This window comes from Ensifer sp. 4252 (assembly GCF_050434565.1).
GTDB lineage: Bacteria > Pseudomonadota > Alphaproteobacteria > Rhizobiales > Rhizobiaceae > Ensifer.
In genome coordinates this window covers 112,118-169,788 of record NZ_JBNDIU010000008.1, presented here as the reverse complement: position 1 = coordinate 169,788, position 57,671 = coordinate 112,118, and the positions used below count along the sequence as shown (strand labels likewise).

Below are 57,671 nucleotides of genomic sequence, written 5' to 3'. Positions count from 1 at the left end.
TGATGGCTGAGATCGTCGATCGCCTGCGGGAAAGTTCAGGGCTATAGCGTGCGCAGGATTTTCAACACTGGATTGTACCGACATGGCAAAACGTGAAAGCGCACGGGACCGTATCTTGACTGCAGCCGAGGCGATTGTGGTGGGCAAGGGCGTTTCTTCGCTTACTTTCGACGGGGTCGCGGAGCAGACGGGCCTGAGCAAGGGCGGCATCCTCTATCATTTCGCCAGCAAGGACGCTCTCGTGCGCGCCATGGTCGAACGGTTCGTCTACCGCTTCGAGACCGGTCTTGCCGGCATCGAGAAGGAGGACGAGGACCCGCACGGTCGCTACACGAGAGCCTATGTCGGTGCGACGCTGGGGGAAGCCGCGAGCACTGGCGAGCAATACGACCGCCTCGGCGCCAGCATCACGGCGGCGCTCTCCAACTTTCCCGATCTGCTCGAGATCGTGCGCCAGCAGAATATCCGTTGCCAGGCGGCGGTCGAAGACGACGGTCTCGATCCGGTCGATGCCACCATCATCCGCCTTGCCGTCGAAGGCCTGTGGATGGCCGAGGTCTTCAACGTCATGCATCTCGATCCTGACATGAAGCGCAAGGTCACCGCTCGCCTGATCGAGCGGACGCGCGCGCCATAAACCATCAAATCGCGCGCGATGCCGCGCCCGCAGCCAAGGAGTTACCGATGGGCTACAAGCCTTCACCGCGTCCAGTCTTCGACCGTACCAGCCACATCCCCTATGCCGGCGTCACCCGACACCTCTGGGGCGAGGAAAATGCCGGCCTCGTCGACGACTGGATCTATGCCTCGACCGACAGCATCCATCAGATCGTCTTCGGCATGCAGCCCGGCGGCTGCTTCAAGCACACCGACGCCTTCCGGACGATTTTCGGTGCGGATGAAGTGCTTTATGTGCTGAGCGGCACGCTTGGTCTCGCCAATCCCGAAACCGGGGAGTTCTGCATTGCGCAGAAGGGCGAGGCGCTCTTCTTCCGCAAGGATACGTGGCACCACGGCTTCAACCTCGGCAATGAGCAGGTCCGCGTTCTCGAGTTCTTTGCGCCGCCACCGGCGAAAGGCACGTCCGGCCCCTATGCGCGCACCAAGCCCTATCTCGAGCTTGCGCAGTCGCGTTACAGCCAGAGCGAGTTTATCGGCCGCTGGCCTATGGACGCAAAAGCCCAGCGCGACGCACGCACGATCCATCCGATGCGCGATGCCGATCTTCTCTGGAGCCTCGATCAGGCGACGCAAGGCGCCTTTACCGGCCTCTATTGCGCCACCGATCAGTTGACCGTCGGCAAGACGACACTGCTTGCCGGTAAGCGCACCGGCGTGGAGCGCCACAAGGGTGACGAATGCCTCTACGTTGTTTCGGGAACGCTCAATATCCATGTTCCTGACGCCGAAGGTCAGGCTTGGTTCGAGCTCAACCCGCGGGATGGGTTCTACATTCCCGCCGGGACCGACCATCAATATTACAACATGTCGGGCGACCAGGTGGAGTTCGTCTTCGGCGTGGCGCCGGACTTCTGAGCACCTCTCTGCAGCGGCATTGGCGGCGTCGGCCTACAGCTTGCGGTGGGCCGGCGCCGCATCCGTTGCGCCGGCGTTCATGCGGGCGATGAAGTCGCGCAGCATCGGCACGCGCCGGGGCCGGAAGCTTTCGTCCGTCGTCCTTACTTCGGCGATGCGGTCTATGCGGAATTTGCGGAAATCCTCGCGCAGGCAGCACCAGCCGAGCAGCACCAGCACATTTTCGAGATAGACGATGCCGAGCGGCAGCACGCGCCTTTCGCTGTGCCGGCGCTCGGCGTCGACATAGTCGATGACGATTGCCCGCTCCTGCCAGCAGGCCTCGCGAAGCAGGCCGACGTCGATATCAGGCGCGGACCTCTGCTCGAAACGGTGGACCTGCGAGACTGCATGGATCGTCTGCTGCTGCAACCGATCGGGCAGGGTGGCGGTTATCTTCGAAAGCACTGCCTCGGCCGCCTTCGCCAGATCCGGCTCGCCCATGTGGCGAACTTCGGCGAGCCCCAGCACAAGAGCTTCGATTTCAAGCCGCGTGAAGGTCTGGGGCGGAAGAGCGATGTCTTCGGTCAGGCGGTAACCGAAACCGCGCTCACCGTCGATGACGGCACCGGCCGCGCGCAGGCTGTCGATGTCGCGGTAGAGCGAGCGCAACGACACGCCGGTTTCTTCCGCCAGCCGCGCGGCGGTGACAGGCTGGGGCAGGCTGCGAAGCGCCTGGAGAAGACGAAACAAACGATCGCTGCGTGCCATGAGCCTACTGACGGAAATTGACAGTTGGATCGGTTTATAAAGAGGGCAGACAACAACCGCAATCGAGGTACTTCCATGTTGACGCTCTTTCACGCCCCGCGCTCCCGCTCCTCGCGCATCATCACGCTGCTTCGCGAACTGGATGCGCTCGACAAGGTCAACATCGTCATCGTCGACATCACCCGAGGCGACGGCAGCGGAGCCAAGGATCCGAAGAACCCGCACCCGGAAGGCAAGGTGCCGCTACTCGTGCATGACGGCGTCGTCATCTGGGAAAGCATCGCCATCATTCAGTATCTGACCGATCTTTTCCCGGAAAAGAAACTGGCGCCGCTTGCCGGCGATCCCAAGCGCGGCCGTTATCTAAGCTGGCTCGCCTGGTATGCCGGCGTGGTCGAGCCGGTGCTGATCGTCGAGGCGGCCGGGATTTCGCATCCCTATCTGCAGTTCACGTTCCGCGGCTCGACCGAAATGGCGCGGCAACTGGAGACGGCTCTCACGGCAAGTGCCTATCTGATGGGCGACGAGTTCTCGGCTGCCGACCTGCTGCTTTACTCGCCGTTTGCATGGTTCCCGGAAGCAACGCCGGATGTGCCTGCCGTCAAGGCCTGGATCGAGCGCTGCGCCGCACGGCCATCCGTCCAATGGACGACGGAGTACGATGCGTCGCAGCCGGTTGCCGCGTAAACGCTAGATAGCTCCAAGCGACAATCCATTGAAGCGCCGCGTGTCAAATGTGACGCGCGGCGCTTCGGTGTTTGAACTGTCCTTACGGTCTGCGCCGCTCCATTCTCGTCAACGCCCTTCCGAGATCAGGCGCGGCGATAGCGTCATCGTGCCGACAAGGCTTTGGCCATGCTCAAGAACTGAAAGACCGCCAAAGCCCGGAAGGTGATGACCGTTCGGCAAATGCGTCATCGGCTCGAAACAGAAGAAATCGGCGTCTTTAGGCGCGTAGAGCATGAAGTGGCGGAAAGGCGGCTGTGCTTCGACCTCCAGGCGGAGATCATGCTCCGGCCACTCGATCATCGCCTTGCCGTCCCAGCTCTCATAGGCGTTGTTCAGCCATTGCGGCGGGATCCGATTGCCTCTCTGGAAATCTAGGTCGCCCGGGAACGGGCCGGACTGATGGGGCAGGTGGCCTGCTCGCTCGGTCCAGAAGTGATCGGCCTTCGCCGTCAGTCGTGTGCCGGCGGTTTTCGGGAAGAAGGGATGGTGCCCGAGGCCCATCGGCAGCGCCAGGTCCGACCTGTTGGTGACCGAGAGCGTCACGGACAGGCTATCGGCTTCAACACGGAATTGCTGAACGGCGTCATAGGCGTAAGGGCTCGGCAAAGCCGTGCGGTGTTCATAGCGCAGGCATGCTTCGTTTTCGCTGTGCGAGACGATCTCCCATGTCGCCAACCAGCCGTCGCCGTGCAGATAACATGGGTCGCTGGCATTGGGGGTGAGGGCGAAGCGATGGCCGGAGAGGAGGAAGCTGTTACCCTCCAGCCGATTGCCGAAGGGAACGAGCGGAAAGCTCGCCTCGGCCCCGTGTCGCTCAGAGGCGAGGCCATCGGTCCGTGTGGGTCGAAGGATCGGGACACCGCGATAGGTGCAAGAGAGGAACGAGCCGCCGAAGCGGCTCAATTCGATTGAAAGTGCCCCGTTGCCAAGCTGCAGGACGTCCGCGCTCATGCGGCAGCTACGCCCGCCGCCCGGCGGCCGACGAGCGCAGGTTGTCGAGCAGGACTGCCAGTAGTAGGATCAAGCCGCGCACGACATACTGGTAGAAGGCCTGGATGTTGAGCAGGTTCATGACGTTTTCGGCGATGCCCATGATCAGCACGCCGACGATCACGCCGGTCATTGCCGCACGACCGCCGGCAAGTGACACCCCGCCAAGCACGCAAGCCGAGATGACAGAAAGCTCCAGGCCCGTTGCCGCATTCGGCTGGCCCGAGGTGATGCGTGATGCCAGCAACACGCCGGCAACGGCGCAGACGAGACCCTGCAGCGCAAAAATCCAGATGCGCATGCGCGCAACGTCGACGCCGGCAAGGCGCGAGGCCTCCGGATTGCCGCCAATCGCGAGCGTGTTCTTGCCGAAGACCGTGCGGTTCAACAGGAAACCGAAGGCGACGAAGAACAGCGCCATGACCCAGATCGGCGTCGGGATGCCGAGGAAGCGCGATAGAGCCAACTGATAAAAGCTCGGATCATTGATGCCGACGGCGCGGCCGTCCGATGCGATGAGCGCCAGGCCACGCACGATCTGCATCGTGGCAAGCGTCGTGATCAACGCGTTTATGCGGAAACGGGCGATGACGACGCCGTTGACCGTTCCGACGAGGCCGCCGCACACAAGGGCGGCAGCAAGACCAAGCACGATCGAGCCGGTCGCATTCGACGCCATAACTGCGACCATGCCGGAAAAGGCAACCGTCGAGCCGACCGAAAGATCGAAGTCGCGCGAAGCGAGGCAGAACATCATGGTGCAGGCGACGATGCCGATGGTGACGACCGACTGCAGCAGGCCGAGCATGTTGCGCTCGGTCAGGAAATTGGGGACCGTCAGCGACACGACGACGAAGGCGAGCGCGAAGATGACGACGAGGCCCTGTTCGCCGAGAAGGAGTTTTTTCAAGGAGGTCATCGTCACCGTACCTGTGCGTGAGGAAGCGTGTTTAAGTTTTGAACGTCCGGCAGGGCGGCGGCGAGGATGCGCCGCTCGTCGAATTCCGCCCTTGGAAGGTCGGCTGCGACGCGGCCCTCGCACATAACCATGATGCGGTCGGCGATGCCCATGACCTCCGGCAGTTCGCTGGAGATCACCACGATCGCCATGCCGTCTGCGGCCAGTTCGTAGAGGATTTCGTAGATTTCCGATTTGGCACCGACATCGATGCCGCGTGTCGGCTCGTCGATAACAAGCACCTTGACGCCCTCTTCGGACAGCCAGCGGCCGAGGATGACTTTCTGCTGGTTGCCACCCGACAGATTGATGATGTCCTGGCGGCGCGACGGCGTACGCACGCGCAGCTTGGCGATGAACTTGTCGGCAAGCGCGCCCTCTTTCCCAGGGTTGATAAGGCCGAAGGGCGAGAAATGGCGACGCGAGGAGATCGTCATATTTTCTTCGATCGAGCGTCCCTGGACGATGCCGTCGAACTTGCGGTCTTCCGGGCAGAGCACAATGCCCGAGCGGATGGAATGGGGTGGGCTGTCCGCCTGGATGGTGACGCCGTCGACCGATACCGATCCCGCGTTGCGAGCATCGGCGCCATAGACGAGGCGGGCCATTTCACTGCGGCCGGCGCCGATCAGACCGAAGAAGCCGAGGATCTCGCCGCGCTTGACGGAGAAGCTCAAGGGGTGGCGAAGCTTTGGTCCTGAAATACTTTCGACGCGCAGCCGCTCATCACCGAGGCTACGCTCGCGCCAGCCCCAGATATTGGCGATCTCGCGGCCGACCATTTCCGAAATGATCTGGTCGCGTGTCACCTTCGAAATATCGGGGTGGTGGGCAGCGAGCTTTCCGTCACGCAGCACCGTCAGGCTGTCGCAGAGGCGGAAGATCTCGTCGAGACGGTGAGAAACGTAGAGAATAACCGTGCCATTGGCGCGCAGACGATCGATGAGGGAAAAGAGGATCTCGCTTTCTCGCGAGGACAGCGACGAGGTCGGCTCGTCAAGCGCGATGACGCGCGCGTCGAGCATGACCGCCTTGGCGATCTCCACCATCTGCCGCTCGCCGATCGAAAGCGAGGCGACCTTGACGGCCGGATCGACATCGATGCCGATCTCGGCCAGCTTCTTTGAAACAACGCCGGTCAGTTGCTGGCGATCGATCACGCCGGCCTTGCCCGGAAAGCGCCCGAGCCAGAGGTTTTCGGCGACCGATAGTTCCGGGACGAGCTGCAATTCCTGGTGGATGACGATGACGCCGGCGTGAAAGGCGTCGCGCACCGAGCGGTAGTGTTGCGGCTCGGCGTCGATCAGGATTTCGCCGGTGTCGGCGGACTGGTCGCCGGAAAGCACGCGGATGAGCGTCGATTTGCCGGCGCCGTTTTCGCCCATCAGCCCGTGAACCGCGCCCTTTTTTACCGAAAAGGAGACGTTCGACAGCGCCTGAACGCCGGGATAGCCCTTGGAGATGGATCGGAATTCGAGGAAGTCTTGCATCTGCGACGCTCCGGGAATGGGGCGCCCGGCGGTGTCGAACCGCCGGGCTCAAAGTCATCGAAGACGACGATTATTCGATGCCAAGGTCCTTGCGAACGGCCTCGTATGTGTCGCGGAGCGCGATCTGGCCGGCTGTCAGCGTCAGCTTTTCCGGCTCCTTGTCGTTGGCGACCCACTCATACATGTTGAGTGCGGTCTCATAGCCGTGGCGCTTCGGCGAGATGATCACGGTGCCAAAGAAGCCGGTGGCCGCAGGCTTCTTGAACTCGTTGATGGCCGAGTCTGCGCCGCCGATGCCGACGCCGATCATGCTGTCGGGGGCAATTCCGACGGTTTCGGTCGCGCGCACCGCGCCGAGGACAGCTTCGTCATTGAGGCCGACGGCGACCCACTTCTTGACGCCGGCATTCTTGTTGAGAACGACGGTGGAGGCATTGAGCGCCGCTTCCGTATCGGTCTTGGCCTGCGGCGCGTCGAAGATATTGGCTTCCGGGAAGCCGTTTGCCTTCAGCACCGAGAGCGCGCCTTCGACACGGTCGACGGCTGTCGGCAGCTGGTCGTAGGAGACGCGGATCGCGCCGACTTCCTTCATGTCCCAGCCGCGCTTCTTGATCTCGTCGACGATCGACTGGCCGACGGCTTCACCGATCTTGGTGGCCGAGATGCCCATATGCGGGACGTCTTCGATCGGGCTGCCGTCAGCGTTGACCAGGCGGTCGTCGACCGTCATCATTTTGAGATCGTTGGCGGCTGCTTTGGCGATGATGCCCGGGCCGAGTTTGACATCAGGCGTGCAGATGATGAAACCCTGAGCGCCCTGTGCGCCAAGATTGTCGATTGCTGACTGAACCTTCTCGCCGTCTTCCGCGCCGATCTTGACCAGCGTGAAGCCCTTTTCCTTGGCAGCGACGTCGGCGAACTTCCATTCGTCCTGGAACCACGGTTCCTCGGGCTGCTTGACGATGAAGCCGATCTTGACGTCGGCGGCGAAGGCCGATGTTGCGGCGAATACGGCGACGGTGCCAGCCAGAATGGCGGCCTTGAAGAAGCGCATGATTTCTCTCCCTGGTGAACTGCCTCCTGCAGTTCTCATTTGTGTATGATGAATCATCATATCCGTCAATTGCCTTTGTATGATGATTGAGATAGTGATGTATAACAATTGCCGAAGCACTCCTTTGATCCCTGTCGCGAGGGAAGGTGATCTGGGATAAAAGCGTCGGCGGATATGAAGAGATGGGTGGAGATGCAGATGGAAGGTCAGGAACCGCAGGGCACGGTGCAGGAGCAGGTGCAGCGCCGGCCACGCGTCCAGAAGAACGTGACGCGGACCATCGCCTCTGACATCTGCGCCGATATCTTTCCTGTTGGTTCCTATCTGCCGCGGGAAAACGATCTCTGCGAGCGTTACGCTGTCAGCCGGACCGTTATCCGGGAATCGCTGAAGATCCTGGAATCGAAGGGCATGGTGCGCGGCCGTTCGCGGGTCGGCACCGTCGTTTGCGGCAAGGACGAGTGGAACATTCTCGATGCGCAAGTGCTCGAATGGATCGGCGAACGCATCTTCGAGTTCGACCTGTTGAACTGCATCCTGGAAGCGCGCCGGGCGATCGAGCCGGTTGCGGCCGAATTCGCCGCCGAGCGGGCAACGGTCCAGGAAATCGCCGATCTCGAGCGAGCGTGGCAGTCGATGCGTGACGGCGAGAGCGATATTGCCGGCTTCACCGACGCCGACGTGGCGTTCCACACCTGCCTGCTCAAGGCCAGCCACAACCAGGTCTTCCTGCAGCTCGTCGGCATCATCCAGGCGGCACTGAAGTTTTCGCTGCACGCCTCCAACGAGGCCGCCGAGCGACGCGACGAAGCCATCGACATCCACCGCGAATTGGTCGAGGCGCTGCGCATGCGCGACAAGGCTGCTGCGCGCGACTGCTCGATCCGCATGCTCGATCTCGCTGCGCGAGACCTGGCAACAGCGGTCAAGCAACACAGCCCTTTGAAATCCACGCTCTGAAATTCCCGGCCGCGGTGAGCCCGCCAGGGCTCGGTCGTGACAAGCCATTCCCACCGAACTGGACCTCAGCCCATGAAGATCACCAAGCTCACCACCTATATCGTTCCGCCGCGCTGGCTGTTTCTCAAGGTGGAGACCGACGAGGGCATCGTCGGCTGGGGCGAACCGGTCGTTGAAGGGCGGGCACTGACCGTCGAGGCGGCGGTGCACGAGCTTTCCGACTATCTCGTCGGCAAGGATCCGTTTCTGATCGAGGATCATTGGAACGTGATGTATCGCGGCGGCTTCTATCGCGGCGGCGCCATTCACATGAGCGCGCTTGCCGGCATCGACCAGGCGCTCTGGGATATCAAGGGCAAGGCACTGGGCCAGCCGGTCCACTCCCTGCTCGGCGGGCAGTGCCGCGACAAGATCAAGGTCTATTCCTGGATCGGCGGCGACCGCCCGAGCGATGTTGCTCGCAATGCCAAGGATGTGGTGGCGCGCGGCTTCAAGGCGATCAAGCTCAACGGTTGCGAGGAACTGCAGATCGTCGACACCAACGAGAAGATCGACAAGGCGGTAGAGACCATCGGCATCATCCGCGACGCGATCGGCCCGAACATCGGTATTGGCGTCGACTTCCACGGCCGGGTGCACCGGCCGATGGCCAAGGTGCTGGCCAAGGAACTCGAGCAGTTCAAGCTGATGTTCATCGAGGAGCCGGTGCTTTCGGAAAACCGCGAGGCGCTGAAGGAAATCGCCAACCATTGCTCGACGCCGATCGCGCTCGGCGAACGGCTCTATTCGCGCTGGGACTTCAAGTCTGTCCTTGCGGACGGCTATGTCGATATCATCCAGCCCGATCTTTCCCATGCCGGCGGCATCACCGAATGCCGCAAGATCGCCGCCATGGCCGAGGCCTATGACGTGGCGCTGGCGCCCCATTGCCCGCTCGGGCCGATTGCGCTTGCCGCCTGCCTGCAGATCGATGCCATCAGCTACAACGCCTTCATCCAGGAGCAGAGCCTCGGCATTCATTACAACGAGGCCAACGACATTCTCGACTATGTCTCCAACAAGGACGTCTTCCACTATGAGGACGGCTTTGTCTCAATCCCGCAGGGACCGGGCCTCGGCGTTGAGGTCGATGAGGCCTATGTCATCGAGCGCGCCAAGGAGGGCCACCGCTGGCGCAATCCGATCTGGCGCCACGAGGATGGCAGCGTCGCCGAGTGGTGACGGTTGCGCGGGATCATCGGACGAGGGAGGCGAAGAATATGAGCAAACGGCTTCAAGGAAAGCGCATCGTCATCACAGGGGCAGCCCAAGGCATCGGCCTTGCGATGGCTGAAACCTTCCTGAAGGAAGGCGCCAGCCTCTTTCTGATCGATCGCGACGGGCCGCTGCTCGATAAGGAGACGGCAAGGCTTGCGGACGATGGCGGTACGCTTGCATCGACGACGGCCGATATCACCGATGCCGATGCCATTGCCGAAGCCATCCGCCAGGCCGAAAAGACCATCGGCAGGCCGAATGCGCTCGTCAACAATGCCGGTATCAACGTCTTTGCAGAGCCGCTGGCGTTGAGCGATGCCGATTGGCAGCGCTGTTTCGACGTCAATCTCAAGGGCGCCTGGAACTGTAGCCGCGCCGTGCTTCCCGGCATGATCGAGGCGGGTGGCGGCGTCATCCTCAACATTGCCTCTACCCACGCCTTCACTATCATACCGCATACCTTTCCCTATCCGGTGGCGAAACATGCGCTTCTCGGCATGACCAAGTCGCTCGGCATCGAATACGCCTCACGCGGCATTCGCGTGAATGCCCTTGCGCCGGGATACGTGCTGACGCAGAAGGCCGTCGAATACTGGAACAGCTTCCCGGATCCGGTCGCCGCCGAGGCGGAAACGATGAAACTGCACCCTGGCGGTCGTATCGCCACGGCTGATGAAATCGCCCGGGCCGCGCTCTTCCTGGTGTCGGACGAGTGCACTTTCATCAACGCCACCTGCCTGACTGTCGACGGCGGACTGAGCGTTCTGCACCATCCCTAAGCCAAGTCGCTTCGCCATCTCCCCATAAGTTCTCGCCGGGCTCCGCCGTGGCAGTGCTGCGTTTGCAGTTCGCGTGGCGGCGCGCCTTGCTGCGCCCCTGGCTGGCGTCACCTCCCAACATTGGGACGTCACCGGTTCTCCTGCATTTTGCCGGCCGGCCTCCGCATGCGCGGTTGAGCGACGGCTGGCTTCTCGCCGTTGTCACTTGACCGCAAATAACTCCGATTATATGAGAAATAAAAATGCCTGGATGAAACGACGGGCGAGCGCACAGCGGAGGGCCGGACGTGTCGAGAAAACTGAGATCGCAGCATTGGTTTGGGGGGCTCGACAAGGATGCCTTCATTCATCGTAGCTGGATGAAGAACAACGGCCTGCCGGATGACGCCTTCCATGGTCGCCCGGTCATCGGCATCTGCAATACCTTCTCCGAACTCACGCCATGCAACGCCCACTTTCGTGGCCTGGTCGAGCATATCAAGGCGGGCGTGCTGGAGGCCGGTGGCCTGCCGCTGGAGTTTCCGGTCTTTTCCTGCGGCGAGTCCAATCTGCGTCCGACCGCCATGCTCTTTCGCAACCTTGCCTCCATGGATGTCGAGGAGGCGATCCGCGGCAACCCGATCGACGGCGTCGTGCTGATGGCCGGCTGCGACAAGACTACTCCATCCCTCGTCATGGGGGCGGCATCCTGCGACCTGCCGGCGATCGTCGTCTCGGGCGGACCGATGCTGAACGGGCGGCTCAAGGGCAGGACCATCGGCTCGGGCACCGATGTCTGGAAATTTTCGGAAGATGTGCGTGCCGGCGTGATGACACCGGCCGAATTCATGGCTGCGGAAAGCGCCATGTCCCGTTCTCCTGGCCATTGCATGACGATGGGCACCGCTTCGACCATGGCGTCGATGGCAGAAGCATTGGGATTGGCTTTGCCCGGCAACGCGGCTTATCCCGCAGTCGATGCGCACCGCGCGCGCCTGGCGCGGCTTTCCGGCAGGCGGATCGTTGCGATGGTTGCCGAGGACTTGCGCCCATCCCACATCCTGACGCGCGCCGCCTTCGCCAATGCCATTCGCGTCAACGGTGCGATCGGCGGGTCCACCAATGCGGTCGTCCATCTGCTGGCGATTGCCGGACGAGTGGGAACCGAATTGACGCTCGAGGACTGGGACCGATTTGGCCGGGATATCCCGACGATCCTCAACCTCATGCCGTCAGGCACGTTCCTGATGGAGGACTTCTGTTATGCCGGCGGTCTTCCCGCCGTGATGAAGGAAATCGCCGATCTGCTCGATCTCGACAACCCTACGGTGACGGGCAAAAGCGTCGGTGCAAACATCGCAGACGCGGAGAATTACAACCCCGATGTCATCCTGCCGCGCGCCGTCGCGCTGACGCAGCAGGGAGGCATCGCCGTCTTGAAGGGCAATCTCGCGCCACAGGGCGCGATCCTGAAACCCTCCGCGGCGACCCCGACCCTGATGCAGCATCGGGGCCGCGCGATCGTCTTCGAAACGATCGATCACTACAAGCAGCGCATCGACGATCCCGACCTCGATATCGACGAGACCTCGATCATGGTTCTGAAAAACTGCGGCCCCAAGGGCTATCCCGGCATGGCCGAGGTCGGCAACATGGCGCTGCCGCAGAAGCTCTTGAAGAAGGGGGTGCGCGACATGGTGCGCATTTCCGACGCCCGCATGTCGGGCACGGCCTTCGGCACTGTCGTGCTGCATGTCGCGCCGGAGGCTGCGGTCGGCGGTGCGCTGGCGCTCGTCAGGGAAGGCGACTGGATCGAACTCGACGTGGCCGGGCGCCGGTTGCACCTTGATGTCGACGAAGCAGAGCTAGCGCGTCGGCGGCAGGAATGGACGCCGCCGGAAATCACCAGGCCTGGCGGCTATCAGGGGCTCCATGTCGAGCGGGTTATGCAGGCCGATCGCGGTGCGGATCTCGATTTTCTCGTCGGTTGTCGCGGGCACGCTGTGCCGCGCGAGAGCCATTGAGGAGGAGCGACGATGTCCCGGTTCGATCCCGCTGACCTGCATGGCATCCATGCCATCCTCTATGCGCTGTTCGATGGCAACGAAAAGCTCGATCGTGAGGCCATGCGGCGGCAGACCGAAGTCTGCCTTGACGCCGGCGTGCATGGCATGGCGGCGCTCGGCCTTGCGACCGAAGCCTCGAAATTGAGCGAGGTCGAGCGCATGGCCGTGATGGAATGGCTGGTCGAAGACACCGCAAGCCGCGTGCCGGTGGCGCTCACCATCTTCGGCCCATCGGTCGAAGAGCAGGTGCGCCAGGCGCGCCATGCCGTTGGCGCCGGCGCCGACTGGTTGATCCTGCAGCCGCCGATCGTCGGCCAGTTCTCCGCGCTGGAATACATCCGCTTCTTCGGTCGTGTCGCCGATGCGATCGACGTGCCGGTCGCAATCCAGAATGCGCCTGCCTTCATGGGGCGAGGGTTGACGGCGACCGACATCGCCGAACTGGTCCGCCAGCATCCGAACATTACCCTCATCAAGGGCGAGGGGCCGGTGGTCGATATCGCCGCGCTGATCGAGGTTACCGAAGGCCGCCTGCCTGTTTTCAACGGTCGCGCCGGTCTTGAGCTCATCGACAACCTGCGTGCCGGATGCCGCGGCTTTATCCTCGCGCCCGATTGCATCGACCATGCGGTGAGGGCCTATGAATTCTACCGCGACGGCTGGGACGAGGAGGCGGAAGCCGCCTATCGCGACATGCTGCCGGCGGTGGTGTTCACCATGCAGGGGATCGAGAACCTGATGTGCTACGGCAAACGCCTCTTCGGCGAACGCGCCGGCCTGCCCGTCTTCGATCGTGCGCCTGCGCTGCGTCCGACCGAGACGGGACTGGCGATGGTGCGGCGTTTCGCCGGCGAGCTTGGTCGTCTCGGCGAAGAGTAGCCGCCGGCGTCCAGGCTCAAGCTGGCTTTGCCGTGTTGGGGCGAGGCAACGGCTATGGTAGCAAGGGGGCGAATCGCGCCAGGATGCGCACCATTTCGCAAACGGATGGCTGATGACGACATTTACGATCGGTGACCGCGGCTTGCCCGCGCAGATCGCGGCGGAGATTGGCCGGCGGATCGCGCTTGGCGAACTCAAGCCCGGCGACATTCTGCCCAAGGAATCCGAGATGCTCGGCAATCTGCGGGTCAGCCGGACGACCTTGCGCGAGGCGCTGAAGATCCTCTCGACCAAGGGCTTCATCGAAGCCAAGCCGCGCTTGGGCACCCGTGTCCGGGCGCCGGAGCATTGGAACACGCTCGATCCGGTGGTGCTCTCCTGGCACGAAGGGGCGGAAGACCAGCAGCAACTGGCCGAAGAACTGTTCGAAATCCGCCTGGCGATAGAGCCGATGGCAGCCGGGCTCGCTGCGCGCCGCGGGTCTGCCGACGAACTCGTGCGCATCCGTGCGGCCTACGCCCGCATGACCGAGGATCATGCAACGGTTTCTGCCGCCATCGAAGCCGATATCGAATTCCATCTCGAGATCATTCAGGCGGCGCACAATCGCTTTCTACTGCCTGTCTCATCGGTGATCCGCACCGCGCTGACGATCAGCATTCCCCGGACGCTCAGGACGTTTGGCGGATTGTTGCACTCGTTGAAGATGCATGAAGCGATCGTCGAGGCGATCGAGGCGCGTGATCCGGTGGTGGCGTCGGCCGCAGCGGAAACACTGTTGAGCGCCACCTACCAGCGCAATTTTCAGGCCGGGAAACGATAGGCGCCACTGACAAGGCGTCACTTGCGGTGGAGGTTAATCTCGCTGGTGACGACCTTGTCGCCGGATGCCGGGTCGACATCGACGGTGGTCAACCGCATGCCGTTCGCGCCGACCTTCCGCAGCGTCAGGTTGGCGCTGCGGTCGCCGTTGACTTCCTTTGCCCAGCGGATGGTGAGATTGATGGCGTCGCCGCGACGGCTGCCGCTCAAGTCGGCCCGTCCGCCACGCGGGCCGAGGTACGACCCGCTGTATTTCGTGCCGCTGAACTTCAGCTGGGCATCGATCGAGCGCGAAATCAGGATCAAGCCGCGACACACGCCTTCCATCGACAGCGCCAGCCCTTGGGACTGAGAATCGAAGTTGCAGGAGACGTTGATCGGCGACATGTGGGCGCGGATCCTGACCGTTCCTCCGCCCGTCCAACTGCCCTGCAGCGACTTCAGGAACGCGCCCTCATCCGCCTGCGCGCTGCCGGCCAGGGATGTGGTCATGGCGGCAAGCATTAGCCATCGCAGCATGTCGCAACCCTCCGTTCAGCGACCGACATGGTACACCAGGCAAGGCCAGGACCACCAGCGGCAAGGCGATCCCGATCACTCTTTCGCTTTCCTACTTTTCAGACGCCTAATCTCGGGCGCCAGGCGGAAGCGGCAAGGCCAGCAGCAACTGAGGACCGAAGGCGTGGTCGGAGACCGTGGCATCGCTGCCGCCTGCTTCTTCCCAGAAGCGGTAACCCAGAAGCAGTAACATTGTCGCCAGCTATATCCCGTGCAGCACCTGTGTCGCCTTGACTGCCGCCGAGGCGCGGTTTTCGACGCCGAGCTTCACATAAATCTGTTCAAGATGCTTGGTGACAGTGCGTGAGCTCAAGCCGAGGATCTCGCCGATATCGCGGTTGGATTTGCCCTTGGCGATCCAGAGCAGCACTTCGGATTCACGCTGGGTCAGCGAGAAGTGCTGCCGCAGCATCTCGTCGTCGCTGCGTCGGCTCTCGGCCGTCAGGCGGAAGAGATATTCGTTGGCGCCGATCGCACCGAGAAACGAGATCTGCAGTCCCGATTGCCCGGGCTCTTCGAGCGTAAAGCTGGTCTCCCGCTTGCCACCGGCCTCAGTCTTCGCCATCCAGGCGGCGATGCGCCGTGCGATCGTCGCAAGGCCCTCGTCGCTGCCGGTCGCGGCGTTGACGAGGCGGTTGGCCTGCGGTGTCGACCAGCGAACACTGCCGTTAGAGCGAACGGCGAGCAGATGGCGCCCGGCGGCGTCGAGCGCGACGCGTGCGCTTTGCGCCGAGCGGGCATTGGAGAGATGAACGCGGATGCGGGCCCTGAGCTCATCGATGTTGATCGGTTTCGTCAAATAGTCGACGCCGCCGGCCTCGAGTGCATGCACCACATGCTCGGTTTCCGTCAGCCCTGTCATGAACAGTACCGGCGTCTGACCGACGGAGGCGTTGGCCTTCAGTCTCAGGCAGGTTTCAAACCCGTCCATGCCGGGCATGACCGCGTCCAGCAGAATGACATCAGGCGTGATCCGGTCGGCAATCGACAAGGCGGCATTGCCCGAGGTTGCGATCAGCACGGAAAAACCCGACTGCTCCAGCGCTTCGGTCAGAAAACCGAGCGCTTCGGGAGAATCGTCCACCAGCAGCACGATGTCGCGACGATCGTAAGTCTCAACCACGGGTGACGGCTCCATTCGTCGCTCTTTCCTTCAGGAAGGCATCATAGCCCGAGAGGTCGAAGGCCTGGACATAGGCGCGGGCAGCGTCGACGAAAAGCTGGTGTTGCGGTTCCAGGGCGATCTCCGTGAGCTTGGCCTCGATGCCTCTGACGTAACCGATCTCGCCAAGCCGGATCAACTCCTCGACATGATGCTGGCCGGGCAACGTCATCGCATCGGCACCTGCCGTTCTCGGCTCCTCGGACGCTTCGCCTTCGTGGATCCAGGTGAGGCCGAGCTGAACGGCGAGTTTGTCCGCGAGTTGACCGACGCCGAAGGGCTTGGCGAGCGTATCGTTGTGGCCGACAAAGGCGCCGGTGGTCGAGCCGTCGCCGATATTGGCCGATAGCATGATGATCGGCGCCGTCTGTCCTTTGCGGCGTAATTTTTCGACGAGTTCCCAGCCGTTCATATCAGGCATGGAGATGTCGACCAGGAAGATGTCGGGCGCCAGCGCCTCGACCATCGCAAGGCATTGCTTGCCGCTTTCGGCCGCAAACACCGTGAAGTTCATCGGCTGAAGGATTTCGCGCATCAGCTCCCGATGATCGGCGTTGTCGTCGACAATCATGATCGAGCGCCGCCGGCCGAGATAGGACGTAATCCGACGCACTGCGACAAGCGGCGCTGGCCGGTCGACGGCGGAAAGCATCAGCCGAACCTTGAACGTCGTGCCCTTGTTCGGCTCACTTGTCACGGCTATCTCGCCGCCGAGCGTCTGCGTCAGCAACCGGGTGATGGTCAGGCCGAGACCGAGGCCCGGCATGCTGCCGAGGTGTTCGGCCTCGCCGCGCTGGAAGGGGTCGAAAATGCGCGGCAGATCCCTTTCGGCAATGCCGCGGCCGCTGTCGGCAATCGTAAACGTCGCAACCTGGCTGCGATAATCGATGTCGAAGCGGATCTCGCCGCGCTCCGTGAACTTCAGGGCGTTGGAGAGCAGGTTGACGAGGATCTGGCGCAGCCGCTTTTCATCTGTCTTGACGTAGCGTGGCAGACCGGGCGCGCGCCGATGCTCGAAGACGATGCCCTTCGCCTGTGCCTGCGGGCGGAACATCTCGACGACCTGGTCGAGGAAATCATGGATGTTGATCTCGTTGGAATAGACCTGCAGCTTGCCGGCCTCGATCTTCGAAATATCCAGAAGCCCATCGATGAGGCCGGAAAGATGGTCGGCGCTGCGCTTGATCACCTTGATGGCGCTCTGACGCGCCGGCGGGATCGTTTCGTCGCGCTCGAGCACCTGCGCGTAGCCGAGCACTGCGTTGAGTGGCGTGCGCAGCTCATGGCTGAGGCCAACGACGTAGCGGCTCTTGGCACGATTGGCCGCCTCAGCGGTCTCCTTTGCCTGCTGCAGGGCGGCATCGGTCTTCTTGTGAGCGGCGATTTCCTTGAGAAGCAGCGTGTTCTGCCGCGATGATTCTTCCTCGGCGACGACGCGGCTGTCATGGGCGAGCACATAGAACCAGCAAACGATGCCGGCGAGCACGGCAAAGACGAAGAAGACGACGGCAATGGTGCGCTCGACGACTGACGCCGTCTCCGGCGAGGCGTTGCCGGTCTGGTGTGCGATCATCGCCAGGATCAGGCCGATGCCCGCGATCGAGAGCACCGCCGAAATGGCGTAGCGACCGAGCCGCGTGGTGAGCTTCGCCGTCACCCGTTCGGGCAGTAGCGCGTTCGCCACCGTTGCCACCTGCGCATTGAAGCGGGCCTTCGGCTTGCACATGTCGTGGCAGCGACTGTCGAGCGAACAGCAGAGCGAACAGATAGGTGCGGCATAGGCCGGGCACCAGGCCATATCCTCCGGCTCGAAGGGATGCTCGCAGATCGAGCAGGTGATCTTGCTCTTGCTGGCCCAGCTCTTTCTCGGCTTGCGGGCGAGGTAGAACTTGCCCCCGGTCGCCCAGGCGATCAGCGGCGAGGCGATGAAGGCGACGATCAGGGCAACATAGGGCGCAAGCGATGCGGCAATGGCGCCGAAGGCGCCGAAATGCGCCGTCAGTGCGATGGTTGCCGAAAGCGCCATGGCGCCGAGACCGACCGGGTTGATGTCGTAGAGATGCGCGCGCTTGAACTCGATGCCGGGCGGCGAAAGACCGAGCGGCTTGTTGACGAAAAGATCGGCGGAAATGGTGCAGAGCCAGGCCATGGCGACGATCGAGAACACGCCGAGCGTTTCCTCAAGGAGCTTATAGATGCCGAGTTCCATCAGCAGCAGCGCGATCGCCACGTTGAACACCAGCCAGACGACGCGACCGGGATGGCTGTGGGTTAGGCGCGAGAAGAAGTTGGACCAGGCGAGTGACCCGGCATAGGCGTTCATGACGTTGATCTTCAACTGCGAGACGACAACGAAGGCAACCATCATGAGGAGGGCGGCCGTCTGCGACGGGATCATGTAGCCGAAGGCGGTGTAGTACATCTGCGCCGGGTCCGCGGCCCGCGTCGACGGGACGCCGGAGGAGAGCGCCAGTACGACGAGAAACGAGCCGGCCAGAAGCTTCGGTGCACCGACGAGTACCCAGCCGGAACCGGCCAGGAAGATGGCTGCGCGGTGATGCAGCTTGCGCTGGCCGTCCGGTGGCAGGAAGCGCAGGAAGTCGACCTGTTCGCCGATCTGCGCCATCAGCGCGAAAATCACCGCCGAAGCCGCGCCGAACTCGATGAGGTCGAAGGGGGCGAGCGTACCGGGTGGTCCGGACGCATGATGGATGCCGGCATAGGCGAGCCAGAGGCTGACCTTCTCCCAATCGGCAAAGGCGATGAAGACGAAGGGCAGCACATTGAGCACGATCCAGAAGGGCTGGGTGATCAGCTGGAACTTGCTGATGAGCCGCACGCCATGGGTGACGAGCGGGATAACGACGACTGCGCTGACGATGTAGCCGACCCAAAGCGGTATGCCGAGCGCAAGCTCGAGCGCGCCCGACATGATCGACGCCTCGATTGCAAAGAGGATGAAGGTGAAGCTGGCATAGATCAGCGAGGTCAGCGTCGAGCCGATATAGCCGAAGCTTGCGCCTCGGGTCAGAAGGTCGATGTCGACGCCGTGGCGGATCGCGTAGCGGCTGATCGGCAGGCCGACCGTGAGGATCATCAGACTGGCGATCAGGATGGCGACGATGGCGTTGGTCGTGCCGTAGGACATGGTGATCGCGCCACCGATCGCCTCCAGCGCCAGGAACGAGATCGCGCCGATCGCGGTCTGCGAGATGCGCTCGGAGGAAAAGCGCCGCGCACTCTTGGCCGTGAAGCGCAGCGCATAGTCTTCAAGCGTCTGGTCGGCGACCCAGCGGTTGTATTCGCGTCGGACCGGAATGATGCGCTGGCGTGCCGCCATATTGCCTCGTCATCTCTCGCATTGCCGGCAGGGGTGCCTATTTTCACGGCATGATCATTCGGTGCGTGAAATTTATGCAATGCGGAGACGGCGATGGCAAGCCTTAAAGGGTCATCCGCTCACGGCGGCAGTGTCGACGACGACAAAATCATGCGTGATCGTCGCGGACTTGGCGAGCATCGCTGACGCCGAGCAGTATTTCTCCAAGGACAGCGCGATCGCCCGCTCGACCTTCTTCTCCGAGAGGCCACGCCCCTTCACCACGAAGTGCATATGGATGCGGGTAAAGACACGCGGGTCTTCTTCGGCGCGGTCGGCATCAAGCTCCACTGAGCAATCCTCGATCGGCTGGCGACCCTTTTCAAGAATATGAACCACGTCATAGGCCGAGCAGCCGCCGGCGCCGATCAGCATCAGCTCCATCGGGCTTGGCCCAGGCGTTCGGCCTTCCGGACCGGACGCTGTTCCGAGGACGATCTTGTGACCGCTTCCAGACTCGCCGACGAATGTCCGCTCTTCAACCCATTTGATGCGTGCTTTCATGATCTTTCACCTGTGTTGAGCTGCTCCTGATGGGCCGGCCGGCCCTCGGGGTCCTTCAATAGCCGGAAAAATCACGCGGCGGCCAGACAGGCACGTTGATTTCAACGGTATCGACTTTGCGCCATTTCCGCGCAACGCCATCAACTCCGATCCCGATCGCGGCCTCTTCCTCTTTGCCCCCTCGACCTACGTAGAATGACGTATGTGCAGTGCAGCAGGACTGGCGGATGATCCCTCAAGCAACGGTCAAAAGGAACGAAGCCTCGTTGCGGCGATCAGAACGAGAGGGGTTCAATCAGATGAATATCAAGGCACGCGTCACCGGTGCATTCCTGGCAACGGTCCTGTCAACGACGGCATTCAACGGCGCCTTTGCGGCCGACGACACGATCAAGGTCGGCATTCTGCATTCGCTGTCGGGAACCATGGCAATCTCCGAGACGACCTTGAAGGACGCCATGCTCATGCTCATCGACGAGCAGAACAAGAAGGGCGGCCTGCTCGGCAAGAAGCTTGAAGCGGTTGTCGTCGATCCGGCCTCCGATTGGCCGCTCTTTGCCGAAAAGGCGCGCGAACTCGTTTCCGTCGACAAGGTCTCGGCCGTGTTCGGCTGCTGGACGTCGGTGTCGCGCAAATCCGTTCTGCCGGTGTTCGAAGAGCTGAATTCGATCCTCTTCTACCCCGTGCAATACGAGGGTGAGGAAAGCCAGCGCAACGTCTTTTACACCGGTGCCGCTCCGAACCAGCAGGCGGTTCCCGCCGTCGACTATCTGATGGAAAACGAAAGCGTCGAACGCTGGGTGCTTGCCGGCACCGACTATGTCTACCCGCGCACGACCAACAAGATTCTGGAAGCCTATCTCATCTCCAAGGGCGTGAAGCCCGAGGACATCATGATCAACTACACGCCGTTCGGCCATTCCGACTGGCAGACGATCGTGTCCGATATCAAGAAATTCGGTTCTGCCGGCAAGAAGACGGCCGTCGTCTCGACGATCAACGGCGACGCGAACGTGCCGTTCTACAAGGAACTGGCGAACCAGGGCGTCAAGGCCGAGGATATCCCGGTTGTCGCCTTCTCCGTCGGCGAGGAGGAACTCGCCGGGCTCGATACGGCCCCGCTCGTCGGGCATCTCGCTGCCTGGAACTACTTCCAGTCCGTCGATACGCCTACCAATGCCGAATTCATCAAGACCTGGAAGGCCTACACCAAGAACGACAAGCGCGTCACCAACGACCCGATGGAAGCCCACTACATCGGCTTCAACATGTGGCTGAAGGCTGTCGAGAAAGCCGGCACCACCGACACGGACGCCGTACTCGACGCAATGATCGGCGTATCGGTGCCCAACCTCTCGGGCGGCTACTCGACGATGATGCCGAACCACCACATCACCAAGCCGGTGCTGATCGGTGAAATCCAGAACGACGGCCAGTTTGAAACGGTCTGGGAAACGCCCGGCCTGGTGGTCGGCGACGAATGGTCCGACTATCTGCCTGACTCCAAGGACCTGATCGCCGATTGGCGCGCGCCGATGTCCTGCGGCAACTTCAACGTCGCCACGGGCAAGTGCGGCGGCAAGGGCTCCTGATTTCATCACGAAGCGATAGTACCGGATCGAGGCCAACGCCTCGCTCTCCATTGCATGACGAAATCATAGGCAGGCATACCCTTTGCCCAACGCTCCCGTTGGGCGAAGGGATCCCGAAATTCCATGCCGCGATGGCGGCGCCTGCCTTGCGTTCGCCGCGGGCGAGCGAGACCTAAGCGAGAGGGCGATGTATCGCATTCTGCAAACCCTGTTGATCACCCTTTGCCTGCTGGTTTCAGCCCATGTCACGGGCCTGCGCGCGGCGGATGATCTCGGCGCGCTCGTCAGTGCGCTCGGAACGGCCAAGCTGGCCGAGCTTGACGACCGCATTGCCGCGCTTGCCAAAAGCGGTGATCCACGCGTCATTCCGATTCTGGAAGCGCTTGGCGAAGGTAACCTCTACGCACGAAAGGCTGACGGCAGCGTGTTCCTCACAACGGAGAAGGGCGCGAGCCTTGTTCTCGTCGATCCACTTGATGGAGCGGACGTCGGCGACGTGCCGAAAGGTGAGCTTCAGAAAATCAAGGTCAACAACGCCGTCCGGCGCGCTGTTCGAAGCGCGCTCGGCGGACTGACGCTTTTCAGCGCCGATACGGGCGCAAGGTTGAGGGCGGCGCAATCCATGCGCCAGACCCCGAACGCCGACGCGCTCGAGGCGATCGAGACGGCGCTGGCTGCCGAAAAGGACGCGACCGTGCGCAAGACACTGGACGAGGCGCGCGCCGTGACGCTTCTGGTTTCCGACCGCTCCGATGACGACAAGCGTGCGGCGATCAAGACGCTGGCGGAAGGCGGCGGTCGCGAGGCGCTTGGCGCGCTGACCTCCGCACTCCCTTCGGCGGATGCAAGCCTGAAACCGGATATCGAAGCCGCACTTCAGCGCATCGAGCAGGCGCAGACATTCTGGAACGCCGGCCAGAACGTCTGGTACGGGCTGTCGCTCGGCTCGGTGCTGCTGCTGGCGGCGATTGGTCTTGCTATTACCTTCGGCGTGATGGGCATCATCAACATGGCTCATGGCGAGATGGTCATGCTCGGCGCCTATACGACATTCCTGGTCCAGGACGTCATTCGTACGTCCTATCCGGCGCTCTTCGACTGGTCGCTGGCAATCGCCCTGCCGCTCGCCTTTCTCGTCACTGGCGTCGTCGGCCTTGCCATCGAGCGCAGCGTCATCCGCTTTCTCTATGGCCGGCCGCTCGAAACGCTGCTGGCCACCTGGGGGATCTCGCTGATCCTGCAGCAATCGGTCCGCTCGATCTTCGGGCCGACAAACCGCGAAGTCGGCAACCCCTCCTGGATGGCTGGTGCCTTTGAACTCGGCGGACTGACGATCACCTGGAACCGGCTCTGGATCATCGTGTTTGCACTGGCCGTCTTTGCCGCACTTCTGTTCCTGTTGAAAAGGACGTCGATGGGTCTGAGGATGCGGGCCGTGACGCAGAACCGTCGCATGGCTTCATCCATGGGCATCCGCACCCCCTTGGTCGACGCTCTGACCTTCGCGCTTGGTTCCGGCATCGCCGGCATGGCCGGCGTCGCGCTGTCGCAAATCGACAATGTGTCGCCCAATCTCGGCCAGGGCTACATCATCGACAGCTTCATGGTTGTGGTCTTCGGCGGTGTCGGCAATCTCTGGGGCACGCTGGTCGGCGCCTTCTCGCTCGGCATCCTCAACAAGTTCATCGAGCCCTATGCAGGCGCCGTTCTCGGCAAGATCCTCGTTCTGGTGCTCATCATCCTCTTCATCCAGAAGAAGCCACGCGGCCTCTTCGCACTCAAGGGAAGGGCGGTGGAAGCATGATCACGTCGTTTCTGCTGAAGTCGCTCGACCGCAGCATCGCCGCGGTCGTGGCGATACTGCTGGGTCTTGCCATTGCCATTCCCGCCCTCAATCTGCTGACGGCGCCGGATCACCCGCTGCACGTGCCGACCTATCTGGTCTCGCTGTTTGGCAAGTACCTGACCTACGCCCTTTTGGCGCTCGCGCTCGATCTCGTCTGGGGCTTCTGCGGCATCCTCTCGCTTGGCCATGCCGCCTTCTTTGCGCTCGGCGGCTACGCCATGGGCATGTATCTGATGCGCCAGATCGGCGCGCGCGGCTCCTATGGCAATCCGTTGCTGCCGGATTTCATGGTGTTCCTCAACTGGAAGGAGCTGCCTTGGTTCTGGCAGGGCTTCGACATGTTCTGGTTTGCGGCACTGATGGTGGTGCTGGTGCCCGGCCTGCTTGCCTTCGTCTTCGGCTGGTTCGCCTTCCGCTCGCGGGTCAACGGCGTCTATCTGTCGATCATCACCCAGGCGATGACCTATGCGCTGCTGCTTGCGTTCTTCCGCAACGACATGGGCTTCGGCGGCAACAACGGCCTCACCGACTTCAAGGATATTCTCGGCTTCAATATCCAGGCCGACGGCACACGGGCCGCACTCTTTGCCGCATCCGCCCTGACGCTCGCGGCCTGCCTGGTGCTGACGACGGCGATCGTTCGCTCGAAATACGGCAAGGTGCTGGTCGCGGTGCGCGACGCGGAAAGCCGCACGCGTTTCCTCGGTTACCGCGTCGAGCATATCAAGCTCTTTGCCTTCACCGTCTCGGCGATGATGGCGGGCATTGCCGGCGCGCTTTACGTGCCGCAGGTCGGCATCATCAATCCCGGTGAGTTCGAACCCGGCAATTCCATCGAGGTCGTCATCTGGACGGCGGTCGGCGGGCGCGGCACGCTGATCGGCCCGATCGTCGGCGCGATCTTGGTCAACGGCGGCAAGAGCATCTTCACCGCCGCTTTTCCCGAGTTCTGGTTGTTTGCGCTTGGCGCATTGTTTGTCCTCGTCACGCTGTTCCTGCCGAAAGGCGTGGTCGGAACCGCGAGCGCCTATTTCACCCGCCGCAAGGCGCACCGTCGGGCGGCAGATGCCGATAACCTTGTCGCCGAACCGATGGCTGCGGAGTGATTGGCATGAACCAGACCATCAACCAAACCAAGCCGAAAAGCCTTCTCTACCTCGATGGCGTCTCGGTGTCCTTCGACGGGTTCAAGGCGCTCAACTCGCTCTCCTTCGTGATCGAGCCGGGCGAGCTTCGCGCCATCATCGGTCCGAACGGTGCCGGCAAGACGACGATGATGGACATCATCACCGGCAAGACGCGACCCGACGAGGGGCAGGTTTTTTTCAAGGGCGATATCGATCTGACTCAACGCGACGAAGCCGAAATCGCCAATCTCGGTATCGGCCGCAAGTTCCAGAAGCCGACGGTGTTTGAAAGCCACAGCATCTGGGACAATCTTGAGCTGGCGCTCAACCGCAACCGCGGTGTCTTCCCGACGCTGTTCTATCGACTGACGGCGCACGACAAGGCGCGGATCGAGGAGATCCTGTCGACCGTTCGGCTCGGTGCACGGCGTAACGATCTTGCCGCCAACCTCTCACACGGACAGAAGCAATGGCTGGAGATCGGCATGCTACTGGCGCAGGAGCCGGAACTGCTGCTGGTCGACGAGCCGGTGGCTGGCATGACCGATGCCGAGACGGCCGAAACGGCGATCCTGCTCAAGGAGATAGCGAAGACCCGCTCGGTCGTCGTCGTCGAGCACGACATGGGCTTCATCCGCGAGCTCGGCGTCAAGGTCACGTGTCTGGCCGAAGGTTCGGTGCTTGCCGAAGGCTCTATCGATTTCGTCAGCAGTGATCCGAAAGTGATCGAAAACTATCTCGGCCGCTGATAGCGGCCACTTGCCAATCGCCCAAGGAAAGGACGCCTCCATGCTGAGCGTCGAAAACGTCAATCTCCACTATGGCGCCGCACAGGCGCTGCGCAACGTCTCGATCGGCGCCGAGATGGGCAAGATCACCTGCGTGCTCGGCCGCAATGGCGTCGGCAAGTCGAGCCTGCTCCGGGCCATCACCGGGCAGCATCCGGTGAGTGCCGGGACGATCGCCTTCAACGGCGTGGCGCTCGGCGGCATGGCGCCATACCGCCGTGCCAAGGAGGGCATCGGCTATGTGCCGCAGGGGCGCGAGATCTTCCCGCTGCTCACCGTCAAGGAGAACCTGGAGACTGGCTATGCGCCGGTAAAGCGCAGCGATCGCTCGATACCCGAAGACGTCTTCAACCTGTTCCCGGTGCTTCGCTCGATGCTCGGGCGCCGCGGCGGCGATCTCTCCGGAGGACAACAGCAGCAATTGGCGATCGGCCGGGCGCTCGTCACCCGCCCGCGCATCCTGGTGCTCGACGAGCCGACCGAGGGGATCCAGCCGTCGATCATCAAGGATATCGGTCGGGCGATCCGCTATCTTCGGGATTCGACGGGGATGGCGATCCTGCTGGTCGAACAATATCTCGATTTCTGTCGCGAGCTTGCGGACCATGTCTACATCATGGACCGCGGCGCCGTGGTCCATGATGGGCCGCCGGAGACGCTGGACACAGTCGACGCCCGGCGTCACCTCACGGTTTGAAGCGAAAGCGGTTTAGCCGCCATATTCGATGATCGCGAGCCTGGCATTGTGCCGGCGGCAACCACCAGCGAAGAGGTGGCGGCCCAGATGAGCATATCATTGCTGCTCTGCCTTAGATTCGACAATAAAATTCACAAAATCTATGCAGAAACTTACGTAATTTCTTGAGAATGGCCCGGTTTGGGTGTATGGCATCCTAAGCGAAACAGTGCGGCCGTCACAACCCGTTGCCTCCGGTGATACCAACGTCGGTGCGGAACGGAGTTGTGGCGGCCTTTGTGTTCAGGAAAGCGAAGTGCAATGTTGACCAAGAAGGGTAAATACGGGCTGAAGGCCCTTGTCGACCTGGCTCAACTGGAGCCCGGCGAAACCGCCTTCATTACTGAAATCGCCACCCGCAACAATATCCCGAAGAAGTTCCTCGACGCGATCCTGCTCGAACTCCGCAATGCCGGGATCCTGCGCTCGAAAAAGGGCCCGGGCGGCGGCTATTCGCTTTCCAGACCGGCGTCCGACATTCGCATCGGCCAGGTCATCCGCACGCTTGACGGGCCGCTGGCGCCGATCCGCTGTGCCAGCCGCACCGCGTTCGAAGCTTGCGACGACTGTTCCGATCCGGTCAACTGTCATGTGCGCAAGTCGATGAGCGACGTGCGCGATGCAGTCGCGTCTATCCTCGACAATATGACGCTCGAACAGTTTGCAGCCAACGACAACGCCACCGAGATCGTGGCGCTGAGGGACGCCGAAGTCGGCTGACCTTCGTGAGGTCGACGACGGCGGTCTTTGCGGCAATGGCGGGTAGGACTTTCCTGCTTGCGTTTGTCAGTTGAAATCGATTTGCTGTTATTGTCTATAGAATAAATGCACTATTTCGTCTCAATCAATGGAGAGAGGCGAATGAGTAACGTGCATTTCCTCCGGGAACCCGAACCGGCCAATACCGAACAGGAAGAAAAGCGCCAGCAGCTGTTTGTGCAGGCGACCGAAGTGTCGGGCGAGCTCGCCCGCCGCGGCGCCGAGCTCGATCGGCTCGGCCTGCCGCCACGCGACGAAATCGAAGCGCTGCGTCAGGCAGGGTTGCTGACTGCATTGCACGCGCCTGAAGTCGGTGGCTCAGGCTTGAGCTGGGTGGACGGCTTGCGTCTCGTCCGGATCATATCGCGCGGTGAAAGCTCGATCGGCCAATTGCTCGGCTACCACTATGTCAACAGCCAGTGTGTCTACTGGGCAGCCGCCGATCCGAACCAGGCCTGGGTGCTCGGTGCCGAAACAGTCGAGCGTCAGCTCTACTGGGGGGCTGCCGTCAATCCGCGCGATCCTGGATTGGTGCTTGAGCGGCGCGGCGGCCACTATGTCCTCAACGGCCGCAAGACGTTTTCGACCGGCGCGCATGTCTCCGACCGCATCAACGTCAACGCGACGCTCGACGGCAAGATCGCCAATTTCGTTGTGCCGACGGATCGGCCAGGTTATGTCGCCCATGATGATTGGGACAATATCGGCCAGCGCCTCTCCGATAGCGGCAGCGTCGAATTTCGTGATTTTCCCGTCTACGAGCGTGATTTTATCCTGCCGCTTGCGGACCCCTTCGATCCGCCTCCGGTCCTGGCGACGTTCAACACGCCGCTGATCCAGCTGGTTTTCGTCAATTTCTATCTCGGAACCGCGGAAGGTGCGCTTGCTGCCGCACTCGACTATATCAGAACCACCACGCGACCCTGGGTCACGTCAGGCGTGCCACGCGCCAGCGAGGACCCCTACATCCTCGAGCGTGTCGGCGAATTGCAGGCCGCCTTGAAAGCATCAGTCGCTTTGGCCGATGTGGCGGCGGGCGCTGTCGAGGCAGCCTTGTCGAACGGGCGGTCCGTAACAGAGCGCGAGCGTGGTGAAGCGGCACTTGAAGCCTATGCCGCCAAGATCAGCGCCACCCACGTGGCGCTCGATGTGACGGCGAAGGTTTTTGAACTGATGGGTGCGCGCGCCACGGCGGCTCACTATGGCTTCGATAGATACTGGCGCAACGTTCGCACCCACACCCTGCACGACCCGGTCTTCTACAAGGCCCGCGAGGTTGGCGACTTTGCCCTCAACGATCGTATTCCGGGCGTCAGCCTCTACAGCTGATCGCCATGCCGCGGTGCCCGGTCGGAGCACCATCGGGCTTTGGCAGGCGAAGAAGAACGCCCGGACTTTTCCGGGCGGCAAGCCCGCTGACGGGCCGGTCGGCGCCAAATTGATCGCGGCTTGTTCCAATTCTCTCGGTCATCCTCTGGCCCGACCCGAGGATCCAGTCGCTCCCCAGGGTGGTGCTCTGCCGAGAGTTGTTCCTATGCGGACGCCACGATCGCTTGCGGTTTCTCGGCGAACTGCCGGTAACCTGCACCAGGGTGCGCAGCGGCCAGGCGTGGGCCGCTGTCGAACAGCTTTTCGCGCAGCGTGCCTTCGCGGTAGGCGGTCTTGTAGACGCCGCGCTTCTGCAATTCCGGCACCAATAGGTCGACCGCGTCCTCGAAGGTCTCGGGCGTGACGGCATAGGCAAGGTTGAAGCCGTCGATATCCGTGTCCTCGACCCACTCCTGCAGGAGATCGGCGACCGTTTGCGGTGAGCCGACGAAGACCGGTCCGAAGCCGCCGATACCGACCCAGTCGGCCATTTCGCGCACGGTCCAGATCTTGTCCGGGTCGATCGTCGTGAAGGTTTCGACCGCCGACTGCACCGCATTGGTATAGCGGTGGCGGAGCGGTTCGTCCGGTGAGAACTGGCCGAAATCGATGCCGGTCCATCCGGAGATCAGCGCCAACGCGCCTTCATAGGAAACGTGGCTGCGATACTCGTCGAACTTCTTCTTCGCGTCCGCATCGGTTTCGCCGAGGATCACCGTCTGCAGATTGAAGGTGAGCAGGTCGCGCGGATTGCGCCCTGCACGCTCAGCCGCTTCGCGCACATTGGCCACGTACCGCTTCAGAACGGTTTTCGAAGGGGCTGCAACGAAGATGCACTCAGCGTGCGCACCGGCAAAATCCTTGCCGCGGCTGGAAGCGCCTGCCTGGTAGAGGACGGGCGTGCGCTGCGGCGACGGTTCGCTGAGGTGGATCCCCGGGACGGTGAAATGGCGCCCGTGATGGTTGATCGGATGCACCTTGCCCGGATGGGTGAAGATGCCGCTTGCCCGGTCGCGCACGACTGCGCCTTCTTCCCAGCTGCCTTCCCAGAGTTTGTAGCAGACCTCGAGATATTCTTCCGCGATATCATATCGGTCGTCATGCCGCGTCTGCTGCGCCTGGCCGATATTGAGCGCGCCGCTGTTGAGATAGGAGGTGACGATGTTCCAGCCGACGCGGCCCTTCGTCAGATGGTCGAGCGTCGAGATCCGTCTCGCAAAGGTATAGGGGTGTTCGAACGACAGCGAAGCCGTAAGCCCGAAGCCCAGATGTTGCGTCGCGTGCGCCATGGTCGGCACCAGTTGCAGCGGATCGTTGACGGGGACCTGCGCGGAATGCCGGAGCGCTGCCTCCACATTGCCGTTCAGAACGTCATAGACGCCGAGTACATCGGCAATGAACAAGCCGTCGAACTTGCCACGTTCCAGCGTCTTTGCCAGATGCACCCAGTAGTCCAGATCCTTGTAGCGCCAGGACTGATCGCGCGGATGCGTCCAGAGACCTGGCGATTGATGGCCGACACAGTTCATGTCGAAGGCATTCAGCCGGATTTCGCGGCTCATATCCGTCTCCTCATGGAAAGCTGCGTGCGTTCCCGGAGATCGGTGCCGATCTCCCGGGAAGGGTGGAGTCAGGCGGGGTGTCAGAGCGCGCCGTTCTTCGGCGGCGCGACGCCGTTCAGGTGGTAGTTGCCGACGACGTGATATTTCCAGCGCACCGGATCATGCAGCGTGTGGGTGCGGGCGTTGCGCCAGTGGCGGTCGAGATTGAGGCCGATGCGCGTCGACGACGCGCCTGCGAGCTCGAAGAGCGTGTTGGTGGCTTCGAGCGCGATTTCGGTCGTCAGGACCTTTGCAGCGGCGACGGCCAGTGTCGCCTCGATGACGCTTTCCTCGGTGCCGTTGATCTGGGCGATGTCGACCTTCTTGCCGGCGCGCTCGACGATGGCGGTCGCCGCCTCGAGGCGTACTGCGAGCTGCCCGACACGCGCGATGGTCAGTGGATCGTCCGCTGCCCGCTCGACGCCGCTATCCATCCAGGGGCGAGCCCGGTTGCGCACGAAGTCGAGCGTCTCGACGAAGGCGGCGCGTGCGATGCCGAGATCGATTCCGGCATGGATGATCTGGCTGACCGAGCCGATCGTCGTCGGGCGTTCGAAGCCGCGGTGATGGCGAACGACGGCGTCGGCCGTCACGTAGACATTCTGCAGCACCGTCGTGCCGCTGCCCGTGGTGCGCTGTCCGAAGCCGTCCCAGTCGTCGATAACCTGCAAGCCATCGGCACCGCGCGGCAGGAAAGACATGGTGAGTTTTTCGTCCTGGTCGAGCGCGAACACGACGATCCATTCGGCAAAAAGCACGCCGGTCGAATAGAACTTGCGGCCGTTGAGGCGGTATCCGAGACCATCAGGCGTCAGACGGGTCGCATAGTCGCCGACGGTCCTGGTGTCCTTTTCGGAAAGCGCATTGCCGAAGCGATCACCGGCCAAGGCCCGCCCGAAGAAGAATTTCTTCTGTTCTTCAGTGCCGTCGGTGCGTAGCGCTTCGAGAATATAGAAATGGTTCTGCGGGATCTGGCCGATCGAACTGTCGGCTTCGGACAGGATGGCGGTGATCTCCGCCAGCACCGCGTTGGAAACGTCGATGCCGTCGTAGTCGGAGGGCACGGTGATTGCGAGCAGACCCGATTGGGCAAGGGTGTCGAGTTCGTCGAAAGGCAGGATCCGGTCGGTATCCCGTTCGTTTGATCGCCTGGCGAATTCGCCTGCAAGTTCCCGGGCGATTTCCAGCGCCTCTTCCTCGCTTCCGATCCGGTGTGCCGGGAGCTTCGTCTTCTCGGAAAGCTGCGAGATCGTCCCCATGTGATTGCTCCATGTCGATAGTGGCGCATATCTGTGAATTATCTGGCGTCTTCAGGTAAGATCGTATATTCTATGGAATATGTGGATATTAGTTTTCCGTTCCTCAGGCTCTAACGAATGATCGGCGTTTCCAAGCCGATACCGCGATATAGGGCACGAAACGGCCGTCGACCGGGCGTGGTGGGCGGAGTTCCAAAACCGCCGCCCTGGAAAAACTTCAAAAAGTCGCCGGTCGCTTGGAACCATTGTCGCACTTTAGCATTTCGCCATGGCCTGCAGTCTACCGATTGTGTGGTCGTCAAAGTACCGGCCACACGGCACGATGACAAATACATGCTGACAGTATTGGCCATTCGCGTTTCCCGGCCTTAACCACTGAAGGAGACACAAATGACGAATTTGCTGCCCGCTCTTCATGAAGGGCATGCCTCCATCATCCTGCAGAATCTCTTTCGAGATGCCCTTGAGGCCTATGATGATTGGGGCGAGGGGATGCCTGAACCCGTGGTTTCGTTTGAAGGCAAGTTGCTGCCGATCAGGGTCGTCTTCGACTGGATGAAACCTTGCACCGACATCATGCCTGCAAACATGATCGGCATCGTCACCGATCGTTTGAGCAAACCCTGGATTGGCGACGGTCCGCTCGATAAAATGACGTTTTCGACGGCGGCGCGCGTCATGTCCGTTCTGACCAAACGTCAGTTGCGTCGTTACGGCAGCGGCTCGATCCAGGTCTTTGCCGAGCGCTTCAAGCCATCGCTGCGCGTCGACGCGTAATCGGCGACAAGCCAGCCTGAACAAGCCGAAGAGCGCACGCGTGCTCTTCGGCACCCACCACCTCCATATCCTTACCGGCCCATCCTGCACCTGCGCGTCAGTCTGGCATTGCCGCGGGGTAACCGCTCGCCTGCCGCTGCCGTCGAATCCGGCTTCCTAGTTCCGCCGCCTTTTCGTAAACACGGAGAAGACGGCAATGGGATGGATGCGGGGTCGGCATGAATTTTCGACAATTGGAAGTGCTGCGCACCCTGCTTGCCACCGGCTCGACGATCGCGGCGGCAAAAACCATGGGGCTCAGCCAGTCCGGCGTCAGCCGTCTGCTTCAGCAACTGGAAGAGGACCTGTCGTTGACGCTGTTTGCGCGCGACAAGGGCCGGCTGATCCCGACGCCAGAGGCGCTGAAGCTGTCGGAGGATGCCGAACATATTCTGCTCGGGATCGATCGCTTCACCAATCTTGCCCAGGACCTTCGCAGCGGCGCGGTCGGCCCGGAAGTGGTGCGCATCGGCCTGCCGAACAGCATGTCGGAAAGCTTTGCGCCTGCGATGCTGGCGGACTATGCCAAGGACTTCCCCGGCGTGCGTGTCGAAACCTTCTTCGATACGACCGTGGCGATCGCCCGACTTGTGGAACAGCGCGTCATCGATTTCGGCTTTCTGCGCTACGAGGGACAACTGAGCGCCAGCCTCGAAATGCAGCCGGTGGCAGGCGGCGTCAGCGTCTGCGTCATGGCAAAGAACCATCCGCTGACCGCGCTCGACCATGTCACCCCGAAAGAACTCAGAGGCATCCCGCTCATCCTGATCGGTCGCCGGCGGCCGACGCGGGTCATGCTCGACGAGATCTTTCGAAAGGCGGGCGTACCACAGAAGGTCAAGATCGAGACGCACAGCAACAGCTCGGCCTGCGCCTATGCCGCCCATGATCTGGGCGTTGCGATCATCAGCAGTTTTTTCGCCAACCTGCATCGGCATCTGCCGATCGAAATTAGAAGCTTTTCGCCGCACCTGACACAGGATTTCGGCGTCGCAACTGCCGCCGGCGTGCCGCTGTCGATTGCCGCCCAGGCGATGATCGATTGCTTGAAGCGACAAGTCGCCGCTTCACAAGAGCCGTGAGAACGTGAATGCGCGCACCGGCGGCTTGTTGAGTTTGTCGAACCGTTTTCCGCCAGCACTCCGTTTCGCTGCCGGCGCGAACGCGCTGCAATTGGCAAACGTCGGGCGCGACACTACATTGCCAGTTCGTATGACGAGAGAGTGAAAGAGATCATGTTCCAGGCGGCCGCAATCGACACAGGCGACAAGACCGAATTCTACAGCGAATTGGCGCAACAACTCGAAGCGCTGCTGCATGGCGAGCCCAATATGATCGCGAACGCGGCAAACACCTCGGCGCTGATGTTCCAGACCATGCCCGACCTCAATTGGGCCGGTTTCTACTTTCTCGATTCCGATGACGAATTGGTGCTCGGGCCATTTCAGGGCAAGCCCGCCTGCGTGCGCATTCCTGTCGGCCGCGGCGTCTGCGGCACGGCCGTAAAGGAAGGGCAGTCGATCCTCGTCGAAGACGTGCACGCCTTTCCGGGCCATATCGCCTGCGATGCGGCCTCCCGCTCCGAGCTCGTGGTTCCCGTCCGACGCCATGGCCGGGTGATCGGTGTCATCGACCTCGACAGTCCCGAACCGGCACGCTTCGACAGGGACGATCAGGCCGGCATCGAAAAACTGGCCGCGATCTTCGCTGCGGCGATCGGTTGAAGGCCGCCGCCGTGGATGACCTGACAGGGAACGATCGGCTCTCGGTTTTGACTATGCGATGATGGACGTCCAGAACGCCTTTGCCCCCGCCGACGAGGTCGAGACGCATGCGCGCGTGGCGCGCAAGATCGACATCGTCGTCATCGGTGCCGGGCAGGCGGGCCTGTCTTCAGCCTACCACCTGAGCCGGCTCGGGCTATCGCCTCAGATGCAATACGTCGTTATCGACCGATCGCCACAGCCGGGCGGCGCCTGGCAGTTCCGCTGGCCGTCGCTGACGCTGAGCACCGTCAACGGCATTCACGATCTTCCTGGCATGAAGTTTGCCGACGCCGTCGACACCGGCAAGGGTGAAGTCCATGCAGCCGTCGCCGTGCCGCAATATTACGGCGCCTACGAGAAAACATTCGACCTTCCCGTCCGCCGGCCGGTTTCCGTCAAGGTCGTTTGCGAGAGGAGCGACCGTTTCCGGGTCGAGACCGATGCCGGCGTCTATGCCGCCCGTGGCATCATCAACGCGACGGGCACCTGGGAGTCTCCCTACATTCCGCCCTATCCGGGATCGGATCTCTTTAGGGGGCGTCAGCTGCACACGAAGGACTATCAGACTGCCGGGCAGTTTGCCGGCCAGCACGTGCTGGTCGTGGGGGGCGGCATCTCCGCGATCCAACTGCTGGATGAAATATCCCAGGTGACATCGACCACATGGGTCACGCGCGAGGAGCCGGCCTTTCGCGAAGAGCCGTTTACCCCCGAGGTCGGGCGCGCGGCTGTCGCGATGGTCGAGGAGCGTGTCCGCCGAGGTCTGCCGCCGGGCTCGGTCGTCTCCGTGACCGGTATTCCGGTGACGCCGGCGATCCTCGCCGCGCGCGCACGCGGTGCGCTCGATCGCCAGCCGATGTTTGCGGAGATCACCGAGCATGGCGTGCGCTGGCCAGACGGTCGGGAGCAGGCGGTCGACGTCATTCTCTGGAGTACCGGTTTTCGAAGTTCGCTGGACCACCTGGCACCGCTGCAACTGCGCAATGCCGATGGCGGTATCCTGATGACCGGCCGGCTTGCGACACAGGTGGCAAAGGACCAGAGGATCCATCTCGTGGGTTACGGACCCTCCGCATCCACCATCGGTGCGAACCGGGCAGGCGGTGCTGCCGCCCGCGAGCTCGCCGATTATCTTCAGTTGCTTTAGTCGCCACCTGACGCAATTTCTTCGGCGTTGACGATTGGTGCCCCGCAGAGATTGTGCCCGGCATTATGCATTGGCCCTTCATGGCGCCGGCCGTCGGGCAATGTCCAATCGATGTAATCCGCGATGTCAGCCCAAAATTCCGCTTGAGCCGGACGTTGCGTCATACCTTAAACGTGATTCCCGAGGGCGCTTGAAGAACCAGGCGCCGAGCAAAGGCGACCGAGCTTGCGGGAAGTTACCCCCGTGAATGCGGCCCGATGCTCATGGTGTTTCACGTTCATCGGGCAGTGAAACCAGAGAGTTCACCTGGTCGCGCTCGAAGGTGATGCAAGGATAGGGTTGCGGATGATGTTGCAGGCAACGCCGAAGAAGCGCCAACCGGCCGACATGATGCGCGGGTACGGCAGGGCAATGCTCCGCCGCCGCCGCTGCCACTTTCGCCCGGTGAATGATGCCGCACGTCGTCGGTCCTTTGGCTGCGGATATGTCATCCCTTCGTCATAGAGCTATGACGATTGCTCATAATATTGCGCTGTTTTTTCCATTCGATCATAGTCGTGTCAAGAAAAGCCGGCAGGAGGGCCGAATCGCGATGTCGCGCCAGGCTGTTCTCAGTACGGGGAACCCATGATCAAGTTCATACTCAATCGCCTCGTGATGGCGATACCGACGATCGTTATCGTCTCGGTTGCCGTCTTCACGCTCATTCGTCTCATTCCAGGCGATCCGGCCGCGCTGATGCTCGGTGATATGGCCGAGCCGCAGCAGATAGCGGAAATGCGCAGCGTGCTCGGTCTCGACCGCAGCATTCCCGAGCAGTTCGTCATCTGGGCGGGCAACATACTGTCCGGCGACTTCGGCCGTTCGATTGTCACCGACGAGCCTGTGCTTCATCTGGTGTTGAGCCGCTTCGTGGTGAGCGCCGAGATCGTCGTCATCGCCGTGTTCCTGGCGAGCCTGATCGCCGTTCCCGCCGGCGTCATCGCCGCCTGGCGGCAGAATAGCCTGACTGACCTGGCGCTGGTCGGCACGGCCACCGTGCTGCTGTCGATCCCGACCTTCTGGCTTGGCCTTTTGTTGCTGCTTGCCTTTGGCCTGAAACTGCGCTGGCTGCCGGTGTTGGGCTATGTGCCGATTTCGGAAAACTGGAAGGCGGGTCTTCTTTATCTCGTGCTTCCGGTGATGACACTGGTCATCCATGAAATGGGTGTGATCATCCGCATGGCACGCGCCTCGACGCTCGAAGTTCTCCGCCTCGATTACATCACCCACGCACGCGCTAAGGGGCTGTCGGAAAGTGCCGTTCTCTGGAAGCACGCCTTCAAAAATGCGTTCGGCCCGACCTGGACGATGATCGGCTTGATCCTCGGCAATCTGCTCGGCGGCATTGCGGTCATCGAGACGGTCTTCACCATCCCGGGCCTCGGCCGCCTGATGGTCGATAGCATCTTCCAGCGGGACTATCCGGTGATCCAGGGCTGCCTGCTGCTCGTCGCCTTCTCCTATGTCGTCGTCAACCTCGTGGTCGACCTTCTCTATCCTCTCTTCGATCCGCGGGTGGTGGCAGAATGAGAAAGCTCACTTTCAACGGCGTCATCGGCGGCGGCCTGATTGCCGCTCTCGTCATCACCGCGCTGGTCGGCGTGTTCTGGACACCCTACGATCCAATGGCGCTCGGCTTCAGCTCGCGTCTGGCCGCGCCCGGCGCTGCGCACTGGCTCGGCACCGACGAGTTCGGACGCGACGTTGCCAGCCGGCTGATGATCGGCGCGCGCGCCAGCGTCTGGATCGGCTGTCTGACGGTCGCCTTCGCGGTCGTCTGCGGCACTCTGATCGGTCTCATCAGCGGCTATGCCCGCGGCTGGGTCGATGGCGTCATCATGGCCGTCAACAATGCGCTCCTTGCCTTCCCGGGCATTCTGCTGGCGCTGGGGCTGCTCGCGGTCTTCGGGGCCAACCAGTACGGCATCATTTTCGCGCTTGGCATCGCCTACACCCCGTCGATGGCGCGTGTGGTGCGCGGCGCCGTGCTGTCGCTGCGCGAACGCGAATTCATCGAGGCCTCGCGCGTCATGGGCAACGGCGAAATCTACACCATGCTGCGCCACATCCTGCCGAACTGCCTGGCACCGATCACGGTGCTTGCGACCTCGATGTTCGGCTGGGCGATCCTGTCGGAAAGCGCGCTGTCGTTTCTCGGCCTTGGCGTGCCGCCACCGGCACCGACCTGGGGCAACATGCTGGCCGCCGGCCGACCGTTCATCGAACAGGCCGTCTGGCTCGGTTTCTTCCCCGGCCTTTGCATCGCGCTGACGCTGCTCGGCATCAACCTTCTCGGCGACGCGCTCCGCGACAAGCTCGACCCCCGCATGCGAGGCCTGAAATGACCGGCAGTTCTCTTCTCAGCGTTCGCGACCTATCGCTGGCCGTTGCCCATAACGGCAACCAGGTGGTCAAGAATGTCAGCTTCGACGTCGGTCCGGGCGAAATCGTCGGCATCGTCGGCGAATCCGGTTCCGGCAAGACGCTTGCCACCCGTGCCATCATCGGGCTGATCCCACCGGCGGTGCGCCATGTCGGCGGCACGATCAGCTATCGCGGACGCGATGTCTTGTCCTTGAAGGATCGCGACCTCCGACAGTTACGTGGCGGTGAGATCGGCGTTGTTTTCCAGGAGCCGATGACTTCGCTGAACCCGTCGATGACCATTGGCCGGCAGCTCGAAGAAGGCCTCATCCTGCATACTAAGAAGAGCGCCGACGAGCGTCGGGTTGCCATCCTTGACATGCTGACGCGTGTAGGCCTGCGCGAGCCGGAGCGAGCGCTTGCCGCCTATCCGCACGAGTTTTCCGGCGGCATGCGCCAGCGCATCATGCTTGCCTCCGTCATGCTGCTGAAACCGGCCCTGCTGATTGCCGACGAGCCGACGACGGCGCTCGACGCCGTGGTGCAGCGCGACGTCATGGAACTGATGGTGGAGCTGACCAAGGCGGAAGGCACGGCCGTTCTCCTGATCAGCCACGACCTGCCGATGGTGGCGCGCTACACCAACCGCTTCGTCGTCATGGAAAAGGGCGTGATCGTCGAACAGGGCACGACCGAGGACATTCTGAGCGCTCCGGAACATCCCTACACCCGCAAGCTGCTGTCTTCGCTGCCGTTTCGCGCTGCACTGCGCAAGCTCGACATGTCGCTGACACCGATGGTGTCGGCACGAAACATCGTGGTGGAATATCCCGGCCGCAAGGGGCTCTTCCGCAAGCAGGCGCCGAAACGCGCTCTTCACGGCGTCAGCGTCGACATCCATGTCGGCGAAGTCGTCGCACTTGTCGGCGGCTCCGGTTCGGGCAAGACGACGCTTGGCCGTACGATCGCCGGCCTCGTCCAGAAGAGCGAAGGCGAGATCCTCTTCCAGGGGCGCGAGCGCAGCGCCGATTGGCGCGATTACCGGCTGAATTGCCAGATGGTCTTCCAGGACCCTTACTCCTCGCTGGATCCGCGCATGACCATCCAGGCGTTGGTCGAAGAGGCGCTCCGCCTCGTGCCTGATCTGGACGGTGCGGCCAAGCGCAAGCGGTCGCTCGAAACGCTTGACGAGGTCGGTCTTAGCGGCGATTTCGCCAGCCGCTATCCGCATGAGCTTTCCGGCGGCCAGCGCCAGCGCGTTGCCATTGCCCGGGCAATCGCCCGGCGGCCGAAGTTCCTGATCGCCGACGAACCGGTTTCGGCGCTCGACGTGACGGTGCGGGCACAGGTGCTCGAACTCTTTTCCGATCTGCAGAAACGTTACGGTTTTTCCTGCCTGTTCATCAGCCATGATCTCGGCGTCGTCGAGCAGGTGGCCGACCGGGTGATCGTTATGCAGGACGGCCGCATCGTCGAGCAGGGCGATCGCGACCGGATCTTCGATCAGCCGCAGGAAACCTATACGCGCAAGCTGCTTTCGGCGATCCCGGCGCTCGATCTCAACCAGACGGGCGGCGTCACCCTCAAATGGCGTCTGGAGGCCTGACATGACCGTAGCGATCAAAACCGCCGCCATCGCTGAACAGCTTCATGCGATTGCCGACGCCCAGCCGTTCATCACCCGCTTCCTCGTCCGCAATCTTCAGACCGGCGAGACGATCGGACGGGGTGAAGACGAAGAGACGCCTTCGGCGAGCACACGCAAGACGTCAATCATGATGGCTGCACTGAAGGCGGCGCACGAGGGCCGGCTCGATCTCGACGCACCCATCACCTACGAGGAGCGGCTGAAGCACGAAGTTGCGAGCGGCATGTTCCGCTACATGACGCCGGGCATCGTCATCCCGCTGCGCGACGCCATCGTCGGCATGATGGTGCTCAGCGACAACGTCTGCACCAAGATGGTGCTGGAACGGCTGACGCTGGAAGAGGTCGACAGCTTCTGCAAGGCGATCGGCATGGCCGGCACCCACCATCGCTTTCTGATCCCGCCGCTTGGCCTGAAGCCGGACCATTCGCTCGGCGACGTGACGACGACGACCGCGAGCGACCAGATATTGCTGCTCGAACTGATCCTCGCTGCGCAGGATGACGAAGCCGCTGCTGCGCGTCTCGGCACATCGGTCGAGCTCTGCCGTTTTGCGCTGCAGACGCTGAAGAACCAGGTGCTGCGATACGGCATCCGCTCGCGCCTGCCTTTCGAGGCCGTCGTCGCCAGCAAGTCCGGGCGCGGCAAGCGCGGGCGCATGGATGCCGGCCTCGTCTATCGCGACGGTCGGCCGCTCTACGGCATCGCCGTCTTCACCGACGCCGTGCCGCAGGTGATGCCCGACGGCACGCCCGGCTACACTATTGCGCTCGAAACCATCGGCCGGCTGTCGCAGGCCTGCTGGGACGCGTTCTGAGCCGAAAATCAACCGCAACAAACCAACAAGAAACAACTGGAGAAGAGTGGAACCATGAAAAACATCTTCCTTGCCGGCACCATCTTGATGAGCGCCGTCGGCTTTGCCGAAGCGCGTGACCTTGTGGTCGCGCAGAGCTCCGATATCCGCAGCAACGTGCCGGGCGTCAACCGGGACGGCAACACCGACTCCGTGATCTTTCACATCGTCGAAGGTCTCGTCGGCTATGCCGAAAACGGCGAGGTAAAGCCGCTCATCGCCAAGAGCTTCGAGGTGTCGCCGGATGGTCTGACCTATACGTTCAAGCTGCGCGACGACGTGAAGTTCCACAATGGCAATGCTGTCACGGCCGACGATGTCGTGTGGAACTGGAACCGCTACATGGCCGCAAACACCAAGTGGACCTGCGCCGGCGATTTCGACGGCAGCAAGACCATCAAGGTTTCGGCCGTCACCGCTGTCGATCCAACCACGGTAACGATGACGATCGAGAAGCCTTCGGCGGTCTTTCTCGGCCTGATGGCGCGCCCGGAATGCGGCTACACCGGCATTATCGCTAGGGACTCGCTCGGCGCCGACGGTGCTTTCGTTGCGCCTGTTGGAACCGGGCCGTTCAAATGGGCCGAGTGGAAGAAGGGCGAATATGTCCGTCTCGAAAAGAACGGCGCTTATGTGTCGCCCGCCAATGACGGCAAGCCCGATGGTATGGTCGGCTCCAAGCGGCCGCTGGTCGACGGCATCAAGTTCATGGTCATCCCCGATGCATCGACGGTGAAAACCGGCCTGCTTTCGGGCGCGCTCGATACGGCCGAAGTCTCTGCCGACCTGATTTCCGAGTTCAAGGACAGCGAGACGATGCAGCTCATCGTCAAGCGCAACAACGGCAAGAACCTGCTTTACTTCCAGACGCGCGACAAGGTTCTGAGCAACGTCGCCGTGCGCCGCGCCATGGCCGAAGCGCTCGATCTAGACCAGCTTGTCGCCGCCGTGTCGAACGGCACCGGCGAAGCCAATACCTCGATGGTTTCGGCGGACTCGATCTTCTATTCGGATGCACAGAAGACGAAGATCCCGATGGACCTGGAAAAGGCCAAGAAGGACCTGGCGGATGCCGGATACAACGGCGAGCCGATCACCATCATCGCCAACAAGCGCGGCAACGTGCCGAGCTTCCCGGCTGCCGTCGTCGCCCAGGCGATGATGCAGCAGGTCGGCCTCAACGTGCAGATCGAGGTGCTCGACTACGCGACCCAGGTCGACCGCCGCCGTTCGGGCAACTACCAGGTGATCTCGCAGTCGGTCGCACCGCGTCTCGATCCCGCACTGATGTACAGCTTCTACGTCGGCAACAAGGACAAGAACGCGTCGCTGATGTGGGATAACCCGAAGGCGGTCGAACTGATGAAGGCGGCCTATGTCGAGGCCGACCAGACAAAACGCCAGGCGATTTTCGACGAGTTCCACAAATTGATGCTCGAGGAAGTTCCCGGCATCTTCATGTACGACATGGTCGACATCTGGGGTGCGACGAAGAAGCTGCACGGCGAACCCGTCTGGCAGTCGAACACCCGGCTCTGGGAAGTCACGCTCGACGACTAAACCGCCTATCGACGAGATCTCGTATCCGGTGGCGGCAACCATGCCGCCACCCTCCACCTGAAGACAGAAATGCCAATGCGGCCGGCACCTCCTTGTCGCCGCAAGAGGAATACCCATGCCCCAGCCATCCGTCGTCGCCGCTCTTTCCGACATCGTCGAAGAGCTGAAGCCCGAATTCACTGCCATGAGCGATGCGATCTGGGATTACGCCGAACTGAGCTTTCGCGAGCACAAGTCGGCGGCAACGCAGATCGCGATGTTGGAGAAGCACGGGTTTCGCATCTCCAGGGGAACGGCCGATATCGAAACCGCCTTCACCGGTGAGGCCGGCGAGGGCGGTCCGGTGATTGCCCTTCTCGGCGAGTTCGATGCGCTTGCGGGTTTGAGCCAGATCGCCGGCGTTGCCGAAGCGAAACCGCTTGAAGACGGCGGCACCGGACACGGCTGCGGGCACAATTTGCTCGGCACCGGTTCTCTGCTTGCCGCCGTCGCGCTTGCCCGTTACCTGCGCGAAAACAATCTGCCGGGGACTGTTCGTTACTATGGTTGCCCCGGCGAAGAGGGCGGCTCGGGCAAGACTTTCATGGCGCGCGCCGGCGCCTTTGCCGATGTCGATACCGCACTCACCTGGCATCCCGCGCCCTTCAATGGTGTGCGCTCGACCAACAATCTCGCCGTTCTCGAAATTTACTATCGCTTCAAGGGGCTCGCTGCGCATGCCTCGAACGGCGCCCATCTTGGGCGCAGCGCGCTTGATGCGCTGGAGTTGATGAATATCGGCGTCAACTTCCTGCGAGAGCACATGCCGCAGGATTGCCGCGTGCATTATGCGATCACCGATGCCGGCGGCAAGGCGGCCAATGTGGTCCAGGCGCGGGCCGAAGCGCTCTATCTCGTCCGCGCGCCGCAGATGCCTGAAGCGCTGGCACTGGCCGCCCGCATCGACAAGATCGCCAGGGGCGCTGCAATGATGACCGAGACGGACGTCGAGATCGTCTTTGATCGCGCCGCCACCAACCTCCTGCCGAACATCACGCTGGAAACGGCGATCCATCAGAACATGGTGGCGCTCGGACCGGTTCCCTTCGACGAGGCCGATCTCGCGTTTGCCCGCGAGATCCAGCAGACGATGACGCCGGAGGCGATCGCCAGCAGCATCCGGCTTTACCAGATCAAGGGCGACGTCTTTTCCAACAGCCGGATGGACGGATCGAGCGGACTGCATCTCGGCCTTCGTGATTTCGAGGGCCAGTCGCATTTCCGCGCCGGCTCGACCGACGTCGGCGATGTCAGCTGGGTGACACCGACGGCACAATGCTGGGCGCCAGCCTGGGCGATCGGCACCGCGCCGCACACCTGGCAGGTGGTAGCGCAAGGCAAGAGCCCCGCCGCCCACAAGGCTTTTGCCCATGCCGCCAAGTCGCTGGCAACGACTGGCCTCGATCTCATCCTCGATCCGGAACTGCTAGCGCAGGCGAAGGCCGAGTGGCGCGAAAAGACTGCAGGCAAGCCCTACCAGTGCCCGATCCGTGATCATATCGGTCCCAAGCTCTGATCATCCGACGGCAAGTGCCGTCACCTGATGCTCCAACGAAGCCGCCGCCCTTGGGCCGGCGGCTTTTTGATTCTTCCGCGTCGCGATTGCGCGGGATCATGCCGACCGGGACGGTCGAATTCGGCGCGACGCCTTGACGCGAATCATTCTCTGCGGCATCTCTGTTACGGAGTTTTACGAATATGTGCCATTTAGGCGTATCTGAATTAAATCTCTGTTAGTGCCTCCCGGTGTCAATGATGTGGGAAGGCGCGCTAGGAGCACGGCGGGAATGGACATGACGGTAACACAGACGCGACCCGGGACGGATCTTTCCCACGCCCGGCAGCCGGCAGACGAAGCAATCGCAGCCGATGCCCGCGCCCTTTCCGAACAGTTGAAGGCAATGCGCGAGCGGCTGTTTCCGCCAACCGCGATGAAGACGCTTCGCAGCTTCACCTCCGGCGAAGCGGCCAAGTTGATCGGCGTCTCCGACGGTTACCTGCGCCAGCTTTCGCTTGCGGGTGAGGGGCCGCAACCCGACACCGGCACCGGCGGCCGCCGCTCCTATTCGCTCTCCGACATCAACGCGCTTCGCCGCCACCTTGCCGAGCAGGCACTTGCCAAGGGCAATGCCGCCAAGGCGCGCAGCTATCTGAAGTGGCGCGACCGCGAGCGCGGCGAACACCTGCAGGTCATTTCCGTCACGAATTTCAAAGGTGGTTCCGGCAAGACCACTTCTTCGGTCCATATCGCGCAGTATCTCGCCATGACCGGTCACCGCGTTCTCGCCGTTGACCTTGACCCGCAGGCGTCGCTTTCGGCGCTCTTTGGCTATCAGCCGGAGCTGGACCTCACTGGCAACGACACGCTCTATGGCGCCATCCGCTATGACGCCGAAGCGCGGCCGTTGAAGGACATCATTCGTCCGACCTATTTCGATGGGCTCGACCTGGTGCCGGGCAATCTGGAACTGCAGGAGTTCGAGCATACGACGCCGCAGGCACTCAGCGCCCGCCACAACGGGTCCGACGCCGGCCCGCTGTTCTTCGCTCGGGTGCAATCGGCGCTGGCAAGCGTTGCCGACGACTACGACGTCGTCGTCATCGACTGCCCGCCGCAGCTCGGCTATCTCACGCTGTCGGCGCTCTGCGCCTCGACTTCGGTGCTCGTCACCGTGCATCCGCAGATGCTCGACGTCGCGTCGATGAACCAGTTCCTCTACATGACCTCGGACCTGTTAAGCGTCGTGCGCGAGGCCGGCGGCGAACTCAACTTCGACTTCCTGCGCTATCTCGTCACTCGCTTTGAGCCGAACGACGGTCCGCAGGCACAGATCGTCGGTTTCATGCGCTCGCTGTTCGGAGACCGTGTCCTGACCTCGGCGATGGTCAAGTCGACCGCCGTTTCCGACGCCGGCCTGACCAAGCAGACGCTTTATGAAGTGGGCCGAGAGAACTTCACCCGCGCCACCTACGACCGCGCGATCGAATCCTTGAATGCCGTCAACGGCGAGATCGAAGCTCTCATTCATGCGGCCTGGGGGCGCTAAAGACATGGCTGGCAACCGCAAGAACGAATTGCGCGCCCTCTTTTCCGGAAACGTCGCGCCGGCAGCACCGACGCCCGTCGCCGAACAGAATGCGATGACCTCCGCTGAGATCACGACGCTGACGCCGGCAACACCTCCTGCCGATACGCCGCGGGCGGCCTCGGGCGCCATCAAGGCCATGGGCCTTTCACTCGGCAGCATCACCCGCGAGGCCGAAGAGGCCCGGTCGCTGCGCGAGGCGCTGCATCAGGGCGAACGCGTCGTTGAACTCGATCCGGATCTGGTCGACGCCTCATTCGTCGGCGACCGCCTAACCGACGGCGAGCTCGACGATCCGGACTTCCTGGCGCTTGGCGACAGCATTCGCGAGAACGGCCAGCAGTCACCGATCCTCGTGCGTCCGCACCCGGAAAAGCACGGCCGCTACCAGACCGCCTATGGTCACCGCCGGCTGAACGCCGTCCGCAGCCTCGGCATCAAGGTCAAGGCCATCGTCCGGTCCTTGACCGACGACGAGCTCGTCTTGGCGCAGGGCAAGGAAAACGCCGAGCGCCGCAACCTGTCGTTCATCGAGCGGGCGCTGTTTGCCGCAGCCCTGGTTGACCGCGGCTTCGACCGCAAGGTCATCGGCGATGCGCTCGCGGTCCAGAAGAGCGAGTTGTCGCGGCTGATCCAGGTCGCCGAAAGCGTTCCGCTGGCGATCGCTCGGGCGATCGGCCCGGCGCCGAAGGTTGGACGCGAACGCTGGATGGCGATCGGGACCATGCTCGAGGGCGAACCGGCACGACAGAAGGCTGAGGAAGAGATCGGTTTAAGGCGTTTCCTCGAGGCCGACAGCGACCAGCGCTTCCAGTTCGTCTTTGCGCGCCTGTCGCGCGTCGACCGGCAGGATCCGGCCAAGCCTGAGGTGCTCACCGATGAGGACGGCCGGAAGTTTGCCAAATTGAAGCGAGACGGAAAGAGTGCCCGGATCGAGTTTTCGCCCGACGTCAGTCTGGCTTTTATCGATGAGGCGATTGCGCTTCTGGCCAAACATCACGCGGCTTTCGTGGCGGCGCGCCGGAGCTGATCGCTCGCGATTTTCCCAAGCCAATGGCGGTCATTCTCGGGCCGGCGTGACAAGATCACGCCGGCCCGATTCGTTGTGACCTCTGTCTCCACCGAAGCGGCACACCCGGCCATGCCGCGGTGCCTCAAAATGACGATCCGGAAGAAATATTTTCGTTCCCATGCTGCCAGCGACAGAATGGCGCGATGCCCTTGAGCGGGATGGGGATTGCGGCCGTTTCGACGGCTGCTTTGCTGGAATGAACGGAGCGACCGACGTCTTTCGAGCGGCGCTTGGAAGGGACTTGTTAACCTTCATTTCCTATCGCTTAGCAGGCCCCTCGGCGATGTCTCTAGCTTTTCCAGGACCCATGCGTATTCCCAGGACAAACTTCTCTCAGGCAGCTTTGCATGATGCAAACCAGGCGGATTACTATGACGATCCGCAGGACGGTGCGTTGAGCGATATGCCCACCCATGACGTGGATCCCGTCGATCCGTACCAGTTGTACGAGGCGCCTGCCGCGCCTCGCAAGCCAGCCAACCAGCAATCGGACGCGACCGCGCATGTCGGCCGCGCAGCGCGCCTCTATGGCCAGGGCACGGCCTATGCGCCCGCGCAGGTGACGACGTCCACTGACGAGCCGCTGCCGACCCTTTCGGAGATCGCCGGCCACTACGGCGATTCGACGTGGGAGAGCCATTTCTTCCTGGCGCCGAATGTGCGTTTCACCCGCACGCCGGAACGGGAGTTTACCAAGCGCCGCGCGCCTTCGGACAGCGAAAGCGAAGTCGTATCCGAAGAAGCCAGCGCGCCCGTCGAAACGGCCGTCGCCGAGATCGCGGCAGTCGAGGTCGCTCCGGTGGCCAATGAGGTTACCGCCGCCGTCGAACCGCCGGTGGTTTTCGTCGCGCCGGTCCCCGCGCCCGAGCCGGCCTTGCCATCCTACAGCCCGTCCGAACTGCTGCGCGTGCTCACGAGCCAACTGCCGCATTGGTCGTCTGCAGCCAAGGCAGGGGCCGCCAACGCGGTTTCTGCCACTGACGCTGCAACCGCTGAGAGCCAGCCGGCCCAGGCCGTCAACGAAGCGCCTGCCGCCATCACGCCGGCTGCGACCGTCGGGCCGCAGCCGAGCGCGGAGCTGACAGCTCCCACGACGGAAGGTCCGGCCGACACGCGCCTGTCGTTCCTGTCGGATTTCGCCTTCTTCGAATTCGGTCCGTCCGCGCTTGATGACGAACCGTCGGCGGCCGCCACCGAACAGCCGAAGCCGTTCGTTGAAACGGCGGCGCCGGTTTCCTTTGCTCCAGCGCCCTTCGTGCCGACACCGATGCCGGTATCGACCGAGGGCCCCGTCAAGGCGGTCGAAATCAGGCGCATGCCGCCAACGGCGATCACGTCGCTGTTCCGCGTTGTCGAATGCCGCCCGGCAGCTGACGCGCCATCGATGCCTGCCGTCGTTGTGGCTGCGCCCGAAGAGCCGGTATCGATCGAACCCACGCCTGCTGCACCGGCGCCGATGATCGTGCCATCGGAAATCGCATCCGTTCCGCCGACTGCGGTCGAGCCTGCCGAGATCACGTCGCTTATGGCCGAGGAAGAGCCTGTTCGTACGGTTGCGACGGTCTCCAAAGCGGCGATCACCATGCCCGCCCAGGTCTCGCGCGCGCCGTCGCTGTTGCCGCCGATCGGCACGACCGAGCGTTTCTCCCAGGCCGACGGCTATGAATTTCCGGCCGAAGACCTATTGCAGGAACCGCCGGAAGGCCGCGGCTTCTTCATGTCGCAGGAACAGCTCGAACAGAATGCCGGGCTTCTCGAAAGCGTACTCGAAGATTTCGGCGTGCGCGGCGAGATCATCCACGTTCGGCCCGGCCCGGTCGTCACGCTTTACGAATTCGAGCCGGCACCCGGCGTCAAATCCTCGCGTGTGATCAATCTGGCCGACGACATCGCCCGCTCGATGTCGGCGCTGTCAGCCCGTGTCGCTGTCGTGCCCGGTCGCAACGTCATCGGCATCGAACTGCCGAATGCGACGCGCGAAACTGTCTATTTCCGCGAGCTGATCGAATCCGTCGATTTCCGCAAGACCAACTGCAAGCTGGCGCTTTGCCTGGGCAAGACGATCGGCGGCGAACCCGTCATCGCCGAACTCGCGAAGATGCCCCATCTGCTCGTCGCCGGCACCACCGGTTCGGGCAAGTCGGTGGCGATCAACACGATGATCCTGTCGCTGCTCTACCGGTTGAAGCCGGAAGAGTGCCGCCTGATCATGGTCGATCCGAAGATGCTCGAACTCTCCGTCTATGACGGTATCCCGCATCTCCTGACGCCTGTCGTCACCGATCCGAAGAAGGCCGTCATGGCGCTGAAATGGGCGGTGCGCGAGATGGAGGATCGCTATCGCAAGATGTCGCGCCTCGGCGTGCGCAACATCGACGGCTACAACCAGCGTGCCGCTGCCGCCCGCGAAAAGGGCGAGCCGGTGATGTGCACGGTCCAGGCCGGCTTCGAGAAGGGCACCGGCGAGGCGCTGTTCGAGCAGCAGGAAATGGATCTGGCGCCGATGCCCTATATCGTCGTCATCGTCGACGAGATGGCCGACCTGATGATGGTCGCCGGCAAGGAAATCGAAGGTGCTATCCAGCGGTTGGCGCAGATGGCGCGCGCTGCCGGTATCCACCTGATCATGGCGACCCAGCGCCCCTCGGTCGATGTCATTACCGGCACGATCAAGGCCAACTTCCCGACCCGCATCTCCTTCCAGGTAACGTCGAAGATCGACAGCCGCACCATTCTTGGAGAACAGGGTGCCGAGCAGCTGCTCGGCCAGGGCGACATGCTGCACATGCAGGGCGGCGGGCGGATCGCACGTGTCCACGGACCGTTCGTTTCGGACCAGGAAGTCGAACATGTCGTTGCGCATCTGAAGACGCAAGGCAGGCCCGAATACCTCGAAACCGTCACGGCGGACGAAGAGGAAGAAGAGCCTGCGGAAGAGCAGGGTGCCGTCTTCGACAAGACGGCCATGGCCTCGGAGGACGGCAACGAACTCTACGACCAGGCCGTCAAGGTGGTGCTGCGCGACAAGAAGTGCTCGACCTCCTACATCCAGCGTCGTCTGGGTATCGGCTACAACCGCGCCGCCTCGCTCGTGGAGCGCATGGAAAAGGAAGGCCTTGTGGGTGCAGCCAACCATGTCGGCAAGCGCGAGATCATCCACGGTAATCGCGACCATGCGGTTGCGCCTGACAGCGACGACATGGATTGACGAAGCGCGCTCACAGCGCAGTGCGGCACATAGCGTGCGTTTGCCTCTGATCGTTTCGAAAGGCCGCGAAGGATTTACTTCGCGGCCTTTTTCATGAGCGAGGCTTTTTGCGCGAGTCCTCACACTTCAGGCGCGTTGAAGACGGCCTCGATTGCGTGGCCATCGGGGTCGATGACAAACGCAGCGTAGTAGTTCGGCCCATAGTGCGATCTGAGCCCCGGTTTGCCATTGTCCCTTCCGCCGCAAGCGACCGCTGCCTCATGGAAAGCGTTGATAGCTGCGCGGTTCGGTGCGGCGAAAGCGAGATGAAAGCCCGGACCCGGCGCGCGCTGGCCCTTTGGGCAGAGCTTGATCGCCAGCTTGTCACCACCTCCCGCGACGCCGTAGCCGACGGCCTGGTCGGGCTCGCCCGGCCTGATATCGTCCCAAACCCTTATGTACCCAAGCGGCGCAAGAGCGGCATCGTAGAATGCGGCTGCGCGCACGATGTCCGAGACGCCAAACGAAATATGGTGAAGCATGAGGCTCTCGCTGCAGTTGGCCGATTTGTGCGCAAGCAGAGATCGGTAGACGCCGCTCCGCAAGCCCTTTTTGCCCGGCCGCGGCGCAAAGCACTCCTGCATCGGTACTTTATGTTCAAATTGACCCCCCGGCGTGGCGAAGGGCGGGCTTACTTAATCGGCATTCAGGTTCTCCCCTTTTTAGAATAAAAACGTTTTTATTTTTCTTGAAAACGTTTTTATTGGCTGTTACGCATAGGCACAGAGTGAGCCTGGGACCTGGGAGGGTGCATGGCGGCGCATATGCACAAAACCCGGCGGACGCCGGCACCAACGATTAAGACGCTGGCGGAGATCACCGGCTATTCCATCGCGACGATCTCGAAAGCGCTCAGGGAATCGCCAGTCGTGGCGCCCGTGACCCGCGATCTCATCTTCAAGGCGGCGCGCGAAGTCGGATACCAGGCCAATGCGCGCGGGATGGCGCTTCGCACCGGAAAGAGCTTCCAGGCCGCGGTGCTGATGCCGGTGACAGCCGCGCGCGACTACGAGTGGGACGGCGTCGAATATACCCAGGTCTTGAGCGGCGTCAGCCAAGCGCTCGAAGGCACCGATTATCGCATGTCGGTGCACGTCATCCGCGATGCTGCCGATGGTGCCGAGACGGCGCGCCGCATCGTCGATCAGGGGCTTGCCGACGGATTGATTTTTTCGGGTATTCTTGCCGACGACCCGCGCATCGATCTGCTGGTCGACCATCACTTTCCCTTCGTTTCGATGGGGCGTTGCCGCAAGGATCTGATCTACGCCCATGTCGACATCGACAACGAATGGGCAGCGCACGCAGCAACTTCCAGGTTGCTTGCCGGCGGTCACCGTCGTATCGCGCTCGTCAACCCCGAGCGCCGGTTCTCCTATGCGTTGGACAGGCTGGACGGCTTCGCCCGTGCTTTCCGCGAGGCCGGCATCGCCGCCTCCGCTGACCTGATTGTTGAAGGCGATCTATCGACCCATTTCGGGAGGAAGAGCGTAATCGACCTCTTGCAGGTCGCCGAGCCGCCGACCGCCTTCGTCTGCATCAACGAATCGACGACGCTCGGCGTACTGTCGGGTCTCGGCAGTCTTGGGCGGCAGGTGGGCGTCGATGTCGACGTGATCGCCTATGACGACATCAACGTCAGCGCCTATTTCACCCCGCCGATCACCACCTTCTACCAACCGATCGAGGTCCTCGGGCGGACCCTCGGGCAGTTCCTGTTGAAGCGCATGGAGGGTGAGGACCCGAAGGCGCTCAGGCAGGTCTTCAGGCCAACCCTGATCGAAAGACAGCCGGACAATCTCGGCGGCAGGTTGGCTTGAGCATTCATCATCCAAGGAGGAGAACCATGAAAAAACTGATCATTGCGCTGACCTTTGCAGCTCTTTCCGCAAGCGTATCCCACGCCGCCGATCTCGGCGGAAAATTGCTCAAGGTGGGATCCGACACCACCTCGCCGCCGATGGAGAGCGTCGATCCGGCAACCGGACAGATCGTCGGCTTCGACGTCGACGTGGTCAACGCGGTCTGCGCCAAGATCAATTGCCAGGCCGAGTTCATCACCACCGGCTGGGACGGCATCTTCGCAGCCCTCGACCAGGGCAACTTCGACCTCGTCGCGTCAGGCGTCTCGATCACCGAGGAACGCAAGAAGGCCATGGATTTCTCCGACCCTTACATCGTCAACAGCCAGGCCGTGCTGATGCGCGTTGAAGACCAGGACATCACGCTCGAACGCTTCAAGGACGCCGGCAGAAAGCTGTCCGCCCAGGCGAACACCACCGACGCCCAGGTTGCCGAGAGTGTCGTCGGCAAGGAGAACGTCGCCGCCTATGACACCTTCAGTGCCGCCATCATCGCGCTCAAGAACAAGGACGTCGACGGCGTCGTCATCAACGGCGCCAATGCGGCCGCCTACGAGCGCGAATTCGCGGGCGAACTGGTGGTCGCCATCAAGGATCTGGAATCCGATCCGCTCGGTCTCGTCTTCCGCAAGGGCGACGAGAATGTTGCGGCCTTCAACGAGGGCCTGAAGATGATCAAGGACGACGGCACGCTTGACCAGCTGGTCAACAAGTACTGGGGCCTGAAGTAAGCCTCCCGCAATGTCCCCGGAGCGCCGACGTGCGCTCCGGGATCACAGCCTGTTCCATTCGATACCCCCGGAGGAATGAATGTCGTTCCTGAGAAGCGTGCGTCCGAGCAATCTCATCATCCTGACCGCGCTGCCCTTCATCATCTATCTCTTCGTATCCTCCGGAGACTATCAGCGGTCGCTTCGCGCCATTCTTGGCGTCGAGAATGGATCGTCGGCCTTCGTGTCCGGCTTTCTCGCGCTGGCGATTGCCTTTTCGGCGGGACTTGGCGTCCTCCTGTTCTCACGGCCGAAGGCAAGCCGCCCGAAATGGGCCGTCGCCGCGGCCGTATTGAACGTTGCGGCAGCAGGCGTCCTGCTCCTCGGACATAACATTCATCCCTTCGTCGCCTCCGTGGTGGCAAACGGCGTCGATGCGTTCAAATCCGAGCTGATCGTCAAGGGCGTCACACCGCGCCAGCTGACGGAGGCGGCCGATCTATGGGTGCGGGGCGTCGAGGCCTGGCTGTTTCCGGCCTATCTGCTTCTGAGCCTTCTCGGCCTTGGGCTGTTTTTTGCAGGCGCGCGCGCCGGCGAGCCGCTGGACAGTCCGTTGCGACGGGTCGGACGCTGGATCCTTGGCGTCGTCAACGGCGCCGGGCTGGTGTTCGTTTTCTTCTTCGCGCATATCGCCTTTGCCGCGGGCGTGGCGACCACCATCCGCGCGGCGATTGCCGCCTATATTCTGGCCGCGGTGATGGGTCTCGTCTGGGTCGGCCTGTTGCAACTGCGTTCGACGGTGCGCACCAGCCTCTATTTCGCGGTAGCCACGCTGGTTCTGGCGCTTGTGGCCGGTTGGTTCCTGCTGCAGCCGCGCGACACCTACGTGCTTGCGGGCACGCTCGAGGGTAAGGTCGGCATCGTCACCAACACGCCGGCGGGTTTGATCGGCGCGGTGCGGTTCGGCCAGTATGACGGCGGCCCGCAGACCGAAACGCCGGTCCGCACCTTTGTCGGCCCGAGCGAGGCGCTCGCCTCCATCGCCAAGAACGAAGGCGTCAGCGCCGCCTTGCTGCCGGCTGCATCGGTGCCGGCCGATCTGCCGGTGCTCTGGAAGACCGAAGCGCTCAACGACCGCGATCGCGCGACCGGCATCACGATCGCCGTGCTTGCGATCATCCTCGGGCTTCTGACGTTTGGCGGCTATCTGCATCAGCGCCATCCGCTGGCGATTGGCTCGGAATTCATCGTCGATACCATTCGCGGCATTCCGATGCTGGTGATCGTGCTCTATGTCGGCCTGCCGCTCAGCGGTGCGTTGAAGGATGCCACCCAGGGCGTTCTCGACCCGCCCAATCTGGTGCGCGGTATCGTCGCCATGGCGCTTGCCTATTCGGCCTACCTCGCCGAAATCTTCCGCTCGGGCATCAACGCCATTCCGGTCGGCCAGGTCGAGGCGGCGCGCAGCATCGGCCTCAATCGCTGGCAGACGGCGCGGCTCGTCATCCTGCCGCAGGCGTTCCGGATCATCATTCCGCCGCTCGGCAACGAGTTGATCGCGATCCTCAAGGACACCTCGCTTCTGTCGATCCTGTCGATCCGCGACATCACCCAGCGCATGCGCGAGTTCCAGTCTGCAAGCTTCCTGCCGTTCGCGCCCTATAACTCCGCGGCGATCTTCTACATTTTCCTGACGCTTGCCGCGGCGAGCCTGGTGAACATGGTCGAGAGAAAATATGACATCAAGCATCGATAGGGCGGGCCAGAGGACGCCGCGCACGGTGTTGATCACCGGCGCGTCGCGTGGCCTGGGTCGCGAACTCGCGGCGCTTTATGCGGCTGACGGCTGGCGCGTCGTCGGTTGCGTCAGGGGGGAGGTGTCATTCACCGGCACGATCGAGGCGCACAAGCTTGATGTCTCCGACCCCGCTTCGATCGCGGCCCTCGGCAATGCGCTCGAAGGCGTGGCAATCGACGTCCTGATCAACAATGCCGGCATACGCGGAGACATCGGCGGGCTGGAGACTCTCGATAGCGGCGATTTCCTTGAGGTGATGCGCGTCAATGCATTGGCGCCTTTGCTTCTGGCACGTGCGCTGCATACGAACCTTGTTGCTGGCGCGAGCCGCGTTATCGCCAATATCAGCAGTCGCGCCGGCTCGCTTGCCGAGGGCACACTCGACGACGATGACGGCGACTATGCCTATCGCTGCTCGAAGGCGGCCCTGAACATGGCGACGGTGAAGCTGGCGCAGGATTTTCGCAAGGACGGCATCGCCGTCCTGTCGCTGCATCCGGGCTGGGTGAAGACCGACATGGGAGGGGACGAGGCGAGCGTTCCGGTGGCGACCAGTGCCGCCGGGCTGAAAGCAATTATCGACGAGGCGAACATGGTCGATAGCGGCAGTTTCTGCAGCTACGACGGACGACGGATTTCATGGTGACGGGACACGCAGCAGACATGGCACAGGCAGACTTGAAGATTGAGCAGGAGCTGGCGGCAATCCGAGCGCTGCTCATCGAAAGCTACCGTATCGAAGGGGATATCTCGCCACTGCCGGGCGAGCACGACCTCAACTATCGCGTCCGTGCGCAAAACGGCGAGCAATATCTGTTGAAACTGCACGCGCCCGGCGATGCCGTCGATCTCGACATGCAGGTCGCGGTGCTCGATCATCTCGCGAGAACGGCCGCCCATCTGCCGGTCTCGCGGCCGGTGCCTGACCGCGCCGGAGCGTCAACGGTGAAGGCGACGGTGCGAGGTGAGCGCACCGCCCGGCTGCTGACCTGGCTTCCCGGCGACATCTGGGCGAAATCCGCGTCCCACGGTCTTGCGAGCGCGGAAACGCTTGGGCATCTGCTCGGCCGGCTCGATCAAAGCCTCAAGAACTTTGCCCATGCAGGCACAAAACGCGTCTATGCCTGGGATATCGGCCGCGCCGACATGCATCTGAAGCATGTGGACCTGATTGATGGCGACGACAAGCAGGCTGCGGTGCGCGCGATCCTTGAACGGTTCACTGCTTCCGTCCTTCCAGGCCTCGAAGCCTGCCCGCGTCAGGTCATCCACAACGACGCCAACGACTATAACGTGCTGCTGGACGGCGAGGGGCGCGTCAGCGGCCTGCTCGATTTCGGCGATATGGTCGAGACCTGGCGTGTCGTCGAGATTGCGGTCGCTGCAGCCTACGCGCTGATCGGCGCCAAGGATGCGGTTGGCACGATCGGCACACTCGCCGGCACCTATCACCGCGCAAACGCGATCAGCGAGACCGAAGCGGGGTTGATCTTCGACCTCGTTCGCACCCGCTATGCCGTCAGCATGTGCATGGCGGCCAAGCAGATCCGGGACAATCCTGAAAACACCTACCTGCTTGTCAGCCAGGAGGATGTCTGGCGCGAGCTTCAGCGGCTCGAACGCGAGAACCGCGCGATTGCCATCGCCCGCATCCGTGACGCCTGCGGCTTTGCGCCGATCGCCCATGCGGCCGCCGTCACGCGTTGGCTGGAGCAGAATGCCCATGGCTTCTCCGCCATCGTCAGGCCGTCCATCGCCAAACCTCAGGTCGCCGTCTTCGATTTCTCCGCCTCCAGCTCCGAGGCCGCGCAATGGGCCGCACTCGACGCTGCGGCGGCAGAGGCGCGGATCGCGGACCGCATCCGCGCGCACAATGCCGATTTCGGCATCGGCCTTTATGGTGAGGATCGCGCGATCTATCAGGGCGACGCCTACGAAACGGCAACCGCCGGCGAGCGCCGTTCAATCCATCTCGGCGTTGACATCTTCGCGCCGGCGCTGGAGCCGGTACACGCGCCGTTCGCCGGCAAGGTCGCCTTCCTTCATGACGATGCCGTCGTCTTCGGTTTCGGCCCGACGGTCCTGCTGGAACACGCAACCGATGCCGGCGACACCTTCTGGACACTTTATGGCCATCTGTCTCGCGGCTCTATCGCCGGGTTGACGATCGGTCAGCACATCGCCACAGGCGACAGCTTCGCTACGCTTGGTCCGAGCGAAGAAAACGGCAACTGGGCGCCGCATCTGCATTTCCAGCTGGTGACCGACCATCTCGGGCTCGAAGGCCGCATGTTCGGCGTCGGCGTGCGTGATCAATGGCAGGTCTGGCGTGAGGCCAGCCCCGATCCGAGCGTCGTGCTTGGACTGCCTGTGCCAGCCTCGGTGATCGTCGCGCGCGACCAGGACTTTCTCGTGCGCGAACGCCACCGGCGCATCGGCCGTTCGCTCAGCATCGCCTATAGCGCCGCACCGTTGAAGATCGTCGGTGGCGAGGGCGCTCACCTGATCGACGAGGATGGCACCCGTTGGCTCGACATGGTCAACAATGTCTGCCACGTCGGCCATTGCCATCCGCGCGTGGTGAAGGCGGCGCAAACGCAGATGGGCAAACTCAACACCAACTCCCGCTATCTGCACGATTCGCTGGTCGAATATGCGCGGCGACTGACAGCGCAGTTCCCCGACCCACTCAACGTCTGCTTCTTCGTCAACTCCGGCAGTGAAGCCAACGATCTGGCGCTCAGGCTGGCGCGCGCCTATACCGGAAACCGTGACGTCATCACCGTCGATCATGCCTACCACGGCCATCTCTCGAGCATGATCGACGTCAGCCCCTATAAGTTTGCCGGCAAGGGCGGTGAGGGGCGCCCCGCCCATGTCCAGGTCGCGGAAATGCCGGATCTCTATCGCGGCCGTTATCGCTACGGCGATGCCGATGCCGGCCGCAAATATGCCGACGACGTGCGCAATCAGGTTCTGGCGCTCGGCGCCAACGGCCGTAGCCCGGCGCTGTTCTTCAGTGAGGGCATTCTCGGGACGGGCGGGCAACTGACCTTGCCGGAAGGCTATCTGCGCGAGGCTTATGCCCATGTGCGCGCCGCCGGCGGCCTATGCCTTGCCGACGAAGTCCAGGTCGGCTTCGGGCGCGTCGGCAGCCATATGTGGGCGCACCAAACGCAAGGCGTGGTCCCGGATATCGTCACGATGGGCAAGCCTATCGGCAACGGACATCCGATGGCGGCCGTCGTCACCACCGAGGCGATTGCCGCATCCTTTGCCAATGGGATGGAGTATTTCAACACCTTCGGCGGCAATCCGGTTTCGGCCGAGATCGGCCTTGCGGTGCTGGACGTCATTCGCGACGAGCGGTTGATGCACCATTGCCAGGTTGTCGGCGACCGGCTGATGGACGGCGCTCGTGCGCTTGCCAAGCGCCATGCCATCATCGGTGATGTGCGCGGCCACGGTCTCTTCAACGGCATCGAACTGGTGCGTAACCGCGAGACGCTGGAGCCGGCGGCAGAAGAACTCGACTTCGTCATTGCCGAAATGAAGCGCAAGCACCGGATTCTGCTCAGCAGCGAAGGACCGCACCACAACGTGCTGAAGGCCAAGCCGCCGGCACCCTTCAGCGCTGCGGATTGCGACTATTTCCTTGAGGCTCTCGACGAGACGCTCGGGCGTCTAAGCCCTTGAGCAAGATACGATACGGCCGGTCATGCACCAGCCGTATCTCATTTGTGCCCTTTGTCGTGCACAGCAAATGTCCATCGCTCAATTTTTTTCCTTTACAACGAAGTTAAACGTTTTTATCGTTCATATAAACGTTTAACACGAACGTGTGGCAGGTTGGCTGTCGAGCCTTTCGCCGCAATGTTCGCCATCAGGGGAGGGCCCGTTGGCAGCTATCCGTATTGAAAATCTGCGCAAAGGCTTTGGTTCGCTCGAAGTCTTGAAGGGCATCAATCTCGATATCGCCGACGGCGAATTCGTCTGCTTTCTCGGGCCGTCGGGTTGCGGCAAGAGCACGCTCTTGCGTTCGATCGCCGGCCTCGAGGAGCTTGATTCCGGCTCCATCCGTCTCGGCGATCGCGATATTACCGATCTGCGCTCAGCCAAGCGCGATATCGCCATGGTGTTCCAGAATTACGCGCTCTATCCACACATGAATGTGCGCAAGAACCTGTCCTTCGGCCTGGCTCTGAACGGCATGAAGCGCGACGAGATCGACCGCCGCGTCAACAATGCAGCCGATATCCTGCGTATTTCCGAGCTTCTGCACCGCAAACCGCGCCAACTCTCCGGCGGCCAGCGCCAGCGCGTCGCCATCGGCCGCGCGATCGTGCGCGAGCCGAAGCTGTTCCTGCTCGACGAACCGCTATCGAACCTCGATGCCGGCCTGCGCGTCACCATGCGCGTCGAGCTTGCCGCTCTCCACGAGCGCCTCGGCGTCACGATGATCTACGTCACCCACGACCAGGTCGAGGCGATGACGCTGTCGGATCGCGTCGTCGTTCTGGACAAGGGCAAGGTCAGCCAGTTCGGCACGCCGCTCGAACTCTTCTACCAGCCGGCGAACCTCTTCGTTGCCGGTTTCATCGGTTCGCCGCGGATGAACATCGTCACCGCCAATCTCGTGCGCCAGGACCGTTCCGAGTTGACGCTTTCGGGCGGCGGTTTGGTGCGGGATCTGACGCTCGAAACACTGTCTTCGGCCGTCGTCGCGAAGG

The 57,671-nt window shown here is 62.3% G+C and carries 49 protein-coding genes (2 of these 49 running past the window's edge); 36 read left to right on the top strand and 13 right to left on the bottom strand.

The genetic code is table 11. The features are described from left to right. The 3 genes in view from ABIE33_RS17540 to ABIE33_RS17530 are tightly spaced (at most 47 nt apart) and all read left to right on the top strand, a layout consistent with a single transcriptional unit that may run on beyond the window. Positions 1-47, top strand: the 3' end of a protein-coding gene (locus tag ABIE33_RS17540; RefSeq protein WP_429127301.1) for a Gfo/Idh/MocA family protein. It extends 1,039 nt beyond the left edge of the window; 47 of the gene's 1,086 nt are visible here — the last part of the coding sequence; its start codon lies off the left edge, out of view; its stop codon occupies positions 45-47. A 35-nt stretch (positions 48-82) separates the two neighbouring features. Beyond that, positions 83-637 (top strand): TetR/AcrR family transcriptional regulator, encoded by a 555-nt coding sequence (locus ABIE33_RS17535; RefSeq protein ID WP_429127299.1) that lies wholly within the window; start codon positions 83-85, stop codon positions 635-637. A gap of 47 nt (positions 638-684) precedes the next feature. Further along, entirely contained in the window at positions 685-1,536 is an 852-nt protein-coding gene (locus ABIE33_RS17530) for a cupin domain-containing protein (RefSeq protein ID WP_429127296.1), read from the top strand. A 33-nt stretch (positions 1,537-1,569) separates the two neighbouring features. Here ABIE33_RS17530 and ABIE33_RS17525 read toward each other — a convergent pair whose 3' ends face one another. Beyond that, positions 1,570-2,286 carry a helix-turn-helix transcriptional regulator gene (locus ABIE33_RS17525; RefSeq protein WP_429127293.1) on the bottom strand — a complete coding sequence of 239 codons (717 nt, stop codon included), beginning with the start codon at positions 2,284-2,286 and terminating at the stop codon, positions 1,570-1,572. 75 nt (positions 2,287-2,361) lie between these two features. On the opposite strand from ABIE33_RS17525, the gene ABIE33_RS17520 reads away from it, so the two are divergent. Beyond that, a complete protein-coding gene (locus ABIE33_RS17520) occupies positions 2,362-2,973 on the top strand; it encodes a glutathione S-transferase family protein (RefSeq protein ID WP_429127290.1) in 612 nt (203 codons plus the stop codon). 108 nt (positions 2,974-3,081) lie between these two features. On the opposite strand, the gene ABIE33_RS17515 is transcribed toward ABIE33_RS17520, so the two are convergent. The 4 genes from ABIE33_RS17515 to ABIE33_RS17500 form a co-directional block, all read right to left on the bottom strand. Then, on the bottom strand, positions 3,082-3,966 hold the full coding sequence (locus tag ABIE33_RS17515) for an aldose 1-epimerase (RefSeq protein ID WP_429127287.1): 885 nt from the start codon (positions 3,964-3,966) through the stop codon (positions 3,082-3,084). Positions 3,967-3,973: 7 nt separating this feature from the next. After that, positions 3,974-4,924, bottom strand: coding sequence for an L-arabinose ABC transporter permease AraH (gene araH / locus ABIE33_RS17510; RefSeq protein ID WP_429127285.1), 951 nt, complete (start codon positions 4,922-4,924; stop codon positions 3,974-3,976). 2 nt (positions 4,925-4,926) lie between these two features. Next, positions 4,927-6,453 (bottom strand): L-arabinose ABC transporter ATP-binding protein AraG, encoded by a 1,527-nt coding sequence (gene araG / locus ABIE33_RS17505; protein ID WP_429127282.1) that lies wholly within the window; start codon positions 6,451-6,453, stop codon positions 4,927-4,929. 70 nt (positions 6,454-6,523) lie between these two features. Next, positions 6,524-7,507, bottom strand: a complete 984-nt coding sequence (locus ABIE33_RS17500; protein WP_429127279.1) for an arabinose ABC transporter substrate-binding protein — start codon at positions 7,505-7,507, stop codon at positions 6,524-6,526. 198 nt (positions 7,508-7,705) lie between these two features. Here ABIE33_RS17500 and ABIE33_RS17495 point away from each other — a divergent pair, with 198 nt between their 5' ends. The 6 genes from ABIE33_RS17495 (at position 7,706) to ABIE33_RS17470 (ending at position 14,250) form a co-directional block, all read left to right on the top strand. Beyond that, positions 7,706-8,467 (top strand): FadR/GntR family transcriptional regulator, encoded by a 762-nt coding sequence (locus tag ABIE33_RS17495; protein WP_429127276.1) that lies wholly within the window; start codon positions 7,706-7,708, stop codon positions 8,465-8,467. A 72-nt stretch (positions 8,468-8,539) separates the two neighbouring features. Next, complete coding sequence (dgoD, locus tag ABIE33_RS17490; RefSeq protein WP_429127273.1) at positions 8,540-9,688, top strand: galactonate dehydratase; 1,149 nt, start codon at positions 8,540-8,542, stop codon at positions 9,686-9,688. A gap of 38 nt (positions 9,689-9,726) precedes the next feature. Next, a complete protein-coding gene (locus tag ABIE33_RS17485; protein ID WP_429127271.1) occupies positions 9,727-10,503 on the top strand; it encodes an SDR family oxidoreductase in 777 nt (258 codons plus the stop codon). Positions 10,504-10,790: 287 nt separating this feature from the next. Then, the gene (locus ABIE33_RS17480; protein WP_429127268.1) at positions 10,791-12,506 is read left to right on the top strand and encodes an IlvD/Edd family dehydratase; all 1,716 of its coding nucleotides are present in this window, start codon (positions 10,791-10,793) and stop codon (positions 12,504-12,506) included. A 12-nt stretch (positions 12,507-12,518) separates the two neighbouring features. Next, the gene (locus ABIE33_RS17475) at positions 12,519-13,427 is read left to right on the top strand and encodes a dihydrodipicolinate synthase family protein (RefSeq protein ID WP_429127265.1); all 909 of its coding nucleotides are present in this window, start codon (positions 12,519-12,521) and stop codon (positions 13,425-13,427) included. Positions 13,428-13,539: 112 nt separating this feature from the next. Continuing rightward, the gene (locus tag ABIE33_RS17470; RefSeq protein ID WP_429127262.1) at positions 13,540-14,250 is read left to right on the top strand and encodes a FadR/GntR family transcriptional regulator; all 711 of its coding nucleotides are present in this window, start codon (positions 13,540-13,542) and stop codon (positions 14,248-14,250) included. A 17-nt stretch (positions 14,251-14,267) separates the two neighbouring features. Here ABIE33_RS17470 and ABIE33_RS17465 read toward each other — a convergent pair whose 3' ends face one another. The 5 genes from ABIE33_RS17465 to ABIE33_RS17445 form a co-directional block, all read right to left on the bottom strand. Next, positions 14,268-14,768 carry a hypothetical protein gene (locus tag ABIE33_RS17465; RefSeq protein ID WP_429127259.1) on the bottom strand — a complete coding sequence of 167 codons (501 nt, stop codon included), beginning with the start codon at positions 14,766-14,768 and terminating at the stop codon, positions 14,268-14,270. Positions 14,769-14,874: 106 nt separating this feature from the next. Further along, the gene (locus ABIE33_RS17460) at positions 14,875-15,000 is read right to left on the bottom strand and encodes a hypothetical protein (RefSeq protein WP_429127256.1); all 126 of its coding nucleotides are present in this window, start codon (positions 14,998-15,000) and stop codon (positions 14,875-14,877) included. Positions 15,001-15,009: 9 nt separating this feature from the next. Next, complete coding sequence (locus tag ABIE33_RS17455) at positions 15,010-15,945, bottom strand: response regulator (protein WP_429127253.1); 936 nt, start codon at positions 15,943-15,945, stop codon at positions 15,010-15,012. After that, a complete protein-coding gene (locus ABIE33_RS17450; protein ID WP_429127250.1) occupies positions 15,923-19,309 on the bottom strand; it encodes a hybrid sensor histidine kinase/response regulator in 3,387 nt (1,128 codons plus the stop codon). Before ABIE33_RS17450 ends, ABIE33_RS17455 begins: the two co-directional genes overlap by 23 nt. A 111-nt stretch (positions 19,310-19,420) precedes the next feature. After that, entirely contained in the window at positions 19,421-19,852 is a 432-nt protein-coding gene (locus ABIE33_RS17445; protein WP_429127248.1) for an OsmC family protein, read from the bottom strand. Positions 19,853-20,151: 299 nt separating this feature from the next. Between ABIE33_RS17445 and urtA the strand changes: the two genes are divergently transcribed. From urtA to ABIE33_RS17410, 7 genes are all read left to right on the top strand, one after another. Next, entirely contained in the window at positions 20,152-21,444 is a 1,293-nt protein-coding gene (gene urtA, locus ABIE33_RS17440) for an urea ABC transporter substrate-binding protein (RefSeq protein WP_429127246.1), read from the top strand. A gap of 187 nt (positions 21,445-21,631) precedes the next feature. Continuing rightward, positions 21,632-23,248: an urea ABC transporter permease subunit UrtB gene (gene urtB / locus ABIE33_RS17435; RefSeq protein ID WP_429127244.1), complete on the top strand. Its 1,617-nt coding sequence runs from the start codon at positions 21,632-21,634 to the stop codon at positions 23,246-23,248. Beyond that, entirely contained in the window at positions 23,245-24,396 is a 1,152-nt protein-coding gene (gene urtC, locus ABIE33_RS17430) for an urea ABC transporter permease subunit UrtC (protein WP_429127241.1), read from the top strand. The genes urtB and urtC overlap by 4 nt, the downstream gene beginning before the upstream one ends. A 5-nt stretch (positions 24,397-24,401) precedes the next feature. Then, positions 24,402-25,166, top strand: coding sequence for an urea ABC transporter ATP-binding protein UrtD (gene urtD, locus ABIE33_RS17425; protein ID WP_429127238.1), 765 nt, complete (start codon positions 24,402-24,404; stop codon positions 25,164-25,166). Positions 25,167-25,206: 40 nt separating this feature from the next. Then, positions 25,207-25,902: an urea ABC transporter ATP-binding subunit UrtE gene (gene urtE / locus ABIE33_RS17420; RefSeq protein WP_429127235.1), complete on the top strand. Its 696-nt coding sequence runs from the start codon at positions 25,207-25,209 to the stop codon at positions 25,900-25,902. 300 nt (positions 25,903-26,202) lie between these two features. After that, positions 26,203-26,661 (top strand): RrF2 family transcriptional regulator, encoded by a 459-nt coding sequence (locus ABIE33_RS17415; protein WP_429127232.1) that lies wholly within the window; start codon positions 26,203-26,205, stop codon positions 26,659-26,661. A 141-nt stretch (positions 26,662-26,802) separates the two neighbouring features. After that, complete coding sequence (locus ABIE33_RS17410; protein WP_429127229.1) at positions 26,803-28,029, top strand: acyl-CoA dehydrogenase family protein; 1,227 nt, start codon at positions 26,803-26,805, stop codon at positions 28,027-28,029. Positions 28,030-28,232: 203 nt separating this feature from the next. Here the strand turns inward: ABIE33_RS17410 and ABIE33_RS17405 are convergent, their stop codons facing one another. Both ABIE33_RS17405 and ABIE33_RS17400 read right to left on the bottom strand, forming a co-directional pair. Then, a complete protein-coding gene (locus tag ABIE33_RS17405) occupies positions 28,233-29,630 on the bottom strand; it encodes an LLM class flavin-dependent oxidoreductase (protein ID WP_429127226.1) in 1,398 nt (465 codons plus the stop codon). A gap of 80 nt (positions 29,631-29,710) precedes the next feature. Next, positions 29,711-30,928, bottom strand: a complete 1,218-nt coding sequence (locus ABIE33_RS17400; RefSeq protein ID WP_429127223.1) for an SfnB family sulfur acquisition oxidoreductase — start codon at positions 30,926-30,928, stop codon at positions 29,711-29,713. A gap of 390 nt (positions 30,929-31,318) precedes the next feature. Here ABIE33_RS17400 and ABIE33_RS17395 point away from each other — a divergent pair, with 390 nt between their 5' ends. The 13 genes from ABIE33_RS17395 to ABIE33_RS17335 all read left to right on the top strand — a co-directional run bounded on the left by ABIE33_RS17395 (position 31,319) and on the right by ABIE33_RS17335 (position 48,532). Then, complete coding sequence (locus tag ABIE33_RS17395; protein WP_429127220.1) at positions 31,319-31,705, top strand: hypothetical protein; 387 nt, start codon at positions 31,319-31,321, stop codon at positions 31,703-31,705. Between the two features lie 218 nt (positions 31,706-31,923). Next, entirely contained in the window at positions 31,924-32,826 is a 903-nt protein-coding gene (locus ABIE33_RS17390) for a LysR family transcriptional regulator (RefSeq protein ID WP_429127217.1), read from the top strand. A 153-nt stretch (positions 32,827-32,979) separates the two neighbouring features. Further along, positions 32,980-33,468 (top strand): GAF domain-containing protein, encoded by a 489-nt coding sequence (locus ABIE33_RS17385; protein WP_429127477.1) that lies wholly within the window; start codon positions 32,980-32,982, stop codon positions 33,466-33,468. 58 nt (positions 33,469-33,526) lie between these two features. Further along, on the top strand, positions 33,527-34,657 hold the full coding sequence (locus ABIE33_RS17380) for an FAD-dependent oxidoreductase (protein ID WP_429127214.1): 1,131 nt from the start codon (positions 33,527-33,529) through the stop codon (positions 34,655-34,657). A 627-nt stretch (positions 34,658-35,284) separates the two neighbouring features. Continuing rightward, positions 35,285-36,229: an ABC transporter permease gene (locus ABIE33_RS17375; RefSeq protein WP_429127211.1), complete on the top strand. Its 945-nt coding sequence runs from the start codon at positions 35,285-35,287 to the stop codon at positions 36,227-36,229. Next, on the top strand, positions 36,226-37,044 hold the full coding sequence (locus ABIE33_RS17370) for an ABC transporter permease (protein WP_429127208.1): 819 nt from the start codon (positions 36,226-36,228) through the stop codon (positions 37,042-37,044). The genes ABIE33_RS17375 and ABIE33_RS17370 overlap by 4 nt, the downstream gene beginning before the upstream one ends. After that, the gene (locus tag ABIE33_RS17365) at positions 37,041-38,669 is read left to right on the top strand and encodes an ABC transporter ATP-binding protein (protein WP_429127206.1); all 1,629 of its coding nucleotides are present in this window, start codon (positions 37,041-37,043) and stop codon (positions 38,667-38,669) included. The genes ABIE33_RS17370 and ABIE33_RS17365 overlap by 4 nt, the downstream gene beginning before the upstream one ends. Position 38,670: 1 nt before the next feature. Further along, complete coding sequence (locus tag ABIE33_RS17360; RefSeq protein ID WP_429127205.1) at positions 38,671-39,528, top strand: serine hydrolase; 858 nt, start codon at positions 38,671-38,673, stop codon at positions 39,526-39,528. 54 nt (positions 39,529-39,582) lie between these two features. Continuing rightward, positions 39,583-41,127, top strand: coding sequence for an ABC transporter substrate-binding protein (locus tag ABIE33_RS17355; protein ID WP_429127203.1), 1,545 nt, complete (start codon positions 39,583-39,585; stop codon positions 41,125-41,127). A gap of 115 nt (positions 41,128-41,242) precedes the next feature. Further along, a complete protein-coding gene (locus ABIE33_RS17350; protein ID WP_429127200.1) occupies positions 41,243-42,682 on the top strand; it encodes a M20 family metallopeptidase in 1,440 nt (479 codons plus the stop codon). Between the two features lie 271 nt (positions 42,683-42,953). Further along, positions 42,954-44,213 (top strand): plasmid partitioning protein RepA, encoded by a 1,260-nt coding sequence (gene repA, locus ABIE33_RS17345; RefSeq protein WP_065797629.1) that lies wholly within the window; start codon positions 42,954-42,956, stop codon positions 44,211-44,213. A 4-nt stretch (positions 44,214-44,217) separates the two neighbouring features. Then, entirely contained in the window at positions 44,218-45,282 is a 1,065-nt protein-coding gene (gene repB, locus ABIE33_RS17340; RefSeq protein WP_429127197.1) for a plasmid partitioning protein RepB, read from the top strand. Between the two features lie 349 nt (positions 45,283-45,631). Continuing rightward, positions 45,632-48,532, top strand: a complete 2,901-nt coding sequence (locus ABIE33_RS17335; RefSeq protein ID WP_429127194.1) for a DNA translocase FtsK — start codon at positions 45,632-45,634, stop codon at positions 48,530-48,532. A gap of 119 nt (positions 48,533-48,651) precedes the next feature. On the opposite strand, the gene ABIE33_RS17330 is transcribed toward ABIE33_RS17335, so the two are convergent. Further along, positions 48,652-49,053 carry a VOC family protein gene (locus ABIE33_RS17330; protein WP_429127191.1) on the bottom strand — a complete coding sequence of 134 codons (402 nt, stop codon included), beginning with the start codon at positions 49,051-49,053 and terminating at the stop codon, positions 48,652-48,654. A gap of 270 nt (positions 49,054-49,323) precedes the next feature. Here ABIE33_RS17330 and ABIE33_RS17325 point away from each other — a divergent pair, with 270 nt between their 5' ends. From ABIE33_RS17325 to ABIE33_RS17300, 6 genes are all read left to right on the top strand, one after another. Then, on the top strand, positions 49,324-50,391 hold the full coding sequence (locus ABIE33_RS17325) for a LacI family transcriptional regulator (protein ID WP_429127189.1): 1,068 nt from the start codon (positions 49,324-49,326) through the stop codon (positions 50,389-50,391). A gap of 26 nt (positions 50,392-50,417) precedes the next feature. Beyond that, positions 50,418-51,164 carry a transporter substrate-binding domain-containing protein gene (locus ABIE33_RS17320; RefSeq protein ID WP_429127186.1) on the top strand — a complete coding sequence of 249 codons (747 nt, stop codon included), beginning with the start codon at positions 50,418-50,420 and terminating at the stop codon, positions 51,162-51,164. 79 nt (positions 51,165-51,243) lie between these two features. Further along, positions 51,244-52,899, top strand: coding sequence for an amino acid ABC transporter permease (locus ABIE33_RS17315; RefSeq protein ID WP_429127184.1), 1,656 nt, complete (start codon positions 51,244-51,246; stop codon positions 52,897-52,899). A gap of 25 nt (positions 52,900-52,924) precedes the next feature. Further along, entirely contained in the window at positions 52,925-53,587 is a 663-nt protein-coding gene (locus ABIE33_RS17310) for an SDR family oxidoreductase (RefSeq protein ID WP_429127474.1), read from the top strand. Positions 53,588-53,604: 17 nt separating this feature from the next. After that, complete coding sequence (locus ABIE33_RS17305; RefSeq protein ID WP_429127181.1) at positions 53,605-56,637, top strand: aminotransferase class III-fold pyridoxal phosphate-dependent enzyme; 3,033 nt, start codon at positions 53,605-53,607, stop codon at positions 56,635-56,637. 202 nt (positions 56,638-56,839) lie between these two features. Beyond that, on the top strand, positions 56,840-57,671 hold the 5' portion of the coding sequence (locus ABIE33_RS17300; RefSeq protein ID WP_429127178.1) for an ABC transporter ATP-binding protein. It continues 317 nt past the right edge of the window; the window shows 832 of its 1,149 coding nt (coding positions 1-832); it begins with the start codon at positions 56,840-56,842; the stop codon falls past the right edge of the window.

Bases quoted from the DNA above. Each gene is read 5' to 3' on its own strand.
- ABIE33_RS17535 (WP_429127299.1), top strand. From the start codon at position 83: ATGGCAAAACGTGAAAGCGCACGGGACCGTATCTTGACTGCAGCCGAG.
- ABIE33_RS17530 (WP_429127296.1), top strand. From the start codon at position 685: ATGGGCTACAAGCCTTCACCGCGTCCAGTCTTCGACCGTACCAGCCAC.
- ABIE33_RS17525 (WP_429127293.1), bottom strand. From the start codon at position 2,286: ATGGCACGCAGCGATCGTTTGTTTCGTCTTCTCCAGGCGCTTCGCAGC.
- ABIE33_RS17520 (WP_429127290.1), top strand. From the start codon at position 2,362: ATGTTGACGCTCTTTCACGCCCCGCGCTCCCGCTCCTCGCGCATCATC.
- ABIE33_RS17515 (WP_429127287.1), bottom strand. From the start codon at position 3,966: ATGAGCGCGGACGTCCTGCAGCTTGGCAACGGGGCACTTTCAATCGAA.
- araH (WP_429127285.1), bottom strand. From the start codon at position 4,924: ATGACCTCCTTGAAAAAACTCCTTCTCGGCGAACAGGGCCTCGTCGTC.
- araG (WP_429127282.1), bottom strand. From the start codon at position 6,453: ATGCAAGACTTCCTCGAATTCCGATCCATCTCCAAGGGCTATCCCGGC.
- ABIE33_RS17500 (WP_429127279.1), bottom strand. From the start codon at position 7,507: ATGCGCTTCTTCAAGGCCGCCATTCTGGCTGGCACCGTCGCCGTATTC.
- ABIE33_RS17495 (WP_429127276.1), top strand. From the start codon at position 7,706: ATGGAAGGTCAGGAACCGCAGGGCACGGTGCAGGAGCAGGTGCAGCGC.
- dgoD (WP_429127273.1), top strand. From the start codon at position 8,540: ATGAAGATCACCAAGCTCACCACCTATATCGTTCCGCCGCGCTGGCTG.
- ABIE33_RS17485 (WP_429127271.1), top strand. From the start codon at position 9,727: ATGAGCAAACGGCTTCAAGGAAAGCGCATCGTCATCACAGGGGCAGCC.
- ABIE33_RS17475 (WP_429127265.1), top strand. From the start codon at position 12,519: ATGTCCCGGTTCGATCCCGCTGACCTGCATGGCATCCATGCCATCCTC.
- ABIE33_RS17470 (WP_429127262.1), top strand. From the start codon at position 13,540: ATGACGACATTTACGATCGGTGACCGCGGCTTGCCCGCGCAGATCGCG.
- ABIE33_RS17465 (WP_429127259.1), bottom strand. From the start codon at position 14,768: ATGCTGCGATGGCTAATGCTTGCCGCCATGACCACATCCCTGGCCGGC.
- ABIE33_RS17460 (WP_429127256.1), bottom strand. From the start codon at position 15,000: ATGTTACTGCTTCTGGGTTACCGCTTCTGGGAAGAAGCAGGCGGCAGC.
- ABIE33_RS17455 (WP_429127253.1), bottom strand. From the start codon at position 15,945: ATGGAGCCGTCACCCGTGGTTGAGACTTACGATCGTCGCGACATCGTG.
- ABIE33_RS17450 (WP_429127250.1), bottom strand. From the start codon at position 19,309: ATGGCGGCACGCCAGCGCATCATTCCGGTCCGACGCGAATACAACCGC.
- ABIE33_RS17445 (WP_429127248.1), bottom strand. From the start codon at position 19,852: ATGAAAGCACGCATCAAATGGGTTGAAGAGCGGACATTCGTCGGCGAG.
- urtA (WP_429127246.1), top strand. From the start codon at position 20,152: ATGAATATCAAGGCACGCGTCACCGGTGCATTCCTGGCAACGGTCCTG.
- urtB (WP_429127244.1), top strand. From the start codon at position 21,632: ATGTATCGCATTCTGCAAACCCTGTTGATCACCCTTTGCCTGCTGGTT.
- urtC (WP_429127241.1), top strand. From the start codon at position 23,245: ATGATCACGTCGTTTCTGCTGAAGTCGCTCGACCGCAGCATCGCCGCG.
- urtD (WP_429127238.1), top strand. From the start codon at position 24,402: ATGAACCAGACCATCAACCAAACCAAGCCGAAAAGCCTTCTCTACCTC.
- urtE (WP_429127235.1), top strand. From the start codon at position 25,207: ATGCTGAGCGTCGAAAACGTCAATCTCCACTATGGCGCCGCACAGGCG.
- ABIE33_RS17415 (WP_429127232.1), top strand. From the start codon at position 26,203: ATGTTGACCAAGAAGGGTAAATACGGGCTGAAGGCCCTTGTCGACCTG.
- ABIE33_RS17410 (WP_429127229.1), top strand. From the start codon at position 26,803: ATGAGTAACGTGCATTTCCTCCGGGAACCCGAACCGGCCAATACCGAA.
- ABIE33_RS17405 (WP_429127226.1), bottom strand. From the start codon at position 29,630: ATGAGCCGCGAAATCCGGCTGAATGCCTTCGACATGAACTGTGTCGGC.
- ABIE33_RS17400 (WP_429127223.1), bottom strand. From the start codon at position 30,928: ATGGGGACGATCTCGCAGCTTTCCGAGAAGACGAAGCTCCCGGCACAC.
- ABIE33_RS17395 (WP_429127220.1), top strand. From the start codon at position 31,319: ATGACGAATTTGCTGCCCGCTCTTCATGAAGGGCATGCCTCCATCATC.
- ABIE33_RS17390 (WP_429127217.1), top strand. From the start codon at position 31,924: ATGAATTTTCGACAATTGGAAGTGCTGCGCACCCTGCTTGCCACCGGC.
- ABIE33_RS17385 (WP_429127477.1), top strand. From the start codon at position 32,980: ATGTTCCAGGCGGCCGCAATCGACACAGGCGACAAGACCGAATTCTAC.
- ABIE33_RS17380 (WP_429127214.1), top strand. From the start codon at position 33,527: ATGATGGACGTCCAGAACGCCTTTGCCCCCGCCGACGAGGTCGAGACG.
- ABIE33_RS17375 (WP_429127211.1), top strand. From the start codon at position 35,285: ATGATCAAGTTCATACTCAATCGCCTCGTGATGGCGATACCGACGATC.
- ABIE33_RS17370 (WP_429127208.1), top strand. From the start codon at position 36,226: ATGAGAAAGCTCACTTTCAACGGCGTCATCGGCGGCGGCCTGATTGCC.
- ABIE33_RS17365 (WP_429127206.1), top strand. From the start codon at position 37,041: ATGACCGGCAGTTCTCTTCTCAGCGTTCGCGACCTATCGCTGGCCGTT.
- ABIE33_RS17360 (WP_429127205.1), top strand. From the start codon at position 38,671: ATGACCGTAGCGATCAAAACCGCCGCCATCGCTGAACAGCTTCATGCG.
- ABIE33_RS17355 (WP_429127203.1), top strand. From the start codon at position 39,583: ATGAAAAACATCTTCCTTGCCGGCACCATCTTGATGAGCGCCGTCGGC.
- ABIE33_RS17350 (WP_429127200.1), top strand. From the start codon at position 41,243: ATGCCCCAGCCATCCGTCGTCGCCGCTCTTTCCGACATCGTCGAAGAG.
- repA (WP_065797629.1), top strand. From the start codon at position 42,954: ATGGACATGACGGTAACACAGACGCGACCCGGGACGGATCTTTCCCAC.
- repB (WP_429127197.1), top strand. From the start codon at position 44,218: ATGGCTGGCAACCGCAAGAACGAATTGCGCGCCCTCTTTTCCGGAAAC.
- ABIE33_RS17335 (WP_429127194.1), top strand. From the start codon at position 45,632: ATGCGTATTCCCAGGACAAACTTCTCTCAGGCAGCTTTGCATGATGCA.
- ABIE33_RS17330 (WP_429127191.1), bottom strand. From the start codon at position 49,053: ATGCTTCACCATATTTCGTTTGGCGTCTCGGACATCGTGCGCGCAGCC.
- ABIE33_RS17325 (WP_429127189.1), top strand. From the start codon at position 49,324: ATGGCGGCGCATATGCACAAAACCCGGCGGACGCCGGCACCAACGATT.
- ABIE33_RS17320 (WP_429127186.1), top strand. From the start codon at position 50,418: ATGAAAAAACTGATCATTGCGCTGACCTTTGCAGCTCTTTCCGCAAGC.
- ABIE33_RS17315 (WP_429127184.1), top strand. From the start codon at position 51,244: ATGTCGTTCCTGAGAAGCGTGCGTCCGAGCAATCTCATCATCCTGACC.
- ABIE33_RS17305 (WP_429127181.1), top strand. From the start codon at position 53,605: ATGGCACAGGCAGACTTGAAGATTGAGCAGGAGCTGGCGGCAATCCGA.